Annotated in this window: 59 protein-coding genes (2 of these 59 cut by a window edge); 31 read left to right on the top strand and 28 right to left on the bottom strand. The window is 73.6% G+C overall.

The features are described from left to right. Positions 1–1,149, bottom strand: partial view of a PepSY domain-containing protein gene (locus tag KBY32_RS02455; protein ID WP_210978649.1) — the 5' portion only. Its footprint begins 246 nt before the window's first position; only the first 1,149 of its 1,395 coding nucleotides appear in the window; its start codon is at positions 1,147–1,149; the stop codon falls past the left edge of the window. A gap of 142 nt (positions 1,150–1,291) precedes the next feature. Here KBY32_RS02455 and KBY32_RS02450 point away from each other — a divergent pair, with 142 nt between their 5' ends. Continuing rightward, positions 1,292–1,939, top strand: coding sequence for a peptide deformylase (locus KBY32_RS02450; RefSeq protein ID WP_210978648.1), 648 nt, complete (start codon positions 1,292–1,294; stop codon positions 1,937–1,939). An 88-nt stretch (positions 1,940–2,027) separates the two neighbouring features. Here the strand turns inward: KBY32_RS02450 and KBY32_RS02445 are convergent, their stop codons facing one another. Continuing rightward, positions 2,028–3,461 carry an NAD(P)/FAD-dependent oxidoreductase gene (locus tag KBY32_RS02445; RefSeq protein WP_210978647.1) on the bottom strand — a complete coding sequence of 478 codons (1,434 nt, stop codon included), beginning with the start codon at positions 3,459–3,461 and terminating at the stop codon, positions 2,028–2,030. A 119-nt stretch (positions 3,462–3,580) separates the two neighbouring features. Between KBY32_RS02445 and trxA the strand changes: the two genes are divergently transcribed. Beyond that, complete coding sequence (trxA, locus tag KBY32_RS02440; protein WP_055618913.1) at positions 3,581–3,967, top strand: thioredoxin; 387 nt, start codon at positions 3,581–3,583, stop codon at positions 3,965–3,967. Positions 3,968–4,092: 125 nt separating this feature from the next. Here the strand turns inward: trxA and KBY32_RS02435 are convergent, their stop codons facing one another. From KBY32_RS02435 to KBY32_RS02425, 3 genes are all read right to left on the bottom strand, one after another. Further along, positions 4,093–5,529 carry a benzaldehyde dehydrogenase gene (locus tag KBY32_RS02435; protein ID WP_210978646.1) on the bottom strand — a complete coding sequence of 479 codons (1,437 nt, stop codon included), beginning with the start codon at positions 5,527–5,529 and terminating at the stop codon, positions 4,093–4,095. A 79-nt stretch (positions 5,530–5,608) separates the two neighbouring features. Continuing rightward, entirely contained in the window at positions 5,609–6,787 is a 1,179-nt protein-coding gene (locus tag KBY32_RS02430) for a 4-hydroxybenzoate 3-monooxygenase (RefSeq protein ID WP_210978645.1), read from the bottom strand. 198 nt (positions 6,788–6,985) lie between these two features. Further along, the gene (locus tag KBY32_RS02425) at positions 6,986–7,660 is read right to left on the bottom strand and encodes a TetR/AcrR family transcriptional regulator (protein WP_210978644.1); all 675 of its coding nucleotides are present in this window, start codon (positions 7,658–7,660) and stop codon (positions 6,986–6,988) included. 99 nt (positions 7,661–7,759) lie between these two features. Here KBY32_RS02425 and KBY32_RS02420 point away from each other — a divergent pair, with 99 nt between their 5' ends. Further along, positions 7,760–8,323 carry an NADPH-dependent FMN reductase gene (locus KBY32_RS02420; RefSeq protein ID WP_210978643.1) on the top strand — a complete coding sequence of 188 codons (564 nt, stop codon included), beginning with the start codon at positions 7,760–7,762 and terminating at the stop codon, positions 8,321–8,323. 81 nt (positions 8,324–8,404) lie between these two features. Here KBY32_RS02420 and KBY32_RS02415 read toward each other — a convergent pair whose 3' ends face one another. Then, positions 8,405–9,247, bottom strand: coding sequence for an LLM class F420-dependent oxidoreductase (locus tag KBY32_RS02415; RefSeq protein ID WP_210978876.1), 843 nt, complete (start codon positions 9,245–9,247; stop codon positions 8,405–8,407). 427 nt (positions 9,248–9,674) lie between these two features. On the opposite strand from KBY32_RS02415, the gene KBY32_RS02410 reads away from it, so the two are divergent. Both KBY32_RS02410 and KBY32_RS02405 read left to right on the top strand, forming a co-directional pair. After that, positions 9,675–10,133: a MarR family winged helix-turn-helix transcriptional regulator gene (locus tag KBY32_RS02410; RefSeq protein WP_055618918.1), complete on the top strand. Its 459-nt coding sequence runs from the start codon at positions 9,675–9,677 to the stop codon at positions 10,131–10,133. A gap of 61 nt (positions 10,134–10,194) precedes the next feature. Then, positions 10,195–11,388, top strand: a complete 1,194-nt coding sequence (locus KBY32_RS02405) for a CaiB/BaiF CoA-transferase family protein (protein ID WP_210978642.1) — start codon at positions 10,195–10,197, stop codon at positions 11,386–11,388. Positions 11,389–11,409: 21 nt separating this feature from the next. Here KBY32_RS02405 and KBY32_RS02400 read toward each other — a convergent pair whose 3' ends face one another. Further along, positions 11,410–12,117: an SDR family oxidoreductase gene (locus KBY32_RS02400; RefSeq protein WP_210978641.1), complete on the bottom strand. Its 708-nt coding sequence runs from the start codon at positions 12,115–12,117 to the stop codon at positions 11,410–11,412. Between the two features lie 102 nt (positions 12,118–12,219). Between KBY32_RS02400 and KBY32_RS02395 the strand changes: the two genes are divergently transcribed. Then, positions 12,220–13,074, top strand: a complete 855-nt coding sequence (locus tag KBY32_RS02395; protein ID WP_210978640.1) for a helix-turn-helix domain-containing protein — start codon at positions 12,220–12,222, stop codon at positions 13,072–13,074. On the opposite strand, the gene KBY32_RS02390 is transcribed toward KBY32_RS02395, so the two are convergent. Beyond that, positions 13,043–13,909, bottom strand: coding sequence for a fructosamine kinase family protein (locus KBY32_RS02390; protein ID WP_210978639.1), 867 nt, complete (start codon positions 13,907–13,909; stop codon positions 13,043–13,045). The genes KBY32_RS02395 and KBY32_RS02390 overlap by 32 nt on opposite strands. A 157-nt stretch (positions 13,910–14,066) precedes the next feature. Between KBY32_RS02390 and KBY32_RS02385 the strand changes: the two genes are divergently transcribed. Both KBY32_RS02385 and KBY32_RS02380 read left to right on the top strand, forming a co-directional pair. Continuing rightward, positions 14,067–14,639, top strand: a complete 573-nt coding sequence (locus tag KBY32_RS02385) for a hypothetical protein (RefSeq protein WP_210978638.1) — start codon at positions 14,067–14,069, stop codon at positions 14,637–14,639. 134 nt (positions 14,640–14,773) lie between these two features. Further along, on the top strand, positions 14,774–15,166 hold the full coding sequence (locus tag KBY32_RS02380; RefSeq protein ID WP_055618924.1) for a luciferase family protein: 393 nt from the start codon (positions 14,774–14,776) through the stop codon (positions 15,164–15,166). A gap of 11 nt (positions 15,167–15,177) precedes the next feature. Here KBY32_RS02380 and KBY32_RS02375 read toward each other — a convergent pair whose 3' ends face one another. The 5 genes from KBY32_RS02375 to KBY32_RS02355 all read right to left on the bottom strand — a co-directional run bounded on the left by KBY32_RS02375 (position 15,178) and on the right by KBY32_RS02355 (position 18,963). Continuing rightward, on the bottom strand, positions 15,178–16,506 hold the full coding sequence (locus tag KBY32_RS02375; RefSeq protein WP_210978637.1) for an enolase C-terminal domain-like protein: 1,329 nt from the start codon (positions 16,504–16,506) through the stop codon (positions 15,178–15,180). A 121-nt stretch (positions 16,507–16,627) separates the two neighbouring features. Further along, the gene (locus tag KBY32_RS02370) at positions 16,628–17,077 is read right to left on the bottom strand and encodes a TIGR03668 family PPOX class F420-dependent oxidoreductase (protein ID WP_210978636.1); all 450 of its coding nucleotides are present in this window, start codon (positions 17,075–17,077) and stop codon (positions 16,628–16,630) included. A gap of 50 nt (positions 17,078–17,127) precedes the next feature. Continuing rightward, positions 17,128–17,394 (bottom strand): hypothetical protein, encoded by a 267-nt coding sequence (locus KBY32_RS02365; RefSeq protein WP_247688877.1) that lies wholly within the window; start codon positions 17,392–17,394, stop codon positions 17,128–17,130. Positions 17,395–17,569: 175 nt separating this feature from the next. Continuing rightward, a complete protein-coding gene (locus KBY32_RS02360) occupies positions 17,570–18,460 on the bottom strand; it encodes an SDR family oxidoreductase (RefSeq protein WP_210978635.1) in 891 nt (296 codons plus the stop codon). A 107-nt stretch (positions 18,461–18,567) separates the two neighbouring features. Then, complete coding sequence (locus KBY32_RS02355; RefSeq protein WP_210978634.1) at positions 18,568–18,963, bottom strand: SseB family protein; 396 nt, start codon at positions 18,961–18,963, stop codon at positions 18,568–18,570. 183 nt (positions 18,964–19,146) lie between these two features. On the opposite strand from KBY32_RS02355, the gene KBY32_RS02350 reads away from it, so the two are divergent. Further along, complete coding sequence (locus KBY32_RS02350; RefSeq protein WP_210978633.1) at positions 19,147–19,800, top strand: phosphoribosyltransferase; 654 nt, start codon at positions 19,147–19,149, stop codon at positions 19,798–19,800. Positions 19,801–19,847: 47 nt separating this feature from the next. Then, a complete protein-coding gene (locus tag KBY32_RS02345; protein WP_210978632.1) occupies positions 19,848–20,429 on the top strand; it encodes a GNAT family N-acetyltransferase in 582 nt (193 codons plus the stop codon). 5 nt (positions 20,430–20,434) lie between these two features. Here KBY32_RS02345 and KBY32_RS02340 read toward each other — a convergent pair whose 3' ends face one another. Beyond that, complete coding sequence (locus KBY32_RS02340; RefSeq protein ID WP_210978631.1) at positions 20,435–21,214, bottom strand: SDR family NAD(P)-dependent oxidoreductase; 780 nt, start codon at positions 21,212–21,214, stop codon at positions 20,435–20,437. A 101-nt stretch (positions 21,215–21,315) separates the two neighbouring features. Here KBY32_RS02340 and KBY32_RS02335 point away from each other — a divergent pair, with 101 nt between their 5' ends. After that, entirely contained in the window at positions 21,316–21,879 is a 564-nt protein-coding gene (locus KBY32_RS02335) for a hemerythrin domain-containing protein (protein WP_055619518.1), read from the top strand. Positions 21,880–21,887: 8 nt separating this feature from the next. Here KBY32_RS02335 and KBY32_RS02330 read toward each other — a convergent pair whose 3' ends face one another. The 3 genes from KBY32_RS02330 to KBY32_RS02320 form a co-directional block, all read right to left on the bottom strand. After that, positions 21,888–22,409: a hypothetical protein gene (locus tag KBY32_RS02330; protein ID WP_055619519.1), complete on the bottom strand. Its 522-nt coding sequence runs from the start codon at positions 22,407–22,409 to the stop codon at positions 21,888–21,890. Positions 22,410–22,631: 222 nt separating this feature from the next. After that, positions 22,632–24,848 carry a catalase/peroxidase HPI gene (gene katG, locus KBY32_RS02325; protein ID WP_055618933.1) on the bottom strand — a complete coding sequence of 739 codons (2,217 nt, stop codon included), beginning with the start codon at positions 24,846–24,848 and terminating at the stop codon, positions 22,632–22,634. A 30-nt stretch (positions 24,849–24,878) separates the two neighbouring features. Next, complete coding sequence (locus KBY32_RS02320) at positions 24,879–25,325, bottom strand: Fur family transcriptional regulator (RefSeq protein ID WP_115507128.1); 447 nt, start codon at positions 25,323–25,325, stop codon at positions 24,879–24,881. A 292-nt stretch (positions 25,326–25,617) separates the two neighbouring features. On the opposite strand from KBY32_RS02320, the gene KBY32_RS02315 reads away from it, so the two are divergent. Further along, positions 25,618–26,991, top strand: coding sequence for an alpha-lytic protease prodomain-containing protein (locus tag KBY32_RS02315; RefSeq protein WP_055618935.1), 1,374 nt, complete (start codon positions 25,618–25,620; stop codon positions 26,989–26,991). A gap of 61 nt (positions 26,992–27,052) precedes the next feature. Here the strand turns inward: KBY32_RS02315 and KBY32_RS02310 are convergent, their stop codons facing one another. From KBY32_RS02310 to KBY32_RS02290, 5 genes are read right to left on the bottom strand one after another with little or no spacing between them, the layout of a single operon-like run. Next, a complete protein-coding gene (locus tag KBY32_RS02310; protein ID WP_210978630.1) occupies positions 27,053–28,126 on the bottom strand; it encodes a serine hydrolase in 1,074 nt (357 codons plus the stop codon). Beyond that, positions 28,123–29,043, bottom strand: coding sequence for a hypothetical protein (locus KBY32_RS02305; RefSeq protein ID WP_055618937.1), 921 nt, complete (start codon positions 29,041–29,043; stop codon positions 28,123–28,125). Before KBY32_RS02305 ends, KBY32_RS02310 begins: the two co-directional genes overlap by 4 nt. Beyond that, the gene (locus tag KBY32_RS02300) at positions 29,040–30,014 is read right to left on the bottom strand and encodes a hypothetical protein (RefSeq protein WP_210978629.1); all 975 of its coding nucleotides are present in this window, start codon (positions 30,012–30,014) and stop codon (positions 29,040–29,042) included. The genes KBY32_RS02305 and KBY32_RS02300 overlap by 4 nt, the downstream gene beginning before the upstream one ends. Then, positions 30,011–30,718 carry a hypothetical protein gene (locus tag KBY32_RS02295; RefSeq protein ID WP_210978628.1) on the bottom strand — a complete coding sequence of 236 codons (708 nt, stop codon included), beginning with the start codon at positions 30,716–30,718 and terminating at the stop codon, positions 30,011–30,013. Before KBY32_RS02295 ends, KBY32_RS02300 begins: the two co-directional genes overlap by 4 nt. A 29-nt stretch (positions 30,719–30,747) precedes the next feature. After that, positions 30,748–30,933, bottom strand: a complete 186-nt coding sequence (locus KBY32_RS02290) for a hypothetical protein (RefSeq protein WP_210978627.1) — start codon at positions 30,931–30,933, stop codon at positions 30,748–30,750. A gap of 298 nt (positions 30,934–31,231) precedes the next feature. Between KBY32_RS02290 and KBY32_RS02285 the strand changes: the two genes are divergently transcribed. From KBY32_RS02285 to KBY32_RS02270, 4 genes are all read left to right on the top strand, one after another. After that, entirely contained in the window at positions 31,232–31,705 is a 474-nt protein-coding gene (locus tag KBY32_RS02285) for a carboxymuconolactone decarboxylase family protein (protein ID WP_210978626.1), read from the top strand. A gap of 74 nt (positions 31,706–31,779) precedes the next feature. Then, positions 31,780–32,706, top strand: a complete 927-nt coding sequence (locus KBY32_RS02280) for an RNA polymerase sigma-70 factor (protein WP_210978625.1) — start codon at positions 31,780–31,782, stop codon at positions 32,704–32,706. Positions 32,707–32,833: 127 nt separating this feature from the next. Further along, positions 32,834–34,258: an amidase gene (locus KBY32_RS02275; RefSeq protein ID WP_210978624.1), complete on the top strand. Its 1,425-nt coding sequence runs from the start codon at positions 32,834–32,836 to the stop codon at positions 34,256–34,258. Positions 34,259–34,291: 33 nt separating this feature from the next. After that, positions 34,292–34,738 (top strand): type II toxin-antitoxin system PemK/MazF family toxin, encoded by a 447-nt coding sequence (locus tag KBY32_RS02270; protein ID WP_210978623.1) that lies wholly within the window; start codon positions 34,292–34,294, stop codon positions 34,736–34,738. On the opposite strand, the gene KBY32_RS02265 is transcribed toward KBY32_RS02270, so the two are convergent. Continuing rightward, on the bottom strand, positions 34,723–35,547 hold the full coding sequence (locus KBY32_RS02265; protein WP_210978622.1) for a TIGR02452 family protein: 825 nt from the start codon (positions 35,545–35,547) through the stop codon (positions 34,723–34,725). The two genes, KBY32_RS02270 and KBY32_RS02265, sit on opposite strands and share 16 nt — an antisense overlap. 313 nt (positions 35,548–35,860) lie before the next feature. Between KBY32_RS02265 and egtA the strand changes: the two genes are divergently transcribed. From egtA to KBY32_RS02240, 5 genes are all read left to right on the top strand, one after another. Next, positions 35,861–37,192, top strand: coding sequence for an ergothioneine biosynthesis glutamate--cysteine ligase EgtA (gene egtA, locus KBY32_RS02260; RefSeq protein WP_210978621.1), 1,332 nt, complete (start codon positions 35,861–35,863; stop codon positions 37,190–37,192). Next, positions 37,189–38,508, top strand: a complete 1,320-nt coding sequence (gene egtB, locus KBY32_RS02255; RefSeq protein WP_210978620.1) for an ergothioneine biosynthesis protein EgtB — start codon at positions 37,189–37,191, stop codon at positions 38,506–38,508. Before egtA ends, egtB begins: the two co-directional genes overlap by 4 nt. Beyond that, positions 38,508–39,299 carry an ergothioneine biosynthesis protein EgtC gene (gene egtC, locus KBY32_RS02250; protein WP_210978619.1) on the top strand — a complete coding sequence of 264 codons (792 nt, stop codon included), beginning with the start codon at positions 38,508–38,510 and terminating at the stop codon, positions 39,297–39,299. The genes egtB and egtC overlap by 1 nt, the downstream gene beginning before the upstream one ends. Beyond that, entirely contained in the window at positions 39,296–40,258 is a 963-nt protein-coding gene (gene egtD / locus KBY32_RS02245; RefSeq protein ID WP_210978618.1) for an L-histidine N(alpha)-methyltransferase, read from the top strand. The genes egtC and egtD overlap by 4 nt, the downstream gene beginning before the upstream one ends. A 66-nt stretch (positions 40,259–40,324) precedes the next feature. Then, a complete protein-coding gene (locus tag KBY32_RS02240) occupies positions 40,325–40,540 on the top strand; it encodes a dodecin (RefSeq protein WP_055618949.1) in 216 nt (71 codons plus the stop codon). A gap of 13 nt (positions 40,541–40,553) precedes the next feature. On the opposite strand, the gene KBY32_RS02235 is transcribed toward KBY32_RS02240, so the two are convergent. Then, the gene (locus KBY32_RS02235) at positions 40,554–41,045 is read right to left on the bottom strand and encodes a hypothetical protein (protein WP_210978617.1); all 492 of its coding nucleotides are present in this window, start codon (positions 41,043–41,045) and stop codon (positions 40,554–40,556) included. A 78-nt stretch (positions 41,046–41,123) separates the two neighbouring features. Here KBY32_RS02235 and KBY32_RS02230 point away from each other — a divergent pair, with 78 nt between their 5' ends. Together KBY32_RS02230 and KBY32_RS02225 are read left to right on the top strand one after the other, a co-directional pair. Next, on the top strand, positions 41,124–42,122 hold the full coding sequence (locus tag KBY32_RS02230; RefSeq protein WP_210978616.1) for an LLM class flavin-dependent oxidoreductase: 999 nt from the start codon (positions 41,124–41,126) through the stop codon (positions 42,120–42,122). A 220-nt stretch (positions 42,123–42,342) separates the two neighbouring features. Next, positions 42,343–44,676, top strand: coding sequence for an excinuclease ABC subunit UvrA (locus KBY32_RS02225; RefSeq protein ID WP_210978615.1), 2,334 nt, complete (start codon positions 42,343–42,345; stop codon positions 44,674–44,676). Here the strand turns inward: KBY32_RS02225 and KBY32_RS02220 are convergent. Next, on the bottom strand, positions 44,666–45,580 hold the full coding sequence (locus tag KBY32_RS02220; protein ID WP_210978614.1) for a 1-acyl-sn-glycerol-3-phosphate acyltransferase: 915 nt from the start codon (positions 45,578–45,580) through the stop codon (positions 44,666–44,668). The genes KBY32_RS02225 and KBY32_RS02220 overlap by 11 nt on opposite strands. Next, entirely contained in the window at positions 45,577–46,347 is a 771-nt protein-coding gene (locus KBY32_RS02215; protein ID WP_115507144.1) for a GNAT family N-acetyltransferase, read from the bottom strand. Before KBY32_RS02215 ends, KBY32_RS02220 begins: the two co-directional genes overlap by 4 nt. Positions 46,348–46,558: 211 nt before the next feature. Between KBY32_RS02215 and KBY32_RS02210 the strand changes: the two genes are divergently transcribed. From KBY32_RS02210 to KBY32_RS02175, 8 genes are read left to right on the top strand one after another with little or no spacing between them, the layout of a single operon-like run. Continuing rightward, complete coding sequence (locus KBY32_RS02210) at positions 46,559–46,882, top strand: gas vesicle protein (RefSeq protein WP_210978613.1); 324 nt, start codon at positions 46,559–46,561, stop codon at positions 46,880–46,882. 37 nt (positions 46,883–46,919) lie between these two features. Next, a complete protein-coding gene (locus KBY32_RS02205) occupies positions 46,920–47,393 on the top strand; it encodes a gas vesicle structural protein GvpA (protein ID WP_055618954.1) in 474 nt (157 codons plus the stop codon). Further along, entirely contained in the window at positions 47,390–48,148 is a 759-nt protein-coding gene (locus KBY32_RS02200; RefSeq protein WP_210978612.1) for a GvpL/GvpF family gas vesicle protein, read from the top strand. Before KBY32_RS02205 ends, KBY32_RS02200 begins: the two co-directional genes overlap by 4 nt. A 4-nt stretch (positions 48,149–48,152) precedes the next feature. Continuing rightward, a complete protein-coding gene (locus tag KBY32_RS02195) occupies positions 48,153–48,416 on the top strand; it encodes a gas vesicle protein GvpG (RefSeq protein WP_210978611.1) in 264 nt (87 codons plus the stop codon). After that, a complete protein-coding gene (locus KBY32_RS02190; protein ID WP_374224889.1) occupies positions 48,413–48,757 on the top strand; it encodes a gas vesicle protein in 345 nt (114 codons plus the stop codon). Before KBY32_RS02195 ends, KBY32_RS02190 begins: the two co-directional genes overlap by 4 nt. Beyond that, complete coding sequence (locus tag KBY32_RS02185) at positions 48,754–49,575, top strand: GvpL/GvpF family gas vesicle protein (protein ID WP_210978610.1); 822 nt, start codon at positions 48,754–48,756, stop codon at positions 49,573–49,575. Before KBY32_RS02190 ends, KBY32_RS02185 begins: the two co-directional genes overlap by 4 nt. Continuing rightward, complete coding sequence (locus tag KBY32_RS02180; protein ID WP_055618959.1) at positions 49,572–49,793, top strand: gas vesicle protein; 222 nt, start codon at positions 49,572–49,574, stop codon at positions 49,791–49,793. Before KBY32_RS02185 ends, KBY32_RS02180 begins: the two co-directional genes overlap by 4 nt. Next, complete coding sequence (locus KBY32_RS02175; RefSeq protein WP_055618960.1) at positions 49,790–50,083, top strand: gas vesicle protein K; 294 nt, start codon at positions 49,790–49,792, stop codon at positions 50,081–50,083. Before KBY32_RS02180 ends, KBY32_RS02175 begins: the two co-directional genes overlap by 4 nt. 108 nt (positions 50,084–50,191) lie before the next feature. On the opposite strand, the gene KBY32_RS02170 is transcribed toward KBY32_RS02175, so the two are convergent. Together KBY32_RS02170 and KBY32_RS02165 are read right to left on the bottom strand one after the other, a co-directional pair. Next, positions 50,192–50,938, bottom strand: coding sequence for a succinate dehydrogenase/fumarate reductase iron-sulfur subunit (locus KBY32_RS02170; RefSeq protein WP_210978609.1), 747 nt, complete (start codon positions 50,936–50,938; stop codon positions 50,192–50,194). After that, positions 50,935–52,737, bottom strand: the 3' portion of a protein-coding gene (locus KBY32_RS02165) for a fumarate reductase/succinate dehydrogenase flavoprotein subunit (RefSeq protein WP_210978608.1). Its footprint extends 144 nt past the window's final position; only the last 1,803 of its 1,947 coding nucleotides appear in the window; the start codon falls outside the window, past its right edge — the gene reads right to left on this strand; it ends in the stop codon at positions 50,935–50,937. Before KBY32_RS02165 ends, KBY32_RS02170 begins: the two co-directional genes overlap by 4 nt.

Genomic DNA, 52,737 nt, shown 5'->3' with positions numbered 1-52,737 from the left:
CAGCGCGAGCGTCAGCGCCATCAGGGCGATCTGGTTGACCAGCCCGAACAGCACGCCCGTGTGCAGGTCGATGCCCCAGCGGGTCAGCTTGGCGAGCACCGGGTGGTCGTCGAACCGCAGGACGTCCGTGACCTCGCCGGACGCCGGGTCGACCGCGACCGCGTCCTGCTTCGTCGGCCAACTGCGCTGCACCTGCCGGACCACATAGGCGGACGAGGCGTCGGCGGGCGGCACGATCTCCACCGGGTCGGACAGGCCCTCGGAGCGGGCGGCCGCCAGGACCTTGTCGAGGCCGACGCCCTGCCCCTCGCCGCCACCGGCGCCCGCGGTGCCGCCGTGGCTCCCGTGGTCGCCGCCCGCCGACGCCGAGATGGACGGGGTGGCCTGCCGCAGGGCGGTGCGCAGATCGTCGATGTGGGCGCCGGCGTACGTCGACCAGGTCAGGCCGGTCGCCGACAGGAAGATGAACCCTAGAGCCGCCCAGACGCCGACCGTGCCGTGCAGGCCGAGGGTGCGCCGGCGCCCGCTGGTGCCTCGTACCTTGCGCAGGGCGCGGCGGCGGGAGAACCACAGCACCAGTCCCCCGGCCGCGATCACCCACAGCCAGCTCGCGGCGAGTTCGCTGTAGAGCCGACCCGGCTCACCGAGGTGGAGGTCGCGGTGGAACTCGTCGATCCAGGTGCGCAGCGGGAGGGCTCCGGTGGAGCCGTACTGCTCCAGGGCGCCGCGCACTTCGGCGGTGTACGGGTCGACGAACACGGCCAGCGTGTGGTCGGCGTCGACACCGTCGACCCCCGAGAGCATCACCCGGGTCGACTCGTCGTCGGCCGGTGAGGGCCGTATGGCCGCGACGGCGCCCTCGGGGTGGGCCTCGCGGGCGGCGGCGACCTGCTGCGACACCGGCAGCTTCGTCTCGCCGACGGGGACGTACATCTCGTGGGCGTACAGCAGTTTCTCGGCCTGGAACGCGCCCGCGTACAGGAATCCGGTGGCCGCGGCGACGAGGAGGAACGGGGCGACGAGCACACCGGCGTAGAAGTGCAGACGGAGGACGAGCGGGCGCAGGAGTGTCCAGCCGCGGCGGGGCGGGGCCGGGGAATCCGTGGCGTCGGGCCCGGGGGCCGGGGCGGTCGTGGGGGCGGTGGACATGGGTGGAACTCCGGGGGGTGGACGGTCGTTGCTCTGGCGGTCCGGTAGTCGGACCGGCGGGCCCCGGAGTTCCCGGCGCGTCAAGTGACCTGCGGCACAGTGGAGTTCAGAGGGGGCGCGGGGCGCGTGGCATGCTGGGGCGATGGCACTTCCGAACGAGCACGCGTCCCTCGCCGAGCAGATCGAGCGGCTTCTCTCCGCCGGGGGCCCGCTGCCCGTCGTGGCGGCCGGCGATCCGGTGCTGCGGCGCCCGGCCGCGCCGTACGAGGGGCAGTTGGGCCCGGCACTGCTGGCCCGTTTCGTGGAGGCCCTGCGGCTCACGATGCACGCGGCTCCCGGCGTCGGTCTCGCCGCGCCACAGGTGGGGGTGGGGTTGCGGATCGCGGTGATCGAGGACCCGGCGCCCGTCCCGGACGAGGTGCGCGTGACGCGCGGGCGCGTCCCGCAGCCGTTCCGGGTGCTGGTGAACCCGTCGTACGAGGCGACCGGGCCGGCTTGGGCGGCGTTCTACGAGGGCTGTCTGAGCGTGCCGGGGTACCAGGCGGTCGTCGCCCGGCACGCCGAGGTGCGGCTGCGCGGCGAGGACGAGCACGGGCAGGCTTTCGACGAGGTGTTCACGGGGTGGCCCGCCCGGATCGTGCAGCACGAGACGGACCACCTCGACGGGGTGCTCTACCTGGACCGGGCGGAGACGCGTTCGCTCGCCTCGAACCAGGCGATGGCCGAGCTCTGGGCCGAGCCCGCCCCACTCCAGGCGGCCCGGGCCCTCGGCTTCGACCTGCCCGACTGACCGCAAAGCCGGACCCGCCCTGCCCGACTGCCGCACAGCCGGACCCACCCCGCCCGGCTGACCGCGGAGCCGGAACGCGCTCACCGCATCAGCTGTCCCGGTACGTCTCCAGCAGCCGCAGCCACACCTCGCTGATCGTCGGGTACGACGGGACCGCGTGCCACAGCCTGCTGATCGGCACCTGGCCGACGACCGCGACCGTCGCCGAGTGGATCAGCTCGCTGACGCCCGGGCCGACGAAGGTCACGCCGAGCAGGATCTCGCGTTCCAGGTCGACGACCATCCGGGCCTGCCCGCGGTAGTCCTCGCCGTACAGATAGGCGCCGGCGGTCCAGGAGATGTCGTAGTCGACGGCCCGCACCCGGTGTCCGGCCTGCTCGGCCTCGGCCAGGGACAGGCCCACCGCGGCGGCCTCGGGGTCGGTGAAGACGACCTGCGGGACGGCGCCGTGGTCGGCGGTGGCGGCGTGCGCGCCCCAGGCCCCGGTGTCCGGCTCCGCCGACCCGGAGGCGCGGGCCGCGATGGCCGCCCCGGCGATCCGGGCCTGGTACTTGCCCTGGTGGGTGAGCAGGACGCGGTGGTTGATGTCGCCGACGGCGTACAGCCACTCGCTGTCCCGGACACGCAGGCCGTCGTCGGTCTCCAGCCAGGAGCCGGGCTCCAGACCGATGGTGTCCAGGCCGATGTCGTCGCTGCGCGGGGCGCGCCCGGTCGCGAAGAGGATCTCGTCGGCCTCGATGCGTTCACCCTGGTCGGTGACGACGACGACCGTGCCGTCCTCCCGGGTCACCGACGTGACCGAGGTCCCGGTGCGGACGTCCGCACCGGCCTCGGTGAGGGACTGCGCGACCATCTCGCCGACGAAGGGCTCCATGCGGTTCAGCAGGCCCTTGCCGCGTACGAGGAGGGTGACCCGGGAGCCGAGGGCCTGCCAGGCGGTGGCCATCTCGGTGGCGACCACTCCCCCGCCGACCACGACGAGCCGGCCGGGCGCGGCCTGGGCGCTGGTGGCCTCGCGGCTGGTCCACGGCTTGACCTGGTCGATGCCCGGCAGATCGGGCACGACGGCCCGGCTGCCGGTGCACACGGCCACGGCGTGCCGCGCGGTGAGCACCTTCCGGGTGCCGTCGGGGCCGGTCACCTCGACCGTGCGGTCACCGGCGAGGCGCCCGTGCCCTCGGTAGAGGTCGGCGCCGATGCCGTCGAGCCAGCTCACCTGCCCGTCGTCGTGCCAGTCCTTGGTGACCTCATTGCGCCGGGCGAGCACCCGGGCGGTGTCGAGGGGGCCCTGGACGGCCTCGGCGAGGCCCGGCAGGTGCCGCGCGTCGGACTGGGCGATGACCGGCCGCAGCAGCGCCTTGCTCGGCATGCAGGCCCAGTACGAGCACTCGCCGCCCACCAGCTCGCTCTCGACGACTGCGGTGGACAGTCCGGCGGCGCGGGTGCGGTCGGCGACGTTCTCCCCCACGGGGCCGGCTCCGAGCACCACGACGTCGTACACATTGGAATCCGTTTCCGTCATGGGGTCAGTCTTATGGGTGGTGTGTCGGCTGGCCACATGGGTACGCGCGCGGAATACACGGTCCTACGGCCGCGTTGTCGCCCACGCTTCGCCCGGACACCCAGGAAGAGGGATACGCCATGAGCAGCACCATGGAGCTCACCAAGGAGAACTTCGACCAGACGGTCACGGACAACGACTTCGTCCTGATCGACTTCTGGGCGTCCTGGTGCGGGCCGTGCCGTCAGTTCGCCCCCGTCTACGAGAAGGCGGCCGAGGAGAACCCCGACCTGGTGTTCGGCAAGGTCGACACCGAGGCCCAGCCGGAACTGGCGCAGGCCTTCGGGATCCAGTCGATCCCGACGCTGATGATCGTGCGGGACCGGGTCGCCGTGTTCGCCCAGCCGGGCGCCCTGCCGGAGGCCGCGCTGGCCGACGTCATCGGGCAGGCCCGCAAGCTCGACATGGACGAGGTCCGCAAGGCCGTCGCCGCGCAGCAGGAGCAGGCCGAGCAGAACGGCGAGTGACGGGCCGGTGAGGGCCGGTCCGGGGCGCCGCGCGGGTTACGGGAACGGAGACCCGCGGGCCGGCGCCCGACCGGACCGGACCCATCGATCCGGCCCGACCGGACCCATCAAATGGGACCGCCCGATCAGAACGGGTAGCCCGCCACATCCGCGCGCACCGTCGTCCAGCGCACGTCGGTGAACGCCTCCAGGTTGGCGTCGCCACCGAAGCGGGCGCCGGTCCCGGACGCGGCCACCCCGCCGAACGGGGCGACGGCCTCGTCGTTCACCGTCTGGTCGTTGATGTGCACGATCCCGGTCGGGATGCGCTCGGCCAGGTCGAGACCCCGGGCGGCGTCCCGGGTGACGATGCCCAGCGAGAGTCCGTACGGGCTCGCGGCGGCCAGGGCGGCGGCCTCCTCGGCGTCGGCGAACGAGCGCACCGGCGCGACCGGCCCGAAGACCTCCTCGGCGTACGCCGGGGTGTCGTCGTCGACGCCCGCCAGGACGGTCGGGCGGTAGAACAGCCGCTCGTGCGTGCCGCCCGCTGCGAGCTTCGCCCCCTGTGAGGCGCTGGCGTCGACCAGCGAGCGGACCTTGTCGAGTTGCCCGTCGTCGATGAGCGGGCCGAGGTGGACCTGCTCGCGGTGCGGGTCGCCGACGGCGAGCGAGTCGGCCTTGGCGGCGAGGCGTTCGACGTACTCCTCGTACAGCGACCGGTGCACCAGGTGCCGGCCGGTCGTCATACAGATCTGGCCCTGGTGGAAGAACGATCCCCAGGCGGCCGTGGAGATCACCGCGTCGAGGTCGGCGTCCTCCAGCACGACCAGGGCGGAGTTGCCGCCCAGTTCCAGATGCGCGCGCTTCAGATGGCGTCCGGCGGCCTCGCCGACGGCCCGGCCCGCCCCCGTGGACCCGGTGAAGGAGACGACGGGTACGTGCGGGTCGGCGACCAGCGCCTGCCCGGCCTCGGCGCCGCCCGGCAGCACATGCAGCACATCCTCGGGCAGGCCCGCCTCGGCGAAGACGGCGGCCAGAGCCAGACCGCCGCACACGGCCGTACGCGGGTCCGGCTTGAGGACGACGCCGTTGCCCAGGGCCAGCGCGGGCGCGACGGAGCGGATGGACAGGATGAGCGGCGCGTTGAACGGCGCGATCACCCCGACGGCCCCGACCGGGACCCGGCGCGTGTACGACAGGCGGGGCGCCTCGGTGGGCAGGACCTGTCCGGCCGGGCGGGAGGCGAGGGCGGCGGCCTCGTAGCACTCCTGGGCGGCGACGTGCAGTTCGAAGTCGGCCTTGCCCGGGATGGAGCCGGACTCACGGACGAGCCAGGTGCGCAGTTCGTCGGCATGGGCCGCGAACAGGTCGCCCGCCTTGCGCAGGACCGCAGCCCGTGCGAAGTGCGGCAGGCGGGCCCATGCGCGCTGGGCGCCGTGGGCGGCCCGTGCGGCGTCGGCGACGTCGCCCGCGCCGGCCAGGGAGACGGTGGCGAGGGCGTCGCCGGTGGCGGGTTCGGTCACGGTGTGCTCGCCTCCCGACAGGGGGCGGGGCTGCCAGGTTGCGGGGTCGAGCAGCGGCATGGCGACTCTCCGTTCGATCACCGGGGGGGTTCGGGGGGCGGTCACAGGGGGCGGGGGCGGTCACGAGAGGCTGGAGCGGTCACAGGGGCAGCGGAAGTCCCGTGTAGTTCGCGGCGAGTTCGGCGGCCGCGTCACGGGATCCGGTGATCCGGCGCAGCCGTGCGAGCTGCGTCCGGTGGTCGAAGGCGTCCTCGTCGGCCCGGGTGTGCAGCATCCTGGTCATGTCGTCCGAGAACCGGACGGCCTGCCACACACGCCGGAGGCACAACTCGCTGTAGTGGTCGAGGATCCGGGAGTCTCCCGTGCGGTGCAGCTCCTCGAGTCCGCGGGCCAGGACGCGGACGTCGGAGACGGCGAGGTTGAGTCCCTTGGCGCCGGTGGGCGGGACGATGTGGGCGGCGTCCCCGGCCAGCAGGAGCCGGCCGTGCCGCATGGGCTCGTGCACGAACGCGCGCATCGGCGTGACCGACTTGGCCGTGACGGGGCCGCGTCGGAGCGTCCAGTCGTCGTCGACGGCGAAGCGGGCGGCCAGTTCGTCCCAGATCCGGTCGTCGGACCAGTCGCGGACGTCGGTACCCTCCGGCACCTGGAGGTAGAGCCGCGAGACCGACGGGGAGCGCATGCTGTGCAGCGCGAAGCCCCGTTCGCTGCGCGCGTAGATCAACTCCTCGCAGGACGGCGCGACTTCGGCCAGCACCCCGAGCCAGGCGTACGGGTAGGAGCGCGCGTACGACCGCCCGGCGCCGGCCGGCAGCACATCGCGGGAGATGCCGTGGAAGCCGTCGCAGCCGGCCACCCAGTCACAGGTCAGGGTGCGTTCGCGCCCCTCGTGCCGGAACCGTACGACCGGGGAGGCGCTCTCCGGCTTCTCCACGGCCAGCGCCTCCGCGCCGAACAACAGCGGGGGCCCTTCGGCCAGTTGGAGCGCGACGAGGTCCTTCACGATCTCGGTCTGGGCGTAGATCGTGACCGTGCGGCCGCCGGTCAGGGAGGGGAAGTCCACGCGATGGCGTTCGCGGTCGAAGCGCAGTTCGATGCCGTGGTGGACCAGGCCCTCGGCGTCCAGCCGCTCGCCGGCGCCGGCCTCGTGCAGCGCGTCGACGGTGCCCTGTTCCAGCATCCCGGCGCGCTGGCGGTGCGCGACGTACTCCCGTGAACGGCTCTCCAGCACCACGCAGTCGATCCCGGCCCGGTGCAGCAGCCGGGCGAGGAGCAGCCCGGCGGGGCCGCCGCCGATGATGCCGACCGTCGTGCGCATGCACGCCTCCCTGGCGTCGACGCCGTGCGCCCGCGCACGGTTCGGCCGGAGCCGCGGTGCGCCGGGGTCACCGCGGGTCGGCCGGCTCCGTGCGTCCACGGCGATGTTGACCGTGCTCAGCCTAGGCGGCGGCAGCCGTCGGGGCATCAGGTCGTCGGCACGATCTTGGCGGTCCCTCACGGAATCCGCACGGCCGCGTCAGGACTCGGCGCCGGTGACCCGGGCCACCAGGTCGAGCCAGCCCTTCTCCAGCCGCTCCAGGGGCATGCCGCGCTGCCGGGTCAGATGGCTGATCAGGGCGGGGTCGAGGAAGGACAGGAGCGTGTGCGCGAGCAGGTCGCAGTCGGCGCCGGGCTGGATCTGCCGCAGCAGCATCGTGACGTGGGCCTGGAGGGCCCGCTGGGAGGGGTGGGCGAAGCGTCGGGTGGGGTCGGGCTGGGCCGCGAGCTGCAGGTCCAGCTGCTCGGCGGAGCGGTAGAGCACCGCGAGGCCGAAGGCGCGCAGCCGCTCGACCGGTGGCGCGCCGGGGCCCAGCGGGGGCGGGCCGCCCATGAAGTCCGCCTGGAGGGTGCGCGCGGAGTGGTCGAGCAGCGCGGTCAGCAGGCCGGTGCGGTCGCCGAAGCGGCGGAAGACCGTGCCCTTGCCCACACCGGCCGCCGCGGCGACGGCCTCCATGGTGACGCCGGCCGCGCCGTGCTCGGCGATCAGCCGGGAGGCGGCTTCGAGCAGCCGGGCGCGGTTGCGGGCCGCGTCGGCGCGCAGGCACGGCTCGTCGGGAGCGGTGCCCACGTCGAGCTGCGGGGGTGCGCCGAGGGATTCCTCCGGCTGCGGGAAGGGCGGCAGAGCGGCGGACATGAAGTCAGCGTAAAGCATGGGGAATGAAACTGGACCGCAGTCCGCTTAGGATGCTAGACAGTAAACGGACCCCGGTCCGGATCGTTTCGGCAGTGTTTCAGCATCCTTGGAGTTCGCATGTCTGTTCGCATCCTCGCGCTCGTCGGCAGCCTTCGCGCCGGTTCGCACAACCGTCAGCTGGCGGAGGCGGCCGTCAAGCTCGCTCCCGAGGGCGCTGAGGTCGTGCTGTTCGAGGGCCTGGCCGACATCCCCTTCTACAACGAGGACATCGACGTCGAGGGCGGCGTCCCCGCCGCGGCCGCCAAGCTGCGTGAGGCCGCCCAGTCCGCCGACGGCTTCCTCCTCTTCTCCCCCGAGTACAACGGCACCATCCCGGCCGTCCTGAAGAACGCCATCGACTGGCTGTCCCGCCCGTACGGCGCCGGCGCCTTCGGCGGAAAGCCGGTGGCCGTGATCGGCACCGCGTTCGGCCAGTACGGCGGTGTCTGGGCGCAGGACGAGGCCCGCAAGGCCGTGGGCATCGCCGGCGGCAAGGTGCTGGAGGACGTCAGGCTGTCCATCCCCGGCTCCGTGACCCGCTTCGCCGAGACCCACCCGGCCGACGACGCCGAGGTCGCCGCGCAGCTGGCCGAGGTCATCGCGCACATCCACGGTCACGCGGGCGAGAAGATCGCCGCCTGACGACCGTCCACCTGACGACCGTCCACCGAGAGGGGCCGGAGCCGAACGCTCCGGCCCCTTCGGCATGTACACGGCCCTGGGTCAGCCCAGCTCCGCCAGCCGGGCCGCGGCGGGAGCGGCGAAGTCCTCGGCGAACGCCGCCGGCCGTCCCGTGCCCGGCGACAGGATGACCGTGTCGATCCCGAGCTTCACGTACGCCTCGGCGTCCCGGGTGAAGGCGTCGAGGTCGCCGCGGTCGGCGGCCTCCCCGCCGTACAGGACCGTCCTGCGGATCGTGTCGTAGTCGCGTCCCTCGGCGTCGCAGTGGCCGCGCAGGACGTCGAGCTTGTGCGCGACCTGCTCGGGCGCGGTGGCGAAGAGGTTGCACGCGTCGGCGTACCGGGCGACCAGCCGCAGCGTCTTCTTCTCGCCACCCCCGCCGATCATGATCTCGGGGCGGGGCGCCGAGAGGGGCGCCGGGACGTTCAGGGGCTCGGCCAACCGGTAGTGCCGGCCCTCGAAGGGGCCGTCGGCCTCCGGGTCCCACATCCGCAGACAGATCCGCAGCGTCTCCTCCAGCCGCTCGAACCGCTCGGCGAGCGGCGGGAACGGCACGCCGAGGCCCACGTGCTCCCGCTCGTACCAGGCCGCGCCGATGCCCAGCGTGGCCCGGCCGCCGGACAGCACGTCGAGCGAGGTCACGATCTTGGCCAGCAGGCCCGGAGGACGGTACGTCACCCCGGTCACCAGCGCCCCGAGCCGCACCGTGGAGGTGTGGGCCGCGAGATAGCCGAGGGTCGTGTACGCCTCCAGCATGGGGTCCTCGGCGCGGTCGTTGAACTCCATCTGGAACCAGTGGTCCATCACCGACAGCCAGCTCAGCCCGCCCGCCTCGGCGGCGGCGCCCACGGCGGCGAGTTCGGCGCCTAGGGGGTGTCTGACAATTCCCGCCGTCCGCCCCGGAGGGGCGGGCCTCGCGGTGTCTGGTGCGTGCGGTCGCAAGGCGCCGGAGCGCCCTCGTGGCGGAGTCACGTGGGCGTTTCGGCAACGCGGCGAGCGTGCGTGCCAGACACCGCGAGGCAGGTGGGAATTGTCAGACACCCCCTAGGGCGGGAGCCCCGCCGGGGTGGTCGAAGCGGCTGATGTGCAGACCGACCCGCATGTCACTCCTCCGTCCGCCGGACCCGGTGGCCCGGCCCGGACGACGCTAGGCGCTGGAGTCCGCTCCAGGTCAAGGTCATGGGCCCGGGGGCGGACACGGACGCGGCACGGGAATGCCCGGTGCTTGCGTACGCGCTATAACCGCATCGGCGGGAATTCGCGCTGATGTCCTATCCTGGAAGCACTCACCGCGTACGGAGGAATCGGGGCCATGACAGCGACGGATCCCGCACTCACCGCCCTCGCCCAGGGCTGGTGCGCCCTCTCCCTGCTGCACGGCAGGATCGAGGCCCACATCGAACGCGCCCTGCAGACCCACCACGACCTCAGCGTCCGCGAGTACTCCCTGCTCGACGTCCTCAGCCGCCAGCACAACGGCGAAGGCGGCCACCTGCAGATGAAACAGGTCGCCGACGCCGTCGTCCTCAGCCAGAGCGCCACCACCCGCCTCGTCACCCGCCTCGAGGACCGCGGCCTGCTCTCCCGCTACCTCTGCCCCACCGACCGACGCGGCATCTACACCGACGTCACCGACGCCGGACTCACCCTCCTCGCCGAAGCCCGTCCCACCAACGACAAGGCCCTCCGCGAAGCCCTCGACGAAGCCGCCCGCAACCCCGAACTCGCCCCCCTCGTCCGGGCCGTCGAGTCGCTGCACGCACCCGTCTGACCTGCTCCCCCCGCCGGTCCGCCATTGACGCGTTCTTCGGCGGGGCCGTACACATGGCGTCATGAGCACCCCGCGTCTCCCCCTCGCCGGCATCACCGTCGTCAGCCTCGAACAGGCCGTCGCCGCGCCCTACGCCACCCGGCAGCTCGCCGATCTCGGGGCGCGGGTGATCAAGGTGGAGCGGCCCGGGGAAGGGGACTTCGCCCGCCGGTACGACACCACCGTGCACGGGCTGTCCAGCTATTTCGTCTGGCTGAACCGCTCCAAGGAATCCCTCACGCTGGACCTGAAGTCGCCGCGCGGCCGGGAGATCCTGCACGGGCTGCTGGACGGCGCCGACGTCTTCGTGCAGAACCTCGCACCGGGCGCCGCCGACCGGCTCGGCCTCGGCACGGCCGCGCTCACCGAGCACCGGCCCCGGCTGATCCCGTGCACGATCTCCGGTTACGGCACCTCCGGGCCGTGGGCCGACCGCAAGTCGTACGACCTGCTGGTGCAGTGCCAGACCGGCCTGGTGTCGCTGACCGGGGACGCCGGGAGCACGGCCCGCGTCGGGATCTCCGTGGCCGACATCGCGGCCGGCATGTACGCCTACAGCGGCATCCTCACCGCCCTGTTCACCCGCGCGACCACGGGCGAGGCCCATCCGGTCGAGGTGTCCCTGTTCGAGGCGCTGGCGGAGTGGATGGGACAGCCCGCCTACTACACGGAGTACGGCGGCACCCAGCCCGAGCGGCTGGGCACCCAGCATCCGACGCTCGCCCCGTACGGCGCGTTCCCTGCGGCCGACGGCCGGCAGGTGCTGCTGTCCATCCAGAACGAACGCGAGTGGGCCGCGCTGTGCGCCCGGTTCCTCGGGCGGCCCGAACTGATCGACGACCCCCGCTTCGCGACGAGTTCAGCCCGTGTCGCGCACCGCGACGAGGTCAACGCCGTGGTGGCCGAGCGCTGCGCCCACTCCGCCGCCGAGGAGACCCTCAAGGAGCTGGAGGACATCGGTATCGCCTGCGCGGGCGTCAACGACGTCCCGGCCTTCCTGGAGCACCCGGTGCTGGCCACCCGTGGCCGCTGGAGCGCGGTGGACGTGCCGGGCGGCGCGAGCGTGCGCGCCCTGCTGCCGCCGGCCGACCTGGTGGGCGTCCCCGCCCGGATGGACCCGGTGCCGGCGGTCGGCGAGCACACCGACGCCATCCTCACCGAGCTCGGCCGCACGCCCGGCGAGATCGCGGCCCTGCGCGCCGACGGCGTCGTCTGAGCCGCCGGACGCGCGGCGGCCTCACCAGGGCAGCGGCCCGTCGATGTCGAAGTAGCCGCCGGTCGGGCCGTCGGGGCCGACCTGTGCCATCCGCACGATGATCTCCGCGCCCTCCTCGACGGTCTGGGTGCCGGTGCGTCCGTTGAGGTCGGTGGCGGTGAAGCCGGGCTCGACGGCGTTGATCCGCAGGCCCGGGAACGCCTTGGCGTACTGCACGGTGATCATGTTGACGGCCGTCTTGGAGGACGGGTAGGCGAGGGCCTGGTAGAAGTGCGCCGGTGAGTCGGGGTCCGAGAGCCCGGCCAGCGAGGCGAGTCCGCTGCTGACGTTCACCACCACCGGTGCCGGGGAGCGCTGGAGCAGGGGCAGGAAGGCGTGGGTCACGCGTACGACGCCGAAGACGTTGGTCTCGTACACGGTCCGCATCTCGTCGGCGGTGGTGTCGCCGGCCGGGGGCACGCTGTTGCCGGGACCGCGCAGCTCGATACCGGCGTTGTTGACCAGCACGTCGAGCCCGCCGTCGGCTTCGACGGTCTTCACGGCGGCCTGGACCGAGGCGTCGTCGGTGACGTCGATCAGCAGGAACCGCGCGCCGATCCGTTCGGCGGCCGCGCGGCCCCGGTCGGCGTCCCGGGCGCCGACGTACACGGTGTGGCCGGCCTCGACGAGCCGGCGTGCCGTCTCGAATCCGAGTCCCTTGTTCGCTCCGGTGATGAGTGTCGTGGTCATGGGCCCAGCCTCCCGCTCGGCGTCGCGCGCTGCCAGCAGTCCCGTCTTCCTGGGACTGCCGGTACCAGGCACCCGTCCGGCGGACGGTGTTGACTGGGAGGCATGACGGCGACGGAACTCGGGCGGGCCATGCGCCGCTGGCGGGACCGGGTGCCCCCGCAGGCCGCGGGGCTGCCCACGGGCGGCCACCGCAGGGCGGCCGGACTGCGCCGTGAGGAACTGGCCCTGCTGGCCGGGATCTCGGCCGACTACGTCACCCGGCTCGAACAGGGCCGGGCGAGCAATCCGTCCGCGCAGATCGTGGAGGCCCTGGCACGGGCGCTGCGGCTGTCGGCGGACGAGCGCGCGCATCTGTTCCGGCTGGCGGACCTGGTGCCGCCCGGCCCGGAGACGGTCCCCGGTCATCTGACGCCGAGCGTACGGCGGCTGCTGGACCGGCTGAGCGGGACGCCGGTCGGCGTCCACGACGCGGCCTGGACCCTGCTGGAGGCGAATCCGCCGTACGCCGCGCTGATGGGGGACCCGGGGGCGCTACGCGGCTTCGAACGCAACGGCGTGTGGCGGGCGTTCTTCGGTCCCCGGGGCCGGGTGCGGCACACGGAGCGGGAGCGGCGGGACTTCGAGGCGGGGATCGTCGCCGATCTGCGTGCGACGGTGAGCCGGTATCCGGCGGACCCCCGGCTGCGGGAACTGGTGGCGCGGCTGCGGGAGCGCAGTCCCCGCTTCGCCGAGCTGTGGGAGTCGGGCGCGGTGGGCCGGCACGAGACGGGCCGCAAGGTCGTCGACCACCCCGAGGCCGGCCCGCTCACCCTGGACTGCGACATCCTGGCCGTGTCCGGCAGCGATCTGCGGCTGATGGTCTACACGGCGGAGCCCGGCACCCCGGACGCCGAACGCCTCGCCCGGCTTTCCTCCGGGACAGCCCTTAGTGCCGTAGGGCGGTCCGGGCGGTGGTGAGGGCCTGTTCGGCGTAGCCGCGGCCGAACAGGACGGCGTGAACGAGAAGCGGGAAGAGCTGGTGCAGGCCGACGCGTGCGGTCCAGCCGTCGGCGAGCGGCGTGTGCCGTCGATAGCCGTCCAGGACGCGATCGAGATGGGGGCAGCCGAAGAGCTGGAGCATCGCGAGGTCGGTCTCACGGTGCCCGCCGTGGGCGGCTGGGTCGATCAGCCGGACGTGCCCGTCGACGCCCCACAGGACGTTGCCGTTCCACAGGTCGCCGTGCAGCCGGGCGGGCGGCTCGGCGGGGCCCGCGAGTTCGGGGAGCCGGTCGCAGACCCGCTCGAACACGGCCGCCTCGGCGGGGGTCAGCGTGCCCTCGTCGACCGCCAGGCGGACGTACGGCAGGACGCGGTGTGCGGCGTACCAGCCGGGCCAGTCGGGGCCGGTGGTGTTGCGCATCGGGGCGCGGCCGATGTACGCGTCCTCGGGTCCGCCGGGTGGGGGCGCGCCGAACGCGGGGGCGCCGGCGGCGTGCAGGGCCGCGAGGTCCCGGCCGAACCGTTCGGCGGCCTCGGCGCCGGGCCGTCCGGTGGCGACCCGGTCGGTGACGAGCCAGTGCGCGTCATGGCCATGGATCTCCGGGACGCGGACCGCGCCCGCGTCGGCCAGCCAGCGCAGTCCGGCGGCCTCGGCGCGGGCGGCCCGGTCGTCGTCGGCGCGCTTGACCATGACCACGCGCCCGTCGTCCAGGGTGACTTCGGTCAGTGCGGAGGAGAGCGGGCGTTCGCCGGTGGCGGCGAGCCCGGTGAAGTGCGCCGCCGCGGCAGCCGGGGTGTCGAGGGCGCTGTGCACGGGGTTCAGCGTACGGCGTGCGCGGCACGGCTCCCCGTCGGCCGGACCACGGCCGGACCACGAAATTCCGGTCCCGGTGCAACCTTTGCGTCAAGTCGGCTGTCTCATCTGATATCAGGCACTTCACCTCTCTGGGGACATAATGGGACGAACAAGAATGGCGTGGGCGGCGACCGCCGCGCTCGTGGTCGCCACGTCGGCCGTGGCGGCCGTCCCGGCCGGGGCCACCACGACCACCACCACCGCGAAGGCCACGGCCTGCCCCACCGGTTGGGGCAGCCTGGCCGAGACCCGCTCGAAAGCCACCATGAAGCCGGTGACGAACGTCAGGACCGGCCGGCACGCCTGCTTCGACCGCATGGTCGTCGACGTCCCCGGCACGGCCACCGGGCGGCTCGGCTACACCGTCCAGTACGTGGACCGCATCCACCAGGACGGCTCGGGACGTCCCGTCACCGTCGGCGGCGGGGCCGTGATCGAGGTCCGGGTCAACGCGCCCGCCTACGACCCCGACAGCGGGAAGCCCACGTACCCGGCCCGGGCCGGCCAGCGGCTGCCGGGCGTGAACCTCACCGGGTACCGGACGTTCCGGGACGCCCGGTTCGTCGGCAGCTTCGAAGGGGACACGCAGATCGGTCTCGGCCTCCGGGCCCGGCTGCCGTTCCGGGTGTGGGTGACGGACGGCCGGATCGTCGTCGACGTCGCGCACAACTGGACCGGTGCACGCTAGATCGCCTCTGCAGCCCCTTGCGCATGGCACGCCGCCCGCCGCGCCGGCCGCGGGCGGCGTCGTGCGACCTCACACGCCGATTACGGTTCGTCCAACCTCTGGTTGCCGGGCCATGATCGCGCGACTATGGGGCCATGACACTGGCCCAACGCGCCATGGAACGCCTGGAAGTCTGGCCCGACCTCAGTGCGGGTCCGGCCGGCTGCGGCGCGGGGCGGGCATTGCGCTCCGCCCACAGCGAGATCGTGCACTTCCACTCCGACCGGGAGGTGGATCTGCATCTCACCCTGCCCGCGATCCAGCGCTTCGGGCGGGGCCTGTGGGAGACCACGGCGGTGCGTCTTGTGCCGGGGTCGCGCTGGGTGACGCTGCATCTGGGCTGCGAGGCGGACGTCGACCTGCTGATGAGCCTGGTCAGTGTCGCCCTGAAGGCCCATCAGGGCGGCCCGCCGACCGACGTCTCGGCGCACTGGGCGGCGTGCAACTTCCGCCGGGTCACGGTGCTTCCGCGCGCCGAGGCCGGCTGAGGCGCGCCGGTTCAGCGCACGAGACAGGGCCGCTTGGGGTCGAAGGTCCAGCCGTCGATCAGGTACCGCATCCCAGCGGCGTCGTCGCGGCCCGACAGGCTCTTCTCGCGGTGGAGTTCATGGGCGGCGAGCAGCCGGTCCCGGTCGAGCCGGACGCCGAGCCCGGGGGTGTCCGGCACGGCGACCTCGCCGCCGGTGATCGTGGGCGGTTCGACGGTGAGCCGTTCGCGGCCCTCCTGCCAGATCCAGTGCGTGTCCAGGGCGTTGTACTCCCCCGGCGCCGCCGCGCCGCAGTGGGCCATCATCGCCAGCGAGATGTCGAAGTGGTTGTTGGAGTGGCACCCCCAGGTCAGCCCCGTCTCATGGCACAGCTGGGCGACGCGCACCGATCCCCGCATGGTCCAGAAGTGCGGGTCGGCCAGCGGGATCGACACCGACTGCAGGGCGAGCGCATGGGTCAGCTGACGCCAGTCGGTGGCGACCATGTTGGTGGCGGTGGGCAGCCCGGTGGCCCGGCGGAACTCCGCGAGGACCTCCCGGCCCGAGTAGCCGCCCTCCGCCCCGCACGGGTCCTCTGCGTAGGCCAGGGTGCCCACGAGCGGACGGCACAGCTCGACGGCCTCGCGCAGCGACCAGGCGCCGTTGGGGTCGAGGGTGATCCGGGCGTCCGGGAAGCGGTCCTTGAGCGCGCGGACCGCCTCGACCTCCCGTGCGCCGGGCAGCACACCGCCCTTGAGCTTGAAGTCCTGGAAGCCGTACAGGGCGTGGGTGGCCTCGGCCTGCCGGACGATCGCCTCGGGGGTCAGCGCCTGCTCGTACCGGATGCGGTACCAGTCGACCGGTGAGCCGGGGTCGCGGACGTAGTCCAGTCCGGTGCGGTCGGCGTCGCCGACGTAGAAGAGGTAGCCGAGCATACGGACCGAGTCGCGCTGCTTGCCGTCGCCGAGCAGGGCGGCCACCGGGACCTCCAGGTGCTGCCCGAGCAGGTCCAGCAGGGCGGACTCGACGGCCGTGACCGCGTGCACGGTGGTGCGCAGGTCGAAGGTCTGGGCGCCCCGGCCGCCCGCGTCACGGTCGGCGAACTCCGAGCCGATCGCCCGCAGGACCCGCTTGTGGTCGCCCACACGGGCGCCGACGACCAGCCGCCCGGCGTCACGCAGGGTCCGGGTGATGGCCTCGCCGCCGGGCACCTCGCCCAGTCCGGTACGCCCCTCGGAGTCCTCCAGGACGACGACGTTGCGGGTGAAGTAGGGGGCGTGCGCGCCGGACAGGTTCAGGAGCATCGCGTCCCGTCCGGCGACCGGGTACACGGACATGCGGGTGACGACGGGCTGGGTCATGACGGGACGCCGTTCTGCGGGAGCTGTCTACATATGGAGACGCAGGTTACGTTCGTGGACGGCGCAGGGTCAATGGTCCTGTGGCCCCTCGGGTGATCCGTCAGCTCGCTCGGGTGATCCGTCAGCTCGCGGGCGCGGCCCGCCAGCCCGTCCAGTGCAGGACGGAGACCACGATGACCGGCCCGTGCGGCGGCCGCTCCACGTACTGCGGGTACTTGCCGCGCAGCAGCTCCACCGCCTCCGCGCGCCGCGCCCGGGTCTCCTCGTCGGTGGCGTCGGGTTCGAGGACGCGGGCGCCGCCGTCCGCCCGCACCCACCACAGTCGCTCCCAGTCGTCCTCGTACCGGTCCGCGAGCAGGCAGACCGCCGGGTGCACGGCGATGTCGTGCAGCCGCGCCGGGCGGGGGGTGCGCTTGGGCTTGTGGTCGATGGCGGTCACCACCTCGTCGCCACGCAGCGCGAAGACGACCGGCACCAGGTGCGGGCGCCCCGACGGGGCGATCGTCGCCAGCCGGGCGACCCGTGCCGCGGCGAACCGCTCGCGCGCCTCGTCCTGCTGCATGTCCGGCATGACGGCTCCTTCGGACGCGGCCTGCCCGGCCGTCGGCGCGGGCCGCGGCGTCACGTGTCGGGCGATGCCTCCGCGGTGTCGCCCGACGCGCTGTCCGAGCCCTGCGGCGCGGTCCAGTCGTACGGTCCGCCGCCGACCCACTCGATCAGTTCGGGGTCGTCGACGGCCCGGTCCTCGGCGGGCAGGCCGGCACGGTGGACCAGGTCCATCACGTCGAACAGGCTGTACGCGGTGCCCGTGGGCTCGCCACGGATCGTCACCGGACGCCCGCCGTCCGGTTCCGGCGGCTGCACCACCACGAGGGGACGCGTGCTCATGACACCACCATGCGCTCTCGACGGCCGCCGCGCAGCCCGGCGTACCGGACGGTCAGTCGGACGGCCCAGCGTCCGGTGGCGGGTCTGCTGCCAGTCATGCCGCCGCCCTACCCACGGACACGGGACCCACACCCGGCGGCGGGTGAGAATCCCGTGTGCGCGAACGGCCGAGCGGTTACGGCAGCGGGACGCCGCCCGTCGCGTTGACGATCTCCGCCGTGATGAAGCTGGCCTCCTGGGAGGCGAGGTAGACATAGGCGGGGGCGAGCTCGGCGGGCTGGGCCGGGCGGCCCATGGGGCTCTGCTTGCCGAACTCGGCCGTGTCGGGCAGCGTCGCCGGGATCAATGGCGTCCACACCGGGCCCGGCGCCACCGCGTTGACCCGGATGCCGCGCTCGACCAGCATCTGGGCCAGACCCTGGGTGAAGGTGACGATCGCGCCCTTCGTCGTGGCGTAGTCGAGCAGATGCGGGCTGGGCTTGTAGGCCTGGACCGACGTCGTGTTGATGACGCTGCCGCCCTTGGGGATGTGCGGCACGGCGAACTTGGTCAGCCAGAACATGCCATAGAGGTTGGTGCGCATCACGCGGTCGAACTGTTCGGTGCTGATCGCCTCGATGCCGTCCGGCTGGGACATCTGGTAAGCGGCGTTGTTCACCAGCACGTCGATCCGCCCGAACTCCTCGACGGCCCGGTCGATCAGGGCCCGGCAGTTCTCCTCGTCCCGGATGTCGCAGGAGACGGCGACCGCCTTGCGGCCGGCCTCCTCCACCAGCTGCGCGGTCTCGCGGGCCTCGTCGGCCTCCTCGTCCAGGTGCGTGAACAGCACATCGGCGCCCTCTCGGGCGAAGGCCAGCGCGACGGCCCGCCCGATGCCCGAGTCGCCGCCGGTGATGACGGTGGCACGGCCCTCCAGCCGCTCCGATCCGCGGTAGGTGTCCTCGCCGTGGTCCGGCGGCGGGTCCATCGGGCCGGTCCAGCCGGGGTGCGGCTGGTCCTGCTCCGGGAACTCCGGCTGCGGATGCTGGGTGGCCGGGTCTTGCTGGGTGTGCTGCGGGTCGGTCACGACGGCCTCCTGGACCGGTCGAACGGGCGTGATGGGGGACCGGGTTCCCGCTCGACCGGAACCCAAAAGCGATCAATCCGGGCGTCCCCCGGACGCACGTGTACGGCTCAGGCGTCGTCGTCCCGGTCGAGCAGTGCCCGTACGCCCTGTGCCGTCAGCGCCAGCTGTTCGGGCGAGCCGGCGTCGATGACCAGGGAGAGTTCGTCCGAGGGCCAGCCGTGGGCCAGCGCGCCGAGCCGGACCGTGTGGTGCCGGTGGGTCTGCGGCATGGCCTCCGCCAGCCGGGCCGACGAGGTGAAGACCGGCACCAGCGAGGTGCCGTCCTGCTGTTCGAACACCGGGAGCGTCAGGGCCGCCGGGCCCGGGCCCTCGCCGTCCGCCGTGGCCGGCACCAGCACGTCGCTGTCCGCCAGCGTGCTCAGCGCCGTCTGGTCGGCGCCGTTCTCCACGACCGTGCGCAGGGCGTCCTGCGTGGCCGAGGCTGAGTGGTCGAAGTCGGTCATGGCGCGTCCCCTCGCCTGGGAGTCGCCGCGGACCGGGGCGCGGGCGGCCCGTCGCCCGATACGCGGCCGGACGCACCGGGTACCCCCGGCCCGGCACCGTATGTGGCCGTGGGCGGCGCGTTCAGGCGTTTCGCCTCCGGCGGTCCGGGCACCCGGCGCCCGCGCCGACGCCGAGGAGGCACCATGTCCTTCCGCGACCGCACCCACGCCGGCCGGGAACTGGCTCTGCGGCTGACCGAGCGGGCCGGCTCCGGTGATCCCTTCGACCTCGTCGTGCTGGCCCTGCCGCCCGGCGGGGTGCCCGTGGCGGCCGAGGTGGCCCGCGCGCTGCACGCCCCGCTGGACGTCCTCGTCGCCGGGGAGATCAGCACCCCGGTCCGGCCGGAGACCACGATCGGGGCGCTCGTCGCCGACGACCCGCCGCTGTACGACCGCACGAGCCTGGCCATGATGCATCTGTCCGAGGACCGGCTCGGGGACATCGTGGTGAACGAGCGCAACGCGCTGCACCAGCGCGAGTACCGCTACCGGGGGCGGCGCCCGCTGCCGTCCGTGGAGGGCCGCACGGTCGTCCTCGTGGACGACGGGCTCACCACCGGGCTGACGGCCACCGCGGCCCTGCGGTTCGCGCACCGGCACGGGCCCGCGCGGCTGGTGCTGGCGGTGCCGGTCGGCAACCCGCGCACGGTCGCCGCGCTGGGCGCCGAGTGCGACGACCTCGTCTGCCTCGTCCAGCCGCCCCGGCTGCACGCGGTCGGCCAGTGGTACGAGGACTTCGGCGTCGTCCCCGACGAGCAGGTCACCGACACGCTGGAGGCGTTCCGCACCCCCGCCTGAGGCGGACTGGCTGCTTCCCCTGGGGCGGGCGTGGCATCGTGCCCGGTATGGAGTTCGACGTGCGCCCCGCCGAGGTCTTCGAAGACGTCCGCACCCTGATCGGCCCCAAGTCGCCCACGGCGTCGGTCTGCTGGTGCCTGAGCCACCGCCTCCCGGCCAAGGTCGAGAAACAGCTGCGCGGCCCGGAGCGCGGCGCGTACGTCGCCGAGCTGTGCCGCGCCGACCCGGCTCCCGGGGTGCTCGCCTACGACGGGGACGAGCCGGTCGGCTGGGCGGCGGTGGCCCCGCGCGCGGACACGGCGTACGCCCGCAGCCGTACGATCCCGCACCTCGACGACCTGCCGGTGTGGTCGCTGTGGTGCCTGCGGGTCCGGCCCGGCCACCGCGGGCGGGGTGTCACCCACGCCCTGATCGCGGGGGCGGTCGCGTTCGCCCGGAAGCGGGGCGCGCCGGTCCTGGAGGCCTATCCCCTCGACAACGGGGACGACGGGAGCGCCCGGGTCGACGTGACGATGGCGTACGCCGGGCTGCGCCGGAACTTCGAGCGGGCCGGCTTCGTGTACGCCGCCGACACGACCTCCGTCCTGGCCGGGCACCCCCGGGTGCTCATGCGGCTCGATCTGCGCTGAGCGCCTCAGTGGACGGAGAAGCCGCCGTCCACGAAGAGGGACTGCCCGGTGACATAGGCGGAGGCACGGCTCGCGAGGAACACGGCGGCGCCCGCGAAGTCCTCGGCGAGGCCGTTGCGGCCGATCAGGGTGCGGGCGGCGAGCGCGGCGACCTTCTCGGGGTCGGACGACAGCCGGGCGTTCAGGGGTGTCATGACGAACCCCGGCACGAGCGTGTTGCAGGTGACGCCGTACGGCGACCACGCCTCGGCCTGGGAGCGGGCCAGCGATTCCAGGCCGCCCTTGGAGACGCCGTAGGCGCCGCTCTGGACGAGGGCCCGATGGGCCTGCTGGGAGGTGATGTGGATGATCCGCCCGAAGCCCCGCTCGGCCATGCCGGGGCCGAACCGCTGCCCCAGCAGGAACGGCGCCTCCAGGTTCACGGCCATCGTGGTGTCCCAGACGTTCTCGCCGAGCTCGCTCAGCGGCGGGCGCAGATTGACGCCGGCGGAGTTGACGAGGATGTCGGGCTCGCCGAAGATCCCGGCGGCCTCCTCGGCGGCCGCCCGCACACCGTCCCGGGTGCTCAGGTCCCCGCTGACCCAGGCGGCCCGGCAGCCGTGCGCCTCCAGGTCCGCGACCGTGGCGGCGAGCTCCGCCTTCCGGCGCGCGACGACCACGACCCGGGCGCCGGCCCGGGCCAGGGCCTCGGTGATGGCGCGGCCGATGCCGGAGCTGCCCCCGGTCACGACGGCGACCCGGTCGTCCAGGGAGAACAGTGTGGAGAGGTAGGTCTGCGAGGTCATGACCGCACCCTACGGGGGCCGTGTGAGCCGGGCCGGGGCGGGCACTCGAGGTCCGCGGCGGCCCGGCCGGGGCCGCCCGTCGCGGACCGGAGGTGGAGAAGATGGGGCACGGCGGGAACGTCATCGACGAGCTGATGACCGATCACCGGGAGGTCGAGGAGCTCTTCGGCCGGATCGAGGCTCTTCCGCCCGGTGACAGCAAGCGGAAGCTGTACGCCGACCAGGTCACGATCGAGCTGGTCCGGCACTCGGTGGCCGAGGAGCAGTATCTGTACCCGGCGGTCCGGCGGCATGTGGAGGGCGGCGACGCGATCGCCGACAGGGAGATCGAGGACCACGCCGAGGCCGAGCAGATCATGAAGGACCTCGAGGGCTGCGATGTCGGGGACACCGCGTTCAACCGGCTCGTCAACCGGCTGACGACGGAGGTGCGCGCGCACATCGCGGACGAGGAGCAGAACCTCTTCCCGAAGCTGCGGGCGGCCTGCCCGCCGGAGGCGCTCGACGAGCTCGGCGACAAGGTGCGGATGGCGAAGAAGACGGCGCCGACCCGGCCGCACCCGGCGGCCCCGGACAAGCCGCCGGCGAACAAGCTGCTGGCGCCGGGGACGGGGCTGGTCGACCGGCTGCGCGACGCGCTGTCGGGCCGCGGGAAGAAGCCCTGAGCCCTCGCTCAGGCGATCAGGGCGGGACCGGTGCCGAGGCGTTCGCGCAGGGCGGCGCCGTGCAGGGCGGCCACGGGGGCCACGAGGTCGGGGTGGCGCAGCAGCGCCGCCGCCTCGCGGTCGTACGGATCGGGTGACACCAGACGGCGGAACTCGGCGGGCACCGCGGTCGCGTGACCGACCTCGGCCGTCGCGGCCACGGCCTGCCGGGCCAGTTCGGGGTCGGTGAGCAGACAGGCCGCCCAGCTCGCCACGACCTCGTCGACCCAGGTCCGCCAGGCGCTGTCCGCGTCGTCGGGGGCGGAGTCGGCGCCGGTGATCCAGTCGAGGCTGGCGGAGCCGCCGGGTCCGGCCATCGACACGAGCGCGACGTCCGTCGGGGTCGGGTAGCGCAGCCAGGCGGCGACGGTCACGGCCTGGCGGGCCTGGACCTCGCCGAGGGCGTCGGCGAGCGCGCCGCCGCAGGCGGGATAGGAGCGGATCAGCCACTGGGTGGTCGCCGCTATGAGCGGGGAGAGATCTGCGAGCACTGCCGGACCGTCCGAGACGCTGACGAGGTACGGGAACGCGCACACCGTAGCTCCGCACCCGGGCCCGGGGACATGGCGGCGGCCACGTTCCCCCCGTGGTCTCCCCCACACCTCGCGATACCGGTGAAGCCCGTCACACCCGCGGCGGGCCCGTCCGGACACGGGGATCGCCCGGGCCGGCCTGCGCGGCCGGCCCGGGCGTCCCGTCGATCGGTCCGGTGATCAGACCAGGTCGTACCGGTCGAGGTTCATGACCTTGACCCAGGCGTCGACGAAGTCCTTCACGAACTTCTCCTTGGCGTCGTCGCTCGCGTAGACCTCGGCGAGCGCACGCAGCTCGGAGTTGGAGCCGAAGACCAGGTCGGCACGGCTGCCGGCCCACTTCAGCTCACCGGTGGCGGCGTCCCGGCCCTCGAACGTGGTCTGGTCCGAGGACGTCGACTTCCACTCGGTGCCCATGTCGAGCAGGTTGACGAAGAAGTCGTTGGTCAGGGCGCCGGGGGTGTCGGTGAGGACGCCCAGCTGCGACTGCTGGTGGGTGGCGCCCAGCACGCGCAGGCCGCCGACCAGGACGGTCATCTCGGGGGCGCTCAGCGTGAGCAGGTTGGCGCGGTCCAGCAGCAGGTACTCGGCCGGCAGGCGGTTGCCCTTGCCGAGGTAGTTGCGGAACCCGTCGGCCGTCGGCTCCAGCGCGGCGAACGACTCGACGTCGGTGTGCTCCTCCGTCGCGTCCACACGACCCGCCGTGAACGGCACCTGGACGTCGAAGCCGCCGTCCTTGGCGGCCTTCTCGACCGCGGCGGAACCGCCGAGGACGATCAGGTCGGCCAGGGAGACCTTCTTGGCGCCGGTGTTGAAGTCGCGCTGGACGCCCTCCAGGACCCGCAGGACCTGCGCGAGCTGGTCCGGGTCGTTGACCTCCCAGCCGCGCTGCGGCTCGAGGCGGATACGGGCGCCGTTGGCGCCGCCGCGCTTGTCGCTGCCGCGGAACGTCGAGGCCGACGCCCAGGCGGTGCTGACGAGCTGCGAGACGCTCAGGCCGGACTCGAGGATCTTGGCCTTGAGGACCTCGACGTCCGTGGCGTCGATGGGCTGGCCCTCGGCCTCGGGCAGCGGGTCCTGCCACAGCAGCGTCTCCGCGGGGACCTCGGGGCCGAGGTAGAGCGACTTCGGGCCCAGGTCACGGTGGGTCAGCTTGTACCAGGCGCGGGCGAAGGCGTCCGCGAACTCCTGCGGGTTCTCGTGGAAGCGCTTGGAGATCGGGCCGTAGATCGGGTCGAAGCGCAGCGACAGGTCGGTGGTGAGCATCGTGGGCCGACGCTTCTTCGACGGGTCGTGGGCGTCGGGGATGATCTCCTCGGAGTCCTTGGCGACCCACTGCTTGGCGCCGGCCGGGGACTCGGTGAGCTCCCACTCGTAGCCGAAGAGGATGTCGAAGAAGTCGTTGGTCCACTGGGTCGGCTTGGTGGTCCAGGTGACCTCCAGGCCGGACGTGATCGCGTCGCCGCCCTTGCCGGTGCCGTAGGTGGACTTCCAGCCCAGGCCCTGCTCCTCCATGGAGGCGGCCTCGGGGTCGTTGCCGACGGCGTCGGCCGGGCCGGCGCCGTGGGTCTTGCCGAAGGTGTGGCCACCGGCGATGAGGGCGACGGTCTCCTCGTCGTTCATCGCCATGCGGCGGAACGTCTCACGGATGTCGCGGGCCGCGGCGATCGGGTCCGGGTTGCCGTTGGGGCCCTCGGGGTTGACGTAGATGAGGCCCATCTGGACGGCGCCGAGCGGGTTCTCCAGCTCGCGGTCGCCGCTGTAGCGCTTGTCGTCCAGCCAGGTGGTCTCGGGACCCCAGTAGACGTCCTCGTCGGCCTCCCAGACGTCGGCGCGGCCGCCGCCGAAGCCGAAGGTCTCGAAGCCCATGGTCTCCAGGGCGACGTTGCCGGTGAGGACCATGAGGTCGGCCCAGGAGATGGACTGGCCGTACTTCTTCTTCACGGGCCACAGCAGACGGCGGGCCTTGTCCAGGTTGCCGTTGTCCGGCCAGCTGTTCAGGGGGGCGAAGCGCTGCTGGCCACGGCCGGCGCCGCCGCGGCCGTCGCTGATGCGGTAGGTGCCGGCGCTGTGCCAGGCCATACGGACCATCAGCGGGCCGTAGTTGCCGAAGTCGGCGGGCCACCAGTCCTGCGACTGGGTCAGCACCTCGGCGATGTCACGCTTCACGGCGTCGAGGTCGAGGGCCTCGAAGGCCTTGCGGTAGTCGAAGTCCTCACCGAGCGGGTTGGCGACGACGGGGTCCTTGGCAAGGATCTTCAGGTTGAGCCGTTCTGGCCACCACTGGCGGTTTCCGCCGCCCTGGGTCGGGTGCGCGGCGCGATCGTGCGCGACGGGGCAGCCGCCTGTGCCCTCCGCCTTCGCATCGGTGACGATCGCATCGGAGTTCTCAGCCATGGGAAACCTTCCGGACTTGGACTGGGTGAATCACAGTGCGCGGGGCGCACCGGTGGTGGAGCAGCCGGGGCACAGGCCCCAGTAGATGACCTCGGCCTCGTCGATCGCGAAGCCGTGGTCGTCGGAGGCGGTCAGACAGGGCGCCTCGCCGACCTCGCAGTCGACGTCGGCGACGACACCGCACGAGCGGCAGACGACGTGATGGTGGTTGTCACCGACGCGGCCCTCGAACCGGGCGGGGCTGCCGGCCGGTTCGATACGGCGTATGAGTCCCGCCGCGGTGAGGGCGTGGAGTCCCTCGTACACGGCCTGGAGCGACACATGTCCCACGCGGTCGCGCACCCCCGAGGCGATGGCCTCGACGCCGAGGTGGTCTCCGGCGCGGACGGCCTCGAGCAGGGCGACGCGCGCGGCGGTCACCCGCAGGCCGGCGCCACGGAGCTCCTCGGCGGGGGTGGGAGTCTGGGCTGCGCTCATGACGCACAACCTATCGCGCTAAACACGAACGACTCAAGAAAACGAACGATGAAAGTCTAGGGGCGCGCAGGAGCCGGGGATCGGCGTCCGGAACCGGTCGGCGCGGGACCCGCGAACGGTCGGCCTTCGCGGAGCCCCACCCTGCTCCCGACCCCACCGCCACTGGTGCACATGACACGCCACGGAACCCCCCAAAGCGCTAAAAAGCATCTCTTCCGACATCTACTGATCTCTTCTCGTCAAGGCCTCCACTCGTCGCAGATGCAAGCGAACTCGATGGAGGTACTCACGCATGCTCGGCAGACCCACGGACGGCCGCCGCGCCGCCCTGACCGCTCTCGGCGTCCTCGCCGTCACCGCGATGACCACGGCCGCGGCCACCGCCCCGCCTCCCGCGCCGCTGCCCGCGTCCACCGCCGCCCAGACGGTCGGGGCCGACAAGCCCCCGGCCCCGGTGCTGCGCGCCCTGGAGCGGGACCTCAAGCTGACCCCCGCGCAGGCGGCCGAGCGCCTGGTGAACGAGGCCGAGGCGGGCGTCCGCGCGGGACGGCTGCGCCTGTCCCTCGGGCAGCGCTTCGCGGGCGCCTGGCTGACGGGGACGACCGCGGCCGAGCTGACCGTGGCGACGACGCACTCGTCGGACGTGTCGGCGATCGAGGCGCAGGGCGCGAAGGCGGCCGTCGTGCAGCGGCCCCTCGCCGACCTGCGGGCCGTCAAGGAGAAGCTGGACAAGGCGGCCGCCGAGGCCGGGACCAAGGACGCCCCCGTCTGGTACGTGGACGTGCCGTCCAACCGCGTCGTCGTCCGGGCGGCCCGGCGCGCGGCCGCCACCTCGTTCATCAAGGCCGCCGGCGCCCAGGACGCGGGCGTCGCCGTCGTCGTGTCGGCCGAGCGGCCCCGGCCGCTGACGGACCTGGTGGGCGGCGAGGCCTACTACATCGAGGGCTCCGCCCGGTGCTCGATCGGGTTCTCCGTCACCAAGGGCGACCAGCAGGGCTTCGCCTCCGCGGGCCATTGCGGCGAGCCGGGCAACAGGACCACGGGCGTCAACCAGGCCGCGCAGGGCGAGTTCCAGGCCTCGACGTTCCCCGGCAAGGACATGTCCTGGGTCGCCGCGAACGGCGACTGGACGGCGACCGCCGACGTCAAGGGCGAGGGCGGGCAGAAGACCCAGGTCACCGGGTCCGTGCAGGCGCTCGTGGGCGCGTCGATCTGCCGTTCCGGGTCCACCACCGGCTGGCACTGCGGGACGATCCAGCAGCACGACACCAGCGTCCGCTACTCCCAGGGCACGGTCGACGGGGTCACCCGGACCAGCGTGTGCGCCGAGCCCGGGGACTCCGGCGGCCCCTACCTGTCCGGGTCGCAGGCCCAGGGCGTGACGTCGGGCGGCTCGGGCGACTGCACCAGCGGCGGCACCACCTACTACCAGCCGGTCAACCCGATCCTGAGCGACTTCGGCCTGGTCCTGAAGACGGCCACCGCGCAGAAGGGCACCGAGGCCCCGCAGGACGAACCGGCGAACGACCAGTGGTCGGCGGGTCGCGTCTACGAGGCCGGCAGCACGGTGACGGTCGGCGGGGTGCGCTACCAGTGCCTGCAGAGCCACCAGGCGCAGAGCCGGTGGGCGCCGGACGGCACCCCCGCCCTCTGGCAGCGGGTGTAGCCCGTAACGCGGGACGCACCGCGGCCGGTGCGGGGCCCTCCCCCGCACCGGCCGGTGTGTGTCAGTCCTCGGCGAGGAGCGCGTACGCCGTGGGCACGAACGGGTCGCGGGCCCGGTAGCGGCGGGTGCACAGCGCGACCACCGCCGTCCCGGTGTCCGGCCGGAAGCCGAGGAACGCCTGCTGGCCGAGGGTCGCCCCACTGTGGAAGTACATCGGGCCGCCGTCGGTGGGGTGCTGGAACCACGCCACCGTGTGTACGTGGACATGCCCCCGGCCGCGCCGCAGCACGGGGGTGCGCACGGCGCGCAGCGCGCCGGCCAGCGGGGAGCCGGCCGGGTCGAGGTGCGCCTCCAGGAAGGTGAGCAGGTCGTACGGGGTGGCCCGGACGGCACCGGCCGCGTCGAAGCCGCCGGCGTCGAAGGGGAGGACGGGGGTGCGGCCGTCCTTGCCGTGCCCGGTCGCGTCGGTCTTCGGGTCCTCCGGGCGCGGCGAGGTGCCGGTCAGGCCGAGCGGACGCAGGACCTGGGCGGCGAGCAGCTCCTCCCAGGGTGTGCCGGTGACGGCGGCCAGGGCGTGCCCGAGCACGGCGACCCCGAAGTTGGAGTAGTGCCAGCGGGTGCCGGGCCGGTGCCGGGGGCGGTGGTGCAGGAAGGCGTCGACGACCTGTTCGGCGGGGTAGCGGCCGTACGGGTTGGTGCGCCAGGCGGGCAGCGCGCGGGCGTAGAAACCCGGGGGGAGGGCGGGCAGTCCGGCGGTGTGCGTGACGAGGTGCGCGAGGGTCGCGGGGTCGGCTCCGGCGGGCCGGCCCGGCCGCAGACAGGCGGCGGCCGGCTCGCCCCCGGTCAGCAGGCCGCGTTCGACGAGCCGTGCGAACAGCAGTCCGGTGAACGCCTTGGAGGCCGAGCCGATCTCGTAGCGCAGGTCCTGCCGGGGCACCGCCGGGGACACAGCGGTGCCCCCGCAGTGCAGGGTGCGGCGGCCGTCGCGGGACAGCGCTAAGACGACGTCGGGGGCGTCCACGGCGTCGACGGCCCGCACCAGCCGCTCGGTCGTGCCGTCGTCCGCGAGGGGTGCGGCGGCCCGCGGAGCGGTGTCCTGCGCCGGGCCCGGCCAGGGCGTGGCGGGCGCGGTCATGCGGTGGCGTGGGTGAGTTCGGTGAGGGCCCGGGACGTGGCCAGCACCGAGGCGAACGCGGCGACCAGCGTCGGGTGGTACACGAGGTCGAACACCTCGTCCGGGTCGCCCTCGGGCATCGACCGTACGGCCGGCATGGCGCCGTCGGCCTGCTGCGCGGCGGCGAAGCCGGTCCAGGCCCGCTCGTCCAGCGTGGGGCGGGGCAGACAGGCGTCGACGACGAGGAGTTCGCCGAGCAGGTCCCAGCGTTCCAGGTCCAGCCAGTCGTCGATCCAGACCGGCAGCCAGGCGGCGAGGTAGTCGGCGATGTGCGGCGGCAGACCTTCGGGGCGGGCGCCCCAGTCGGTCAGATGGAAGACGGTGTGGGTGACGTCGTAGGCGATGTGGCCGCTGACGGTCCACGGTTCGGGGGTGTGGCCCAGCCAGGTGGCGCCCGCGAGATCGGCCTCGGGGGTGCGGGGGGCGAGGCCGAAGCGGCGCTGGAACGCGGCCAGCCCGAGCCGCCGGTTCGGGTCCACCTCCAGGGCCGACCAGCTCTCCAGCCGGTGGTAGAGGCGCACCGCGCGCTCCACCTCGGGTTCGGTGTACCCGAGTTCCTTGTACGGCAGGTACACCTCGAACGGGATCGGCGACAGGGGTTCGATCCGCTGGCCGCGGGCCAGCATCCGGCCGCCGTCGAGGGTCTCGCGCCAGGTGTGGTCGAGGAGCCGGCGGGCCAGGTCGGCCTGCCGGGACCCGGCCACGCCCTCGCGGAACAGCACCCGGCAGATCAGGGCGAGTTCGCCGACCGGTTTGAAGCGGTCGAGGAAGCCGATCTCGGGGTCGACGTCGGTTTCGAGGCGGAAGCCGTCGCGGTGCGCCCACAGCCACTCCAGGGCGCGGACGCCGACGGTGTGCATGAGACGGGGGTCGGTCATCCGGGCACTCCTTGTCCCCTGTACCGGTGGTGTCCGCCGGTGCCGGCGGACACCTCGGCGGTCAGGCGGGTGAGGCACTGCGCGGCGGCGAAGGCGGCCATGAGCGTGGAGTGGTAGCAGTGCAGGAAGTCCGGCTCCCGGCCGTCGCCGTGCTCGGGGTGGTCCTGCTGCGGCAGGGCGCCCGACTCGCACTGGGCCCCGGCGATCCGGGGCCAGGCGGCACGCAGGGTCTCGGGGTCGGGCGGGTCCGGCAGACCGGCCGCCACGACGAGGAGTTCGCAGCTCAGGTCCCACATCCCGGCGTCCAGGCAGGTGTCGAGCCAGGCCGGCAGCCAGTGGCCGAGGTAGCCGGCCAGGTCGGCGGGGACGGCGTCGGGGGCGCGGCCCCAGTCGGTGAGGTGGAAGACGACGTGGGTGAGCGCGTATCCGGCGGAGCGCTCGAACGTCCAGGGTTCCGGCAGGCCGCCCAGCCAGGTGTGCCGCAGCACCTCCCCGGCGTCCTCGGCCCGGCGGATGCCGGCGCGCCGCTCGGCCTTGAGCACGCCGAGCCGGCGGGTCGGGTCCTGCTCGGTCAGCCGCCAGCCGCGGGTGCGGGCGGTGGTGGCGACGGCCGTCTCGTACCCGGTGTGCCGCAGCCCGGCGGAGGCGAAGACGGAGTAGATCTCCAACGGGTAGGTGGCGAAGGGCTCCAGCCGCTGCAGCCGTGGGAAGAGTTCGCCCTGGCCTGTCTGGCGCCAGGCGTACCGCAGCAGATCGGCGGCGGTCTCGTGCAGCGGGTCGCCTGCCGGGGTGTGCGCGCACACGCTCGCGCAGGTCTGGGCGAGTTCCCCGAGCGGCTTCCAGGTGGCGTCGACCTGTCCGTCGGCGGCGAGCGCGCCTTCGCCCAGGGCGAACTCGTCGCGGTGGGCGGACAGCCAGGCGAGCGCCGCGGCGCCCACCTCGCGGATGCGCGCCACGTCCGTCGGCGTCATACGAGTGCTCCGGCCGCCCGCATGACCCGCGCGGCCTGCACCTGGAGCGTGACCCGGGGGTCGGTGCCGCCCATCAGCTCCACGAAGTCCAGGCCCGCTTCGAGGCCGAGGGTGTCCGGCACCCCGTCGACGAGGGTCAGCCAGCGTCCCGCTCCGGCCGCCTGCTGCCAGTCCCGGCGGCGTACCGCACGGACGAAGCCGCGGGCGAGGTCCACGGGACGGCCGCGGGCCACGCGGAGCACCGCGCTGTCCTCGCCGGGCACGGCCAGGGCGGCCAGGACGGCGAGTTGATGGGTGAGGACCTGCCAGGTGGCCGTCTCCAGCCAGTCGGTCCCGGGTTCCCCGGCGTCCTCGCCGGGCGGGGCGGGCAGGGGGGAGCCGAGGCGCGCGAGGGTGCGGCGCATCGCCCAGTGGCTCCAGCGGACGGTGGGGGCGGCGTCGGGGCGGGGCGGATGGGCCTCCGCCGTGCGGCGGAAGGCTTCGAGTGCCTCGGGGTCGGGAGGGGCCGGGAAGAGGACGTGAGGGAGGAGCAGGTCCGCTCCGAGTACCCGCACCGCGGCGAGGGTGAGGCTCCCCTCGACGTCGTCCATGGCCGAGGTGCCGGACATGCGCACATGGTCCCCGCCCCGGAGGGCGGAGACCACGTCGGACGCAAGGTCCTGCACCGCGCCCTGCAAGAGGGCCGAAGTGCCTGACTGCTCCATTCAGCGTGCTCCTGTCGGTTCGCCGGTCCCTAGCCCTTCTTGGGGCGGGGGGTGGGCGGGGACAGCAGCAGCTGGGTGTCTGCGGAGAGCAGCGCCAGGGCGGCGCACTCCCGGCTGTCGCGGAACACTCCGTCGGGCTCGGCGGGGTCGAGTGCCGCGTCGAGGTCCGTCCGGACGCCGGTCGTGTCCTTGATCGCCTTGTCCATGGAAGGCATATCACCATCTCCTCTGGGGTCAGCCATAGCCTCCACAACCCAGATGACCACATCGCCACAGAGCGCGCATCTTTTCCCACGAGTGCACATAGGTCACTTCTTCAACATTTCGGATCATGGACGGTCGGGGCTTGGTGGACGGCCGAAGAACCCATTGATCGGCGGGAGTTGGGCACCCCGGTCGCCCAAGTGCGGCCTGTCAGGTCGGCGGTGACACACGCCACACCGCCCCCATGTCACATCCGCGGCTCCGGATCGGTCAGGGAGGTGTATCCCCTCTCTACTTCGGGAGTTCACAGTGGAACCGCGTCTCGACTTCTTCGGCAGCCCTCTGGCCGGCAAGGTGCTCCGGCACGTCAACTCCGCGAGCAAGGCGATCTCGGACTCGTCGCTGCCCGGCACCGTCCAGGAACTGGTGAAGATCCGCGCCAGCCAGATCAACGGCTGCGGCTTCTGCACCGACATGCACACCAAAGACGCCGCGCACGCCGGCGAGACCGCCCAGCGCCTCCATCTGGTCGCGGCCTGGCGCGAGGCCACGGTCTTCACGGACGCCGAGCGCGCCGCCCTCGAACTGGCGGAGCAGGGCACCCGGATCGCCGACGCGTCCGGCGGCGTCACCGACGAGGCGTGGGCCCAGGCCGCCAAGCACTTCGACGAGGAGCAACTCCTCGCGCTGATCTCGCTGATCGCCCTCATCAACGCCTACAACCGCGTCAACGTCATCAACCGGCAGCCCGCCGGGGACTACCGGCCGGGCCAGTTCGGCTGACCACCCACGCCGTGGTCCGCCGGGGCGCCCCGGCGGACCACGCCCTAGCATGGTGGTCTGGGGCTGGAGGCACGATGCGCGACCGGGACGACAGCGAACCCCTCGACCGCACCGGGGACGACCGGGACTCGCTGGAGCGCGCGATGAAGGACTTCGTCGCGGCCCGCCCCCAGCTCTTCGGGATCGCCTACCGCATGCTCGGCAGCGCGGCGGACGCCGAGGACATCCTCCAGGAGACCTGGCTGCGGTGGCAGCGCGCCGACCGCTCCGGCATCCGGGAACCCGCCGCGTTCCTGACGACGGTCACCACCCGGCTGGCCATCAACTCCACGCAGTCCGCGCGGAAGCGGCGTGAGACGTATGTGGGGCCGTGGCTTCCGGAGCCGGTCGACACGCGTGCCGATCCGCAGCTGGGCGCGGAGCGGGCCGAGGCGGTCGATCTGGCCGTGCTGCTCCTGCTGGAGAAGCTCAACCCGCACGAACGGGCCGCCTATGTGCTCCGGGAGGCCTTCGACTACCCGTACGAGCGGATCGCGGAGATCCTGGAGACGGGCGAGCCCCACACCCGTCAACTGGTCAGCCGCGCCCGGAAGCATCTGAAGGCAGCCCGCCGGGAGCCGGTGAGCGACAGTGCGCACCGGCGGCTCCTGGAAACGTTCCTGGAGGCGGCGCGCACCGGCACGCTCACCGCCCTGGAGGAACTGCTCGCCGAGGACGTCGTCAGTTACGCCGACGGCGGCGGGATGCGCGGGGCGTCCAGGGTGCCGGTCGCCGGGCGGGAGCGGGTCGCCCGGTACCTCGCCGCGTTCGCTCCGCGGTTCTGGCCGCACTCGCGGGTGCGCTGGGTGGAGGCGAACGGCAGGCCGGCGGTGCTGGTGTGGCGCGAGGGCCACCCGGTGGCGCTGCTCTGCGCGGATGTCTCGGACCGGGGCATCGAGCGGCTGATGTGGGTGATGAACCCGGCGAAGCTGGCGCCCTATGTGGCCGCGGTCGCCGACTGACGGCCCGTCCGCGCGGGCGGTGATGCGGTGGCCCGGTCTCCTGGGAGCCACACCGGGCGAAAACGTTTCGCCGCGGCCCGCCGGAGGTTACCGTTCGGTAGACATCGTCGTCCCGGAGGTGCCCCGTATGACGCCCGACCGTGCCGCAGGTCTCGTGGAGTCCGCCCGCGCGCTGGCCGAGGGGGAGATGACCTCGCAGGCTCTCGTCGCCGACGCGCTGGCGCGTATCGAGGCCACGCAGGGGTCCCTCAACGCGTTCCGGGTGGTCCGGGCGGAGGCCGCCCTCGCCGAGGCGCGGGCGGCGGACGAGCGGCTGGCGTCCGGTGAGCGGCTGCCGCTGCTGGGGGTGCCGGTCGCGGTGAAGGACGACATGGACGTGGCGGGCGAGCCGACCGCGTTCGGCTGCCGAGGGGAGTTCCCGCCGGTCGCCGAGGACGGTGAGGCGGTACGGCGGCTGCGCGCGGCCGGGGCCGTGATCGTCGGCAAGACCAACACCTGTGAGCTGGGGCAGTGGCCGTTCACGGAGGGGCCCGCCTTCGGCGCGACCCGTAATCCCTGGGACCCGGAGCACACCCCGGGCGGCTCGTCCGGCGGTTCGGCGGCGGCGGTCGCGGCAGGTCTGGTGCCGGCGGCGCTGGGCTCGGACGGCGCGGGCTCGGTGCGCATCCCGGCCTCCTGGACGCATCTCATCGGCATCAAGCCCCAGCGCGGGCGCATCTCCACCTGGCCGCGCGGCGAGTCCTTCAAGGGCATCACCGTCAACGGGACCCTCGCCCGGACGGTCGCCGACGCGGCCCTGCTGCTGGACGCGGCCGCGGGCAACCACCCGCGCGACCCGCACCGGCCGCCCGCCGTCGACGCCTCGGCGGCCGTCGGCCGCGACCCGGGCCGCTTGCGCATCGCGCTCTCCCTCAAGCCGCCGTTCACCGCCGTGCCCGCCCGGCTGCTGCCCGAGGTGCGGGCGAAGGTCGTCGAACTGGCCGCCCGGCTGGCCGAGTTGGGCCATCACGTCGAGGAGGCCGACCCGCCGTACGGCAGGATCGGGCTGACGTTCGTGCCACGTGCCACGGCGGGGATCGCCGAGTGGGCGGCCGACGTGCCCTCCCCCGCGCTCCTCGACCCGCGCACCCGGAGCGCGGTCCGGCTGGGCCGGCTCCTCGGCGGGCCCCCGCTGCGGGTGGCCCGGCGCGCCGAGGCGGTCCTGCACCGCCGGATCGGCCGGTTCTACGAGACGTACGACGTCGTCCTCGCGCCGACCACCGCCGCTCCCCCGCCCCGGATCGGCGCGCTCGCCGGTCTCGGCGGCTTCGCCACCGACCGCGCCATGATCGCGGCCTGCCCGTACGCGTGGCCGTGGAACGTGCTGGGCTGGCCCGGTGTCAACATCCCGGCCGGTTTCGTGGGCGGCCTGCCCGTCGGCGGCCAGCTCCTCGGTCCCGCGCACAGCGAGCCGCTGCTCATCTCCCTCGCCGCGCAACTGGAGTCGGAGCTGCGCTGGCACGAACTGTGGCCCCCGCAGCAGGGCGAGACGGCCCCGGTCGCAACCGGCTGACCATGCCGCGACGGACCCCCCTAGAGTGCCTGCGTGAACACGTACACCGAAGAGAACGTCCCGGGCCGTCACGGCCGTACGGCGACCACCGAGGCCGATCCGCGCGCGGTCGGCAAGGTGCGCACCGAGTACTCGCCCGCGCACGACGGCGACCCGGACCCCGGGGAGATCGTCTGGACCTGGGTGCCCTTCGAGGAGAACGACGGCCGGGGCAAGGACCGCCCGGTGCTGGTGGTGGCGCGGGAGGCCGCCGGGACGTTCCTCGCGGTGCAGCTGTCCAGCAAGCGGCACGACGGCGACCGTGAGTGGGTGGCGATAGGCAGCGGGCCCTGGGACCGCACCGGCCGGGACTCCTGGGTGGGGGTCGACCGGGTGCTGCGGCTGCACGAGGAGGGGATGCGCCGGGAGGCGTGCGCCCTGGACCGGGGCCGCTTCGACCTGGTCCGGCGCCGGCTGCACGAGCGCTACGGCTGGACCTGACGCTCCGGGAAGGTCCGGGCGAACGCCGCGCGCGTGGCGCTGTCCGGGGTGCGGTCGAGGATGCCGAACACCACGTGCTCGAACGCGGATTCGAACCGTCCGCCCGGCCCGAGCAGGCCCCGGAACGCCTCCGCGACCCGCGCCGGGTCGTTCTGGAAGACGCCGCAGCCCCAGGCGCCGAGCACCAGCCGCCGGTAGCCGTGCGCGGCGGCGACCTCCAGCACCCGCTCGGCGCGACCGGCGAGCGCGCGCGGCACCTCGCCGGCGCGCTCGGGGACCGTACGCCGTACGACGCCCGCGTTCGGGGCGGCGACGGTCAGGAAGCCGGCCTGGTACGGCTCGGCGAGCAGCCGGCCCCGGTCGTCGCGGAACACGGGCACGCCGGGCGAGTGGATCACGCGGTCCGTGTAGAACGGGTCGCGCCGGGCGCGGTGGTGGTCGTAGAAGCCGGGCGCCGCCCGCAGGCACGTGTACAGCGCGGAGGCGCGGCACAGGGCCTCCTCCTGGGCCTGCGCGCCGTTCAGGAAGCCGCCGCCGGGGTTGCGGGCGGAGGCGAAGTTCAGCACGGCGGTGCCGGCGCCGAGGCGGCGGGCCGCCTCCAGGCTGGACTCCCCGGTGACCTCGAACGACGTGGTCACCGGGGCCGCGTCCGGCACGGGGACCGGCTCGGGACCGTACATCCGCGTGCCCGCGCGGGCCGCGTCGACGGCGGCGGCGATGGACACCTCCCGGCCGTCCGGCGCGCGGTAGCCGCCCGCCGCCACGATCTGCTCGGTCTCCTTGGCGATGCCGCGCAGGCGCGCGCTCATGGCGCCACCCCCGTGCGCGCCATGAACCCGCGACCGCGCGGGCCGCTCGTGCTCTCCCCCGTCGTGCTCACGTGAGCATCCTGGGCGATGCTGGGACTGCGCCGCAACAGGAATTTCGGCGGGCCGAAGCACGTCGGCGACGGCCGGGAAACCCGCTGCCCACACCGGAGAAACGGAGATTACGGACCCGGAACACGCCGAGTACGCACTCTTGTGCGAGTCGTCGTGAACGTCTTGGGTGGGACGAGTGTGCCGCCCCGGCCCGCGAGATCCGTGGGCCGGTGGCATCGTGGACTCTCAGGAGGATCCCGATATGTCCGACTCGGTCAGTGGCTGTACGGAGCGCTCCCGCGCCGCGGTCACCGAAGCCGAAGTGGAGGCCCTGGTCCGGGGCATCTGCTTCAAGACTGGCCCGCCCCGCACGCTCGGGGTGGAAGTGGAATGGATAGTTCATGAGCTGCGCGACCCGCGGCTCCCCGTGACACCGGAACGACTCGAGGCGGCCTACGCCGCAGTACGCTCCCTGCCCCTGAGCTCGGCTCTCACCGTGGAGCCCGGCGGGCAGCTGGAGCTGAGCTCACCCCCCGCCGGCTCGCTCACCGAGTGCGTCGGCCTGGTCTCCGCCGATCTGGCCGCCGTCCGCACTGTACTGCGCGGACTGGGACTCGGCCTCGCCGGACTCGGCACCGACCCCTGGCACCCCCCGCGCCGGTTCCTGCGCGAGCCGCGCTACGACGCCATGGAGAAGGTCCTGGACCGCGGGGGTCCGGCCGGCCGCGCCATGATGTGCACCTCGGCCTCCGTACAGGTCTGCCTGGACGCCGGGTACGAGGAGCCCGGCCCCTTGGGCCACGGCCGGCGCTGGTGGCTCGCCCACCAGCTGGGCGCGGTCCTCGTCGCCGCGTTCGCCAACTCCCCGCTCGCCGGGCGGGAACCGACCGGCTGGCTCTCCACCCGGCAGCGGTTCTGGATGGACATCGGCCCGGACCGCGCGGGCGCGCCCCCGCTGAACGGCGACCCGCGCGCCGGATGGGCACGGCACGTGCTGGACGCGCCCGTGATGTGCGTACGCCGCGAGGACGGTCCGTGGGAGGTGCCCGAGGGGCTGTCCTTCCGTGAGTGGACCCGCTCGGGCGCGCCGAGGCCGCCCACCCGGGAGGACCTCGACTACCACCTGACGACGCTGTTCCCGCCGGTCAGACCGCGTGGCCATCTGGAGCTGCGCATGATCGACGCACAGCCCGGCGACGACGGCTGGATCGTGCCGCTCGCCGTGACCGCAGCGCTCTTCGACGATCCGGAGGCGGCCGAGACCGCCTACCGGGCCGTGAAGCCGCTCGCCGAGCGGGCCCTGTCGCGGCCCGCGCCGCACAACCCGCTGTGGGCCCGTGCGGCCCGCTCGGGCCTGGCCGACCCGGAGCTCCACGAGGTGGCGGTGCTCTGCTTCACGGCGGCCCTGGAGGCCCTGCCCCGGCTCGGCGCCGGCACCGAGATCACGGACGCGGTGGCGGACTACCTCGACCGCTACGTCGCACGGGGCCGCTGCCCCGCCGACGACCTGCTGGACCGGCACCACGGCACGGACCACCCCCGCTCCCGGCCCCGCTCGCACGCGGGGACCCCGCACGGGAAGGACACCCCATGACCGACCCCGCCCTCGACGCCGAGACGCTCCGCGAGCGGGCCCTGACCACCCTGACCACGGCCCGTGCCCGGACGACCCTGCTGACCAGCTGCGTCGACGAACCGGACCTGACCGCCCAGCACTCGCCGCTGATGTCCCCGCTGGTGTGGGACCTCGCCCACATCGGCAACCAGGAGGAGCAGTGGCTGCTCCGGGCGGTCGCCGGACGGGACGCGATGCGCCCCGAGATCGACGGCCTCTACGACGCCTTCGAGCACCCGCGCTCCGAGCGCCCCTCGCTGCCGCTGCTCGCACCGGCCGAGGCCCGCGCCTACGCCTCCGAGGTGCGCGGCCGGGTCCTTGACCTGCTGGAGGGCACCGCGTTCCACGGGACGCGGCTGACCGAGGCCGGCTTCGCGTTCGGGATGATCGCGCAGCACGAACAGCAGCACGACGAGACCATGCTGATCACGCATCAGCTCCGCATAGGCCCGCAGGCCCTCACCGCCCCCGACCCGGACCCGGCGCCCCCGTTCACCGGGCCGTCCGAAGTCCTGGTCCCCGGCGGCCCGTTCACCATGGGCACCTCCACCGAGCCCTGGGCGCTGGACAACGAACGCCCCGCGCACCGGCGCGAGGTGGCCCCCTACTGGATCGACACGACCCCCGTGACGAACGGCGCCTACCGGGCGTTCATCGACGACGGCGGCTACGACGACGAACGCTGGTGGACACCGGACGGCTGGGCGCACATCCGCCAACATGGCATCCACGCACCCCTGTTCTGGCACCGGGACGGCGGGCATTGGCTGCGGCGGCGCTTCGGCGTCACCGAGGTGGTGCCGCCCGACGAACCGGTGCTGCACGTCTCCTGGTTCGAGGCCGACGCCTACGCCCGCTGGGCCGGACGGCGGCTGCCCACCGAGGCGGAGTGGGAGAAGGCCGCCCGGCACGACCCGGTGTCCGGCCGCTCGACCCGCTACCCGTGGGGCGACGCCGACCCGGACCCCCGGCACGCCAACCTGGGCCAGCGCCATCTGCGGCCCGCCCCGGCGGGCAGCTACCCGGAGGGCGAGTCGCCGCTCGGCGTACGGCAGTTGATCGGTGACGTGTGGGAGTGGACGGCGAGCGACTTCCTGCCGTACCCCGGCTTCCAGGTGTTCCCGTACAAGGAGTACTCGGAGGTGTTCTTCGGGCCGGAGTACAAGGTGCTGCGCGGCGGTTCGTTCGCGGTGGACGAGGTGGCCTGCCGGGGCACCTTCCGCAACTGGGACTACCCGATCCGCCGGCAGATCTTCTCCGGTTTCCGCACCGCCCGTTCCGCCGAGGGCGCCTGATGTGCCGTCACCTCGCCTACGTGGGCCCCGGGGAGCCGCTCGGCCGGCTCCTCGTGGAGCCCCCGCACGGCCTGTACCGGCAGGCCTGGGCACCCCGGCACCAGCGGTACGGCACCGTCAACGCCGACGGTTTCGGGGTCGGCTGGTACGCCGAGGAGGACCCGGTGCCGGCCCGGTACCGGCGCGCCGGGCCGATGTGGGCGGACCCGTCGTTCGCGGACCTCGCCCGGGTCGTGCGCAGCACAGCGCTGCTCGCCGCCGTACGGGACGCCACAGTTCCTGGCGCCGACCAGGAGGCCGCGGCGGCCCCGTTCGCCGCCGGCGCCTGGCTGTTCAGCCACAACGGCGCCGTGAAGGGGTGGCCCGGCTCGCTCGCGCCCCTGACGCCGACGCTGCCCGCCGTGGAGCTGCTGTCCATGGAGGCCCGCAACGACTCGGCGTTCGTCTGGGCGCTGGTTCTGGCCCGGCTGCGCGACGGCGACGACCAGGGGCAGGCGCTGGCCGACACGGTCCTGGAGGTCGCCGAGGCGGCCCCCGGCTCCCGGCTCAACCTGCTCCTCACCGACGGCGCGACCATCACCGCGACCACCTGGGGCGACACCCTCTGGTATCTGCGCCGGAGCGGCGGCGGCACCGTCGTGGCCTCCGAGCCCTACGACGACGACCCGCACTGGCAGGAGGTCCCCGACCGCACCCTGCTCGCCGCGAGCCGCACCGACGTCCTCCTCACCCCGCTCAAGGAACCCAGCGCCGCCCCGGCCCCCGCACCACGCAAGGAGCCCCGCACGTGAGCCCGTTCCGTATCACCCGCACCCTCCCCGAGGACGCCACCTCGGCCGCGCTGCGCGCCGACGTCCTCGCGGGCCTGACCAGCACCCCCAAGGCCCTGCCGCCGAAGTGGTTCTACGACGCCCAGGGCAGCGAACTCTTCGAGAAGATCACCGAGTTGCCCGAGTACTACCCGACGCGCGCCGAGCGGGAGATCCTGACCGGCCGGGCCGGTGAGATCGCCGCCGCCACCGGCGCCCGCACCCTGGTCGAGCTGGGCTCCGGCTCCTCGGAGAAGACCCGCTATCTGATCGACGCCCTGACCGGCCTGCGCACGTACGTCCCCGTCGACGTCAGCGAGAGCGCCCTCACCCAGGCCGGGCAGGCCCTCGTCGAGGAGCGGCCGGGGCTGGAGGTGCACGCCCTGATCGCCGACTTCACGGCCGGCCTGGACCTGCCCGACACACCGGGTCCCCGTCTGGTGGCGTTCCTCGGCGGCACCATCGGCAACCTCCTGCCACCGGAGCGCGCCGCGTTCCTCGCCTCCGTACGGACGCTGCTGTCCCCCGGGGACGCGCTGCTGCTCGGCACCGACCTGGTCAAGGACGAACGGGTCCTGGTCGACGCCTACGACGACGCGGCCGGGGTGACGGCCGCCTTCAACAAGAACGTCCTCACCGTGATCAACCGTGAGCTGGGCGCCGACTTCGACCCCGGCGCCTTCGACCACGTGGCGGTGTGGGACCCCCGTCAGGAGTGGATCGAGATGCGGCTGCGCGCCCGGACCGCGCAGACCGTGAAGGTGCCCGCGCTGGACCTCGCCGTGGACTTCGCGGCGGGCGAGGAGATGCGCACCGAGGTGTCGGCGAAGTTCCGCCGGGACGGGGTGCGCGCGGAACTGACGGCGGCCGGGCTCGAACTGACCCACTGGTGGACGGACGCCGCGGGCCGGTTCGCGCTCTCGCTCAGCACACCCCTGTGACGGACGGCTCGCGCGATGCCCCGCGGTGGGGCACGGTGGAGTGACGCGTGTGAGAGGAGCACCCACATGTCGAACCACACCTACCGGGTCACGGACATCGTCGGCACCTCGCCCGACGGCGTGGACCAGGCCATCCGCAACGGCATCGCGCGGGCCTCACAGACCCTGCGGAACCTGGACTGGTTCGAGGTGACCGACGTACGCGGCCAGCTCGACGACGGTGACATCGCGCACTGGCAGGTGACGATGAAGGTCGGCTTCCGCCTGGAGGAGTCCGAGTAGGAGGCATCTGCTCTCAGGTGCGTCCCTCGCGCTCCTGTGCCTCCTCCAGGGTGGTGGACGGCGCCGTCCAGCGGGCGAGCACCACCCTGAAGCCGGCCCGCCGGGCGTCCTCGCACACCAGCTCGTCGTCGTCCACCAGGACCCGGATCTCCCGGGTGCGGGCGAGACGGCGCAGGATCTCCAGCTTGGTGCGCCGGGCGGGCCTGCGGTCGTCGTCGCGGCGCATGTGCAGGTCCCCGTCGGGCAGGCCGTGTGCGGCGAGCCAGTCGAGCGTGTCGCGCCGGCAGCGGGCGGGCCGGCCGGTCAGGTAGACGATCTCGCACTCCTTCGCGCTCTCCCGGGCCAGCACGATGCCCTCCTCGAGCGGCGGGTCCTGGGGCGCGGCGGCGAAGAAGCCGTCCCAGTCGCGGGGCTTGCGCTCCAGGAAGTGCTGGCGGTGGCCGGTGTCGGCGAGGGTGTTGTCCAGGTCGAACACGGCGAGCGGACGTCGGCTGCTGTCGGTCACGTCCGACAGCGTACGGTCCGGGTGTGACACGGTGCCGCCCGGCAGGAATCTCCGGCGCCGGCGTGTGTTGAACCTCGTATGAGCTCCGTGATCGCCTCGACCCGTTTCTCCGTCCTCGACCGTTCCCGCACCCGGGAGGGCCACACGGCCCCGGAGGCGCTGCGGGACACCGTGGCGCTGGCGCGGGTGGCCGAGGAGCTCGGCTTCCATCGTTTCTGGGTGTCGGAGCACCACGGGGTGCCCGGGGTCGCGGGCTCGGCGCCGACGGTGCTGGCCGCCGCCGTGGCCGGGGCGACGCGCACGATCCGGGTCGGCACCGGCGGGGTGATGCTGCCGAACCACCGGCCGCTCGTGGTGGCCGAGCAGTTCGGTGTGCTGGAGTCGCTGTTCCCGGGGCGTATCGACATGGGACTGGGCCGTTCGGTGGGCTTCACCGGCGGGGTGCGCAAGGCGCTCGGCCGGGACAAGGAGGACGCCGAGGACTTCGCGGGCCAGCTGGAGGAGCTGCTGGGCTGGTTCCGCGGGACCTCGCCGACGGGGGTGCACGCCCGGCCGCCGGAGGGTCTGACGGTGCCGCCGTTCGTGCTGGCCATGGGCGAGGGCGCGGACATCGCGGCTCGCGCCGGGCTGCCGATGGTGATCGGTGATCTGCGCGACCGGGAGCGGATGCGGCGCGGCGTCGACCGGTACCGGGAGCGGTTCCGGCCGTCGCAGTGGGCGTCTGAGCCGTACGTGGTCATCTCCGGCACCGTGGCGGTGGCCGCGACGCCCGAGGAGGCGCGCCGGCTGCTCGTGCCGGAGGCGTGGTCGATGGCGTACTCCCGGACGCACGGCACCTTCCCGCCGCTGCCGCCCGCCGAGCGCGTGGAGGCGCTGTCCCTGTCCGGCCGGGAGCGCGAGTTCTACGAGCGGGGGCTCACCGGGCATGTGGCGGGCACCGAGGAGCAGGTCGCGCACGAGCTGGAGACGCTGCTGAAGGAGACCGGCGCCCAGGAGGTGCTGGTGACGACGAGCACGTACGACCGGGAGGCGCTGGTGGACTCCTACCGGCGGCTCGCCCGGATCGTCCACGCGTGACGGGTTGCCCAAGGGCTGTCCCGTAATTCCCGGTGGATCAGCGCGCGGCGTCAGATGCGGTGCATCGCAAGGCGGAGGGCCGTCCGCATACTGGATGTATGCGGACGGCCCGACAACGCGGCGAGGTGCCGTAGCTGTCGTCGCGCGCCCGCCGGGAGGTACGGGACAGCCCTTTAGGCTGAGGAGCCCTGTCCTCGCCCTTCTCCCGGAGCACCGCCCCATGCACTCCCCGCACGACCCCTACGTCCGCGTCCGCGGCGCCCGCGAGCACAACCTCCAGGGGGTGGACGTCGACATCCCGCGCGATGTGCTGGCCGTGTTCACGGGGGTGTCCGGCTCCGGGAAGTCGTCGCTGGCCTTCGGCACGATCTACGCCGAGGCGCAGCGCCGCTACTTCGAGTCGGTCGCCCCGTACGCCCGCCGGCTGATCCACCAGGTCGGCGCGCCGAAGGTCGGGGAGATCACCGGGCTGCCGCCCGCCGTCTCGCTCCAGCAGCGCCGCTCCGCGCCGACGTCGCGGTCCTCCGTCGGCACGGTCACCAACCTCTCCAACTCCCTGCGGATGCTGTACTCCCGGGCCGGCGACTATCCGCCGGGCGCGGAGCGGCTCGACTCGGACTCCTTCTCGCCGAACACCGCGGCCGGGGCGTGCCCGGAGTGCCATGGGCTGGGCCGGGTGCACCGGACGACCGAGGAGTCGCTGGTGCCCGACCCGTCGCTGTCGATCCGGGAGGGCGCGATCGCCGCGTGGCCGGGGGCGTGGCAGGGCAAGAACCTGCGCGACATCCTCGACGCGCTGGGCTACGACGTGGACCGGCCGTGGCGGGAGCTGCCGGCCGAGCAGCGGCAATGGATCCTGTTCACCGACGAGCAGCCGGTCGTCACCGTGCACCCGGTGCGCGACGCCGACCGCATCCAACGCCCGTACCAGGGCACGTACATGAGCGCCCGGCGCTATGTCATGAAGACCTTCGCGGACTCGCGGAGCGCGACGCTGCGGGCCAGGGCGGAGCGGTTCCTGACCGCCGCGCCCTGCCCGGCGTGCGGGGGCAGCAGGCTGCGGCCGGAGGCGCTGGCGGTCACTTTCGCGGGCCGGACGATCGCCGAGCTGGCCGCGCTGCCGCTGGTCGAGCTGGCGCGGACGCTGGACGGCGGTGGGTCGGAGACCGCGCGGGTGCTGACCGGCGATCTGAAGGCCAGGATCGCGCCCGTGCTCGAGCTGGGCCTCGGCTATCTCAGCCTCGACCGGGCCACGCCCATCCTGTCGGCGGGCGAGCTGCAACGCCTGCGGCTGGCTACGCAGTTGCGGTCCGGGCTGTTCGGGGTGGTGTACGTCCTCGACGAGCCGTCGGCGGGGCTGCACCCGGCGGACACGGAGGCGCTGCTGCGGGTGCTGGCCCGGCTGAAGGAGTCCGGGAACTCGGTGTTCGTGGTCGAGCACCACCTCGATGTGATGCGGGGCGCGGACTGGCTGGTGGACGTGGGGCCGCGGGCCGGCGAGCACGGCGGGCGGGTGCTGCACAGCGGGCCGGTGGCCGAGCTGGCGTCGGTCGCCGACTCGGCCACGGCACGGTTCCTGTTCGACGACGCCCCGGCGGCGAGGCGCGAGGTGCGGGCGGCGCGGGGCCGTCTCACGGTCGGGCCGGTCACCCGGCACAATCTGCGCGAGGTGACGGCCGCGTTCCCGCTCGGGGTGTTCACCGCGGTCACCGGTGTGTCGGGGTCGGGCAAGTCCACGCTCATCGGCGAGATCACCGAGGAGCTGCCGGGCGTCGGCCGGCTCGTCTCGGTCGACCAGCGGCCCATCGGCCGTACGCCGCGCTCCAACCTCGCCACCTATACGGGTCTGTTCGACGTCGTGCGCAAGCTGTTCGCGGCCACCGACGAGGCCCGCGCGCGGGGGTACGGCGCCGGGCGGTTCTCCTTCAACGTGGCGGGCGGGCGCTGCGAGACCTGTCAGGGCGAGGGGTTCGTCAGCGTGGAGCTGCTGTTCCTGCCGAGCACGTACGCGCCGTGCCCGGAGTGCGGCGGCGCCCGCTACAACGCGGAGACGCTTCAGGTGCGGTACCGGGGGCGCAGTGTCGCCGAGGTGCTGGACCTGACGGTGGAGGCCGCCGCGGACTTCTTCGCGGACACCCCGGCCGTGGCCCGGAGTCTGGCCACGCTGCTGGACGTCGGGCTCGGCTATCTCCGGCTGGGCCAGCCCGCGACCGAGCTGTCCGGCGGCGAGGCGCAGCGCATCAAGCTGGCGAGCGAGCTGCAGCGCGGTCGGCGCGGGCACACCCTGTATCTCCTGGACGAGCCGACGACCGGACTGCACCCGGCCGACGTCGAGGTGCTGATGCGTCAGCTGCACGGCCTGGTCGACGCCGGGAACACCGTGATCGTGGTCGAGCACGACATGTCCGTCGTCGCGGGCGCCGACTGGGTCATCGACCTGGGTCCGGGCGGCGGTGACGCGGGCGGCCGGATCGTGGCGGCGGGCACCCCGGCGGAGGTGGCGGCGACGGCCGACAGCGCCACGGCGCCGTATCTGGCGCGCGTCATGCCGTGACTCCCACGCGGGGCATCCCGTCTCCCGCCGGGACGGCCTCCCCGGCGAGGACGGCGTCCCCCGGTGTCCCCACCGCCCTCTCGGCCGCCCCTGCCAGCGCGCGGCGGTCGGTCGTGGCGCCCGGCACGAGGGGCGCCCGTACCTCCACCTCCGCGCTCAGACCCCGGGCCCGGACCACCCGCCAGACCGAGGCGAGCAGTGTGTCGTCGCCGACGAAGGCCGGGAGCGTGGCGGCCGGGCCGCCGGTGACCCGGTAGCGCAGACGTACGGGCAGGACGGGGACGTCCGCGTCCAGGGCGGCCTGGAACGCGGCCCGGCGGAAGCGGCCACCGCTCCGGCCGCACCAGGTGCTGCCCTCGGGGAACACGACGACCGCCGCGCCGGAGCGCAGTGCCGCGGCGATCCGGGCGACCGTGCCGTGCAGCGCGCGGATCCGGTCCCGGTCGATGAACAGGGCACCGCCGAGGACGGCCAGCCGGCCGGCGACCGGCCAGGAGCGGATCTCCGACTTGGCGAGCATCCGTGCCGGGCGGACGGCGGCCAGCAGGGGGATGTCCAGCCACGACACGTGCCGGGCGACGATCAGCACGCCGGTGCCGGTCGTGGCCGCGCCGTCGATCCGGACCCGCAAGCCTGCGGCCCGGACCACCCAGCGGCACCAGTGGCGGACGGGGCCCGGCGGCACGCGGGCGCCGAGCGGCGCGGTGGCCAGACGCACGGTCAGGCCGGCGGCCAGCAGGAGCAGCAGGGCCGTCACCCGCAGAACGGCCCACGGCAGGGCCCGCGTCCGTGCCGCGGGCTCGACGCAGACGCGCGGGGTGCAGGGGGCGCTCGGACGCCACACGGTCCCGGTGTCGGCGGCGTGCGCGTGGGCAGGGGCGGCTCCGCCCGTCGGGGTCGTCATGCCGGGACGAGGGAGAGGAAGTGCCGCAGATAGCGCGGGTCCATCCGGCGCATCGACAGCAGCACGTACAGGTCGGCCACCCCGAACTCGGGGTCGTGTGCGGGTTCACCGCACACCTGGGCGCCCAGGCGCAGGTATCCGCGCAGGAGGGCGGGGAGTTCGACGCGCCGGGCGGGTGCCGGGGCGACCGGCCGCCAGGGCCGCAGCGGCCGTACACGGTGCTCCTCGGGGGCGAGGTGCCGGGTGCGGACCCGGTCCCAGGTGGCGGCGGCGAGGGTGCCGCCGTCGGCGAGCGGGATCGAGCAGCAGCCCGCCAGCCACTCGTGGCCGCGGTCCACCATGTAGCGGGCGATGCCCGCCCAGATCAGGCCGATCACGGCGCCGTCGCGGTGGCCGGGGTGGACGCAGGAGCGGCCGACCTCGACCAGGTCCGGGCGGATCGCGTCGATCGCGGTGAGGTCGAACTCGGTCTCCGAGTAGAGCCGTCCGGCGACGGCGGCCCGCTCGGGCGGCAGCAGCCGGTAGGTGCCCACGACCTGCCCGGACGACTCCTCGTGGACGAGCAGGTGGTCGCAGTAGGCGTCGAAGGCGTCGATGTCGAGCCCCGGCAGCGGGGTGGACAGCGAGGCCCCCAGCTCGCCGGCGAAGACGTCGTGCCGCAACCGCTGGGCGGCGCGGACGTCCTCCTCGTCGCGGGCGAGCCGGACGGTGTAGCGGGTGGGTGCCGTGGGCTGCGGGGGACGGGCGAGCGTGGAAGCGCCGGTCATGGCTCTCTCCTGGTCACGGGGCCGGTGCGGCGGGGACGGCCGCGCGGTGTCGCGCGGTGCGCCGACCCCGTTCTCCCGAGCGCGGCTGACCTGCGTGTGTCCTGTGCGGGGAGCCGGGATGTGGGGTGGCTGAACGGCTCGCGCCGGACCGGCGGGCCCGGACGGCGTAGCTCCGGGCGCGCGTCCGGGCCGCCTTGGCGAGAGTGGGTCCATGACCGAATCGGGAACCGGCGAGCACCGCAAGGGTTCCGCCTCGTCCGCCACGCGCCGCCGTACCGTGCGCGGTGCCGGAGGGGCCGCCCGCAGTGCCGCCGAGGCGCTCACGGAGCTGATCGGGCACCCCCTCGAAGGGGTGTCCGCCGTCTGCCGCGGTGAGGACGGCGGCTGGGTCGTCGACATCGACGTGCTCGAACTGGCGCGCATCCCCGACACCACCAGTCTGCTCGCGACCTACCAGGTGGAGCTGGACCAGGGGGGCGAACTGCAGCAGTACCGGCGGATCGCACGGTACCGGCGCGGCGCCCAGGACCAGTGACCGCGCGCACGACCGCTCGACGGGAAGGACCTCCCGCATGACCGTCCACACTGACGAGATCGTCTGCGCGCCCCGCGCCGGCAACGTCTACGACGTACTCGAGCTGATCCTCGACCGCGGCATGGTGATCGACGTCTTCGTGCGCGTCTCGCTGGTCGGCATCGAGATCCTCAAGATCGACGCCCGTATCGTCGTCGCCAGCGTCGACACCTATCTGCGTTTCGCCGAGGCCTGCAACCGCCTGGACCTGGAGCGCGACCCGCGTTCCAAGACCGTGCCGGAGCTGTTCGGCGGGCCGGTCGCCAAGACGATCGGCAAGGCCGGCGCCAAGCGCACCGCCCGCTCCCTCACCGACAAGGTGCGCGACGTGCTCAGCCCGGAGGACGAGACACCCGAGGAAGAGGCGGCGGAGGAGGCGGCGGAGGCCGCACCCGCCCGCCGGCCCGCCCGCAAGCGCCGCAGTGACGACGACCGCCCGCGGCCCAGGCGCCGCGCGGCCGAGGAGGAATGACCGTGACGGCAACCGCCGCCCCCACGACCACCGGCACGCTGTACGTCTACGGCATCGCCCCCGAGGGCGCCCGTCCGCCGCGCACCCCCGGGGTGGGCGGCGCCCCGGTGCGGCTGCTGGCCGGGTCCGGGCTGTGCGCGGCGGTCTCGGACGCGCCGGCCTCCCTGCGCGCCCGGCGCCGGGACCTGACGGCCCACCAGGCGGTGCTGACGGAACTCGCCGAGCGGGGCCCGGTGCTGCCGATGCGGTTCGCCGTGCTCAGCGCCGGCCCGGAGGAACTGCTCGACCGGCTGAGCTCGCACCGGGCCCATCTGACGGCCCAGCTGGACGGGGTGCGGGGCTGCGTCGAGATGAACGTGAAGGGTGCCGTGGTGCCCGGGCACTTCCCCGATCTCGTACGCCGGGACGGCTCGCTGCGGACGCTCGCCCGGCGGACCCGGCAGCGTCCCGGCTACGAGGCGAACGTACGGCTCGGCGAGGCACTGGCGAAGGGGGTCGCGCGGGAGGCCCGCGGCGCGGCCCGGGAGGTGCTGGCCCTGCTGTCCCCGCTCGCCGTGCGCACCGCGCAGGGTCAGGTCGACGACGAGCAGGTGCTGAGCACGTCGTTCCTGGTCCGCGCCGCCGACGAACAGCGGTTCCGGGAGGCCGTGACCGAGCGGGCCCGCGCCGTCGGCGACCGGCTGACGCTCAGCCTCACCGGCCCGCTGCCCTGCTACAGCTTCGTGGACCCGCCGTCCGCGCCGGCCGGGCGGTGACCCGGTGGGACTCCTGACCGAGATCCTGCTGCTGCCCGTGGCGCCCCTGCGCGGGACGCTGTGGGTCGCCGAGCAGTTGCGCCGGGAGGCCGAGCGCCAGGCGTGCGACCCGCGCTGGGTGCAGGCCCGGCTGGCGGCGCTGAACCGGGACCTGGACGAGGGGATCATCGACGAGGCTGCCTTCGAGGCGGAGGAGGAACGGCTGCTCGCGCGCCTCGGCGGCCCCGTCCATCACGGCGGGCTCCCGCCGCACGGAGGCGCCCGGTGACCGACCTGTCCACCTGGCCGACGGACTTCGATCCGCAGCCCGCCGGGCCGTCCGGCGGAAGCCTCGCGGATCTGCTGGAGCGCGTGCTGGACAAGGGCATCGTCATCGCGGGCGACATCAAGATCGACCTGCTCGACATCGAGCTGCTGACCATCCGGCTGCGCCTGTTCATCGCCTCGGTGGAGACCGCGAAGAAGGCGGGCATCGACTGGTGGGAGACGGACCCGGCGCTTTCCTCGCGCGCCGCGCGGGACGCCCTCGCCGAGGAGAACGCCCGGCTGCGCGCCCGCCTGGAGGCCCTGGAGGAATCCGACGCCGACACCACGGAGGTGACCCGATGAGCACGCTCCCGGCCGGCCGGGCGACGACGGCGGAACCCCGCACCCTCCTCTGCGTCTTCGCCGTGACGGACTCCCCGGTGCCGCCCGACGTGCTCGGACGGACGCCGGGCCACGAGGGCGGCGGCCCCCTGCGCAGCCTGGCCGCGGGTGAGTTCCACCTGGTCGTGCAGGACGTGCCGGCGGCGGAGTACGGCGAGGAGGCGCTGGCGGAACGGCTGAACCGGCCGGACGCGCTGGAGCGCTGCGCCCGCGCCCATCACCGGGCCGTGGAGGCGGCGGCGAGCGCGGGTCCCGCCGTACCGCTCCCGATGGCGACGCTGTATCTCGACGACCGCAACGCGGTCCGGGCCGTGACCGCCCGGGGGGCTTCCCTGCGGGACCTGCTGGAGCGGCTGCGCGACCGCACGGAGTGGGCGGTGAAGGTGCACGGCCCGACGGCCGGGGCTGCCGCCGGCGGGGAGGGCGCGGCCGACGGGCGGTCGTATCTGCGGCGGGCCAGCGCCCGGCGGCGGACCGAACGCGAGACGCGCGAGCAGGCCCTGGCACGGGCCCATGCCGTCGACCGGGAGCTGCGCCGGTACGCCGTCGCCGCGACCCGGCACCGGCCGCAGAGCGAGCGGCTGACCGGCACGAACGTGCCGCAACTGCTCAACGCCGCCTATCTGGTGGACGACGCCCGCCGCGAGGAGTTCACGCGGGCCGTCGGCCGGCTGGCCCGCGAGGCCGCCGGCACCGGTCTGGAGGTCACCGTGTCGGGGCCCTGGATCCCGTACTCCTTCGCCCGGCCGGAACCGGACGCGGTGGAGGTGGTCGCATGAGTGTGCCGGTGCCGTGGGAGGAGCCGGAGCCGTACGCGCCGGTCGGGGTGCCCCTGGTCGACCTGCTCGACCGGGTGCTGGCGACCGGGGTCGTGGTCAGCGGCGACCTGGTGCTGGCCATCGCCGACGTGCCGTTGGTGCGGATCTCCCTGCACGCCCTGCTGGCGTCGGTGAGCGAGCGGGTGCCCGCCCCCTGGCCGGACAGCGGGCCGCTGTGACCGCGCCGCGCGCCCATGCCGTGGACCTCGACCCCGAGCGGGTCACCAACGATCTGGCGGCGCTGGTCCTGACCGTGGTGGAGCTCCTGCGGCAGCTGATGGAACGGCAGGCGGTGCGCCGGTTCGACGAGGGGACGCTCAGCGCCGAGCAGGAGGACCGGCTGGGGACCGCGCTGATGCTGCTGGACGAGCGTATGGACGAGCTGTGCGAACAGCACGGGCTGCGGCGCGCGGATCTGAACCTGGACCTCGGCCCGCTGGGTCACCTGCTCGCCGATCCGGGCCGGTGACCCGCAGACCACGAGAACACCAGACGGGACCGGGAGGAGCACCTCTCCCGGTCCCGCCCGTCCGCACCGCTCGGCGAACGTCTCGTAGGGGGCCGCGCCCCGAGGGTGTTACCTCTTGGCCTTCCGGGTGGCCCGCAGCCACTCCTTGTTCATGCTGGTGATGGACATCAGCGGGATGCCCTTGGGGCAGGCCGTGGCGCACTCGCCGGTGAGGGTGCAGCCGCCGAAGCCCTCCTCGTCCATCTGCGCCACCATGTCGAGCACGCGGGTCTCGCGCTCGGGCGCGCCCTGCGGCAGCACCTTGAGGTGGTTGACCTTGGCGGAGGTGAACAGCATCGCCGCGCCGTTGGGGCAGGCCGCCACGCACGCCCCGCAGCCGATGCACTCGGCGTGCTCGAAGGCGGAGTCGGCGTCCGGCTTGGGCACGGGGGTGGCGTGCGCCTCGGGGGCCGCGCCGGTCGGCGCGGTGATGTAGCCGCCGGCCTGGATGATCCGGTCGAACGCCGTGCGGTCGACGACGAGGTCCTTGATCACCGGGAAGGCCGACGCCCGCCACGGCTCGATGTCGATGGTGTCGCCGTCCTTGAAGGACCTCATGTGCAGCTGGCAGGTGGTGGTGCGCTCGGGGCCGTGCGCGTCGCCGTTGATGACGAGCGAGCAGGCGCCGCAGATGCCCTCGCGGCAGTCGTGGTCGAAGGCGACGGGGTCCTCGCCCTTGAGGATGAGCTCCTCGTTGAGGGTGTCGAGCATCTCCAGGAAGGACATGTCGGAGGAGATGCCGTCCACCTCGTACGTGGACATGGCGCCTTCGGCTTCGGCGTTCTTCTGCCGCCAGACGCGCAGGGTGAGCTTCATGCGTAGCTCCGCTGGGTGGGGTGGACGTACTCGAAGACCAGGTCTTCCTTGTGCAGGGTCGGAGCCTCGCCGGTGCCGGTGAACTCCCAGGCGGCCGCATAGGCGAACTCGTCGTCCTTCCGGGCCGCTTCGCCGTCCCGGGTCTGGGACTCCTCGCGGAAGTGGCCGCCGCAGGACTCGGTGCGGTGCAGCGCGTCGAGGCACATCAGCTCGGCGAGCTCCAGGTAGTCGACGACGCGGTTGGCCTTCTCCAGCGACTGGTTGAACTCCTCGCCGGTGCCGGGGACCTTGATGCGGCGCCAGAACTCCTCGCGGATCTGCGGGATGCGTTCCAGGGCCTTGCGCAGTCCGGAGTCGGTGCGGGCCATGCCGCAGAACTCCCACATCAGCTCACCGAGTTCACGGTGGAAGGAGTCCGGGGTGCGGTCCCCGTCCACGGCGAGCAGCAGATTGAGCCGGTCCTCGGTCTCGGCCAGCACCTCCTGGACGGCGGGGTGGTCGTCGGTGACCCGCTCGTGGTGGGGGTTGCGGGCGAGGTAGTCGTTGATGGTGGCGGGCAGGACGAAGTAGCCGTCGGCGAGGCCCTGCATCAGCGCGGAGGCGCCGAGGCGGTTGGCGCCGTGGTCGGAGAAGTTGGCCTCGCCGATCGCGAACAGGCCGGGGATGGTCGTCTGGAGGTCGTAGTCGACCCACAGGCCGCCCATCGTGTAGTGCACGGCGGGGTAGATCCGCATGGGCACCTGGTACGGATCCTCGTCGGTGATCCGCTGGTACATGTCGAAGAGGTTGCCGTACTTGGCCTCGACGGCCTTGCGGCCCATGCGCTGGATCGCGTCGGCGAAGTCCAGGTAGACGCCCTGGCCGCCGGGGCCCACTCCCCTGCCCTCGTCGCAGACGTTCTTCGCGGCGCGGGAGGCGATGTCACGCGGGACCAGATTGCCGAAGGACGGGTAGGTGCGCTCCAGGTAGTAGTCGCGCTCGTCCTCGGGGATCTGGTGCGGCGGACGGGTGTCGCCCTTGGCCTTGGGCACCCAGATACGGCCGTCGTTGCGCAGCGACTCGCTCATCAGCGTCAGCTTGGACTGGTGGTCGCCGGTGCGCGGGATGCAGGTGGGGTGGATCTGCGTGAAGCAGGGGTTGGCGAAGTACGCGCCGCGCCGGTGCGCCCGCCAGACGGCGGTGGCGTTGGAGTTCATGGCGTTCGTCGACAGGTAGAAGACGTTGCCGTAGCCGCCGCTCGCCAGGACGACCGCGTCCGCGAAGTAGGTGCTGATCTTCCCGGTGATGAGGTCGCGGGCGACGATGCCGCGCGCCCGTCCGTCGACGACGATCAGGTCGAGCATCTCGGTACGGGGGTGCATCTCGATGTTGCCCGCGGCGATCTGCCGGCTGAGCGCCTGGTAGGCGCCGAGGAGGAGCTGCTGGCCCGTCTGGCCGCGGGCGTAGAACGTCCGCGACACCTGGACGCCGCCGAAGGAGCGGGTGTCCAGCAGACCGCCGTACTCACGAGCGAACGGCACGCCCTGCGCCACACACTGGTCGATGATCTCCACGGAGATCTGCGCGAGGCGGTGCACGTTGGACTCGCGGGCCCGGAAGTCGCCGCCCTTGACGGTGTCGTAGAAGAGCCGGTGGATGGAGTCGCCGTCGTTGCGGTAGTTCTTCGCGGCGTTGATGCCGCCCTGCGCGGCGATCGAGTGGGCGCGGCGCGGGGAGTCCTGGTAGCAGAACTGGACGACGTGGTAGCCCTGTTCGGCGAGCGTGGCGCCGGCGGAGCCGCCCGCGAGGCCGGTGCCGAC

The organism is Streptomyces sp. RK62, assembly GCF_018070255.1.
Lineage (GTDB): Bacteria > Actinomycetota > Actinomycetes > Streptomycetales > Streptomycetaceae > Streptomyces > Streptomyces nigra.
Note: the sequence above shows the minus strand (reverse complement) of the source record. Positions and strands in the feature narration are given on the sequence as shown.

Excerpts from the sequence above, each read along its gene's own strand:
- KBY32_RS02280 (WP_210978625.1), top strand. The coding sequence starts at position 31,780 with ATGCGCGACCGGGACGACAGCGAACCCCTCGACCGCACCGGGGACGAC.
- KBY32_RS02420 (WP_210978643.1), top strand. The coding sequence starts at position 7,760 with ATGTCTGTTCGCATCCTCGCGCTCGTCGGCAGCCTTCGCGCCGGTTCG.
- KBY32_RS02425 (WP_210978644.1), bottom strand. The coding sequence starts at position 7,660 with ATGCTTTACGCTGACTTCATGTCCGCCGCTCTGCCGCCCTTCCCGCAG.
- KBY32_RS02445 (WP_210978647.1), bottom strand. The coding sequence starts at position 3,461 with ATGACGGAAACGGATTCCAATGTGTACGACGTCGTGGTGCTCGGAGCC.
- KBY32_RS02310 (WP_210978630.1), bottom strand. The coding sequence starts at position 28,126 with ATGACCGCGCCCGCCACGCCCTGGCCGGGCCCGGCGCAGGACACCGCT.
- KBY32_RS02430 (WP_210978645.1), bottom strand. The coding sequence starts at position 6,787 with ATGCGCACGACGGTCGGCATCATCGGCGGCGGCCCCGCCGGGCTGCTC.
- KBY32_RS02405 (WP_210978642.1), top strand. The coding sequence starts at position 10,195 with ATGAGCACCCCGCGTCTCCCCCTCGCCGGCATCACCGTCGTCAGCCTC.
- KBY32_RS02275 (WP_210978624.1), top strand. The coding sequence starts at position 32,834 with ATGACGCCCGACCGTGCCGCAGGTCTCGTGGAGTCCGCCCGCGCGCTG.
- KBY32_RS02265 (WP_210978622.1), bottom strand. The coding sequence starts at position 35,547 with ATGAGCGCGCGCCTGCGCGGCATCGCCAAGGAGACCGAGCAGATCGTG.
- KBY32_RS02210 (WP_210978613.1), top strand. The coding sequence starts at position 46,559 with ATGACCGAATCGGGAACCGGCGAGCACCGCAAGGGTTCCGCCTCGTCC.
- KBY32_RS02295 (WP_210978628.1), bottom strand. The coding sequence starts at position 30,718 with ATGGAGCAGTCAGGCACTTCGGCCCTCTTGCAGGGCGCGGTGCAGGAC.
- KBY32_RS02225 (WP_210978615.1), top strand. The coding sequence starts at position 42,343 with ATGCACTCCCCGCACGACCCCTACGTCCGCGTCCGCGGCGCCCGCGAG.
- KBY32_RS02345 (WP_210978632.1), top strand. The coding sequence starts at position 19,848 with ATGGAGTTCGACGTGCGCCCCGCCGAGGTCTTCGAAGACGTCCGCACC.
- KBY32_RS02185 (WP_210978610.1), top strand. The coding sequence starts at position 48,754 with ATGAGCACGCTCCCGGCCGGCCGGGCGACGACGGCGGAACCCCGCACC.
- KBY32_RS02205 (WP_055618954.1), top strand. The coding sequence starts at position 46,920 with ATGACCGTCCACACTGACGAGATCGTCTGCGCGCCCCGCGCCGGCAAC.
- KBY32_RS02335 (WP_055619518.1), top strand. The coding sequence starts at position 21,316 with ATGGGGCACGGCGGGAACGTCATCGACGAGCTGATGACCGATCACCGG.
- KBY32_RS02350 (WP_210978633.1), top strand. The coding sequence starts at position 19,147 with ATGTCCTTCCGCGACCGCACCCACGCCGGCCGGGAACTGGCTCTGCGG.
- KBY32_RS02435 (WP_210978646.1), bottom strand. The coding sequence starts at position 5,529 with ATGCCGCTGCTCGACCCCGCAACCTGGCAGCCCCGCCCCCTGTCGGGA.
- egtA (WP_210978621.1), top strand. The coding sequence starts at position 35,861 with ATGTCCGACTCGGTCAGTGGCTGTACGGAGCGCTCCCGCGCCGCGGTC.
- egtC (WP_210978619.1), top strand. The coding sequence starts at position 38,508 with ATGTGCCGTCACCTCGCCTACGTGGGCCCCGGGGAGCCGCTCGGCCGG.
- KBY32_RS02365 (WP_247688877.1), bottom strand. The coding sequence starts at position 17,394 with ATGAGCACGCGTCCCCTCGTGGTGGTGCAGCCGCCGGAACCGGACGGC.
- KBY32_RS02180 (WP_055618959.1), top strand. The coding sequence starts at position 49,572 with ATGAGTGTGCCGGTGCCGTGGGAGGAGCCGGAGCCGTACGCGCCGGTC.
- KBY32_RS02320 (WP_115507128.1), bottom strand. The coding sequence starts at position 25,325 with ATGAGCGCAGCCCAGACTCCCACCCCCGCCGAGGAGCTCCGTGGCGCC.
- KBY32_RS02200 (WP_210978612.1), top strand. The coding sequence starts at position 47,390 with ATGACCGTGACGGCAACCGCCGCCCCCACGACCACCGGCACGCTGTAC.
- KBY32_RS02220 (WP_210978614.1), bottom strand. The coding sequence starts at position 45,580 with ATGACGACCCCGACGGGCGGAGCCGCCCCTGCCCACGCGCACGCCGCC.
- KBY32_RS02230 (WP_210978616.1), top strand. The coding sequence starts at position 41,124 with ATGAGCTCCGTGATCGCCTCGACCCGTTTCTCCGTCCTCGACCGTTCC.
- KBY32_RS02305 (WP_055618937.1), bottom strand. The coding sequence starts at position 29,043 with ATGACCGACCCCCGTCTCATGCACACCGTCGGCGTCCGCGCCCTGGAG.
- KBY32_RS02340 (WP_210978631.1), bottom strand. The coding sequence starts at position 21,214 with ATGACCTCGCAGACCTACCTCTCCACACTGTTCTCCCTGGACGACCGG.
- KBY32_RS02370 (WP_210978636.1), bottom strand. The coding sequence starts at position 17,077 with ATGCCGGACATGCAGCAGGACGAGGCGCGCGAGCGGTTCGCCGCGGCA.
- KBY32_RS02385 (WP_210978638.1), top strand. The coding sequence starts at position 14,067 with ATGGCGTGGGCGGCGACCGCCGCGCTCGTGGTCGCCACGTCGGCCGTG.
- KBY32_RS02315 (WP_055618935.1), top strand. The coding sequence starts at position 25,618 with ATGCTCGGCAGACCCACGGACGGCCGCCGCGCCGCCCTGACCGCTCTC.
- trxA (WP_055618913.1), top strand. The coding sequence starts at position 3,581 with ATGAGCAGCACCATGGAGCTCACCAAGGAGAACTTCGACCAGACGGTC.
- egtB (WP_210978620.1), top strand. The coding sequence starts at position 37,189 with ATGACCGACCCCGCCCTCGACGCCGAGACGCTCCGCGAGCGGGCCCTG.
- KBY32_RS02450 (WP_210978648.1), top strand. The coding sequence starts at position 1,292 with ATGGCACTTCCGAACGAGCACGCGTCCCTCGCCGAGCAGATCGAGCGG.
- KBY32_RS02380 (WP_055618924.1), top strand. The coding sequence starts at position 14,774 with ATGACACTGGCCCAACGCGCCATGGAACGCCTGGAAGTCTGGCCCGAC.
- KBY32_RS02170 (WP_210978609.1), bottom strand. The coding sequence starts at position 50,938 with ATGAAGCTCACCCTGCGCGTCTGGCGGCAGAAGAACGCCGAAGCCGAA.
- KBY32_RS02240 (WP_055618949.1), top strand. The coding sequence starts at position 40,325 with ATGTCGAACCACACCTACCGGGTCACGGACATCGTCGGCACCTCGCCC.
- KBY32_RS02375 (WP_210978637.1), bottom strand. The coding sequence starts at position 16,506 with ATGACCCAGCCCGTCGTCACCCGCATGTCCGTGTACCCGGTCGCCGGA.
- KBY32_RS02290 (WP_210978627.1), bottom strand. The coding sequence starts at position 30,933 with ATGCCTTCCATGGACAAGGCGATCAAGGACACGACCGGCGTCCGGACG.
- KBY32_RS02215 (WP_115507144.1), bottom strand. The coding sequence starts at position 46,347 with ATGACCGGCGCTTCCACGCTCGCCCGTCCCCCGCAGCCCACGGCACCC.
- KBY32_RS02400 (WP_210978641.1), bottom strand. The coding sequence starts at position 12,117 with ATGACCACGACACTCATCACCGGAGCGAACAAGGGACTCGGATTCGAG.
- KBY32_RS02355 (WP_210978634.1), bottom strand. The coding sequence starts at position 18,963 with ATGACCGACTTCGACCACTCAGCCTCGGCCACGCAGGACGCCCTGCGC.
- KBY32_RS02395 (WP_210978640.1), top strand. The coding sequence starts at position 12,220 with ATGACGGCGACGGAACTCGGGCGGGCCATGCGCCGCTGGCGGGACCGG.
- KBY32_RS02300 (WP_210978629.1), bottom strand. The coding sequence starts at position 30,014 with ATGACGCCGACGGACGTGGCGCGCATCCGCGAGGTGGGCGCCGCGGCG.
- KBY32_RS02410 (WP_055618918.1), top strand. The coding sequence starts at position 9,675 with ATGACAGCGACGGATCCCGCACTCACCGCCCTCGCCCAGGGCTGGTGC.
- katG (WP_055618933.1), bottom strand. The coding sequence starts at position 24,848 with ATGGCTGAGAACTCCGATGCGATCGTCACCGATGCGAAGGCGGAGGGC.